At 67.0% G+C, this 56,407-nt stretch carries 56 protein-coding genes (1 of these 56 running past the window's edge); 21 read left to right on the top strand and 35 right to left on the bottom strand.

Annotated elements, in window-relative coordinates; genetic code table 11:
- Positions 1-636, top strand: partial view of an HAD-IIA family hydrolase gene (locus tag QSJ18_RS09545; protein WP_286326150.1) — the 3' portion only. The gene continues 162 nt to the left of window position 1, outside the view; only the last 636 of its 798 coding nucleotides appear in the window; its start codon lies off the left edge, out of view; its stop codon occupies positions 634-636.
- 87 nt (positions 637-723) lie between these two features.
- Here the strand turns inward: QSJ18_RS09545 and QSJ18_RS09540 are convergent, their stop codons facing one another.
- From QSJ18_RS09540 to QSJ18_RS09525, 4 genes are all read right to left on the bottom strand, one after another.
- Positions 724-1,182 (bottom strand): SRPBCC family protein, encoded by a 459-nt coding sequence (locus QSJ18_RS09540; protein ID WP_286326149.1) that lies wholly within the window; start codon positions 1,180-1,182, stop codon positions 724-726.
- Positions 1,183-1,249: 67 nt separating this feature from the next.
- The gene (locus QSJ18_RS09535; protein WP_286326183.1) at positions 1,250-1,678 is read right to left on the bottom strand and encodes a DUF350 domain-containing protein; all 429 of its coding nucleotides are present in this window, start codon (positions 1,676-1,678) and stop codon (positions 1,250-1,252) included.
- Between the two features lie 90 nt (positions 1,679-1,768).
- Positions 1,769-3,136, bottom strand: coding sequence for an NtaA/DmoA family FMN-dependent monooxygenase (locus QSJ18_RS09530; RefSeq protein WP_286326148.1), 1,368 nt, complete (start codon positions 3,134-3,136; stop codon positions 1,769-1,771).
- Positions 3,133-4,314 carry an LLM class flavin-dependent oxidoreductase gene (locus tag QSJ18_RS09525; RefSeq protein ID WP_286326147.1) on the bottom strand — a complete coding sequence of 394 codons (1,182 nt, stop codon included), beginning with the start codon at positions 4,312-4,314 and terminating at the stop codon, positions 3,133-3,135. The genes QSJ18_RS09530 and QSJ18_RS09525 overlap by 4 nt, the downstream gene beginning before the upstream one ends.
- A 145-nt stretch (positions 4,315-4,459) precedes the next feature.
- On the opposite strand from QSJ18_RS09525, the gene QSJ18_RS09520 reads away from it, so the two are divergent.
- Together QSJ18_RS09520 and QSJ18_RS09515 are read left to right on the top strand one after the other, a co-directional pair.
- Positions 4,460-4,636, top strand: a complete 177-nt coding sequence (locus tag QSJ18_RS09520) for a hypothetical protein (RefSeq protein WP_286326146.1) — start codon at positions 4,460-4,462, stop codon at positions 4,634-4,636.
- A 7-nt stretch (positions 4,637-4,643) separates the two neighbouring features.
- Positions 4,644-5,753, top strand: coding sequence for an LLM class flavin-dependent oxidoreductase (locus QSJ18_RS09515; protein ID WP_286326145.1), 1,110 nt, complete (start codon positions 4,644-4,646; stop codon positions 5,751-5,753).
- A gap of 139 nt (positions 5,754-5,892) precedes the next feature.
- Here the strand turns inward: QSJ18_RS09515 and QSJ18_RS09510 are convergent, their stop codons facing one another.
- A complete protein-coding gene (locus QSJ18_RS09510) occupies positions 5,893-7,005 on the bottom strand; it encodes an acyl-CoA dehydrogenase family protein (RefSeq protein ID WP_286326144.1) in 1,113 nt (370 codons plus the stop codon).
- Positions 7,006-7,050: 45 nt separating this feature from the next.
- The gene (locus QSJ18_RS09505) at positions 7,051-8,250 is read right to left on the bottom strand and encodes an acyl-CoA dehydrogenase family protein (RefSeq protein WP_286326143.1); all 1,200 of its coding nucleotides are present in this window, start codon (positions 8,248-8,250) and stop codon (positions 7,051-7,053) included.
- 186 nt (positions 8,251-8,436) lie between these two features.
- Between QSJ18_RS09505 and QSJ18_RS09500 the strand changes: the two genes are divergently transcribed.
- On the top strand, positions 8,437-9,030 hold the full coding sequence (locus QSJ18_RS09500; RefSeq protein ID WP_286326142.1) for a TetR/AcrR family transcriptional regulator: 594 nt from the start codon (positions 8,437-8,439) through the stop codon (positions 9,028-9,030).
- Between the two features lie 38 nt (positions 9,031-9,068).
- A complete protein-coding gene (locus QSJ18_RS09495) occupies positions 9,069-10,484 on the top strand; it encodes an amidase (RefSeq protein WP_286326141.1) in 1,416 nt (471 codons plus the stop codon).
- A gap of 38 nt (positions 10,485-10,522) precedes the next feature.
- Here the strand turns inward: QSJ18_RS09495 and QSJ18_RS09490 are convergent, their stop codons facing one another.
- The 12 genes from QSJ18_RS09490 to QSJ18_RS09435 all read right to left on the bottom strand — a co-directional run bounded on the left by QSJ18_RS09490 (position 10,523) and on the right by QSJ18_RS09435 (position 22,193).
- Positions 10,523-11,788 carry a hypothetical protein gene (locus QSJ18_RS09490; protein WP_462476031.1) on the bottom strand — a complete coding sequence of 422 codons (1,266 nt, stop codon included), beginning with the start codon at positions 11,786-11,788 and terminating at the stop codon, positions 10,523-10,525.
- A 187-nt stretch (positions 11,789-11,975) separates the two neighbouring features.
- A complete protein-coding gene (locus tag QSJ18_RS09485; protein ID WP_286326140.1) occupies positions 11,976-13,610 on the bottom strand; it encodes a solute symporter family protein in 1,635 nt (544 codons plus the stop codon).
- Positions 13,607-13,963, bottom strand: a complete 357-nt coding sequence (locus QSJ18_RS09480) for a DUF485 domain-containing protein (RefSeq protein WP_286326139.1) — start codon at positions 13,961-13,963, stop codon at positions 13,607-13,609. Before QSJ18_RS09480 ends, QSJ18_RS09485 begins: the two co-directional genes overlap by 4 nt.
- Positions 13,964-14,101: 138 nt before the next feature.
- Positions 14,102-15,850, bottom strand: coding sequence for a sodium/solute symporter (locus QSJ18_RS09475; protein WP_286326138.1), 1,749 nt, complete (start codon positions 15,848-15,850; stop codon positions 14,102-14,104).
- Between the two features lie 10 nt (positions 15,851-15,860).
- Positions 15,861-16,241 carry a DUF485 domain-containing protein gene (locus QSJ18_RS09470; RefSeq protein ID WP_286326137.1) on the bottom strand — a complete coding sequence of 127 codons (381 nt, stop codon included), beginning with the start codon at positions 16,239-16,241 and terminating at the stop codon, positions 15,861-15,863.
- Positions 16,238-17,032, bottom strand: coding sequence for a LytR/AlgR family response regulator transcription factor (locus QSJ18_RS09465; RefSeq protein ID WP_286326136.1), 795 nt, complete (start codon positions 17,030-17,032; stop codon positions 16,238-16,240). Before QSJ18_RS09465 ends, QSJ18_RS09470 begins: the two co-directional genes overlap by 4 nt.
- 15 nt (positions 17,033-17,047) lie before the next feature.
- A complete protein-coding gene (locus tag QSJ18_RS09460) occupies positions 17,048-18,274 on the bottom strand; it encodes a sensor histidine kinase (protein ID WP_286326135.1) in 1,227 nt (408 codons plus the stop codon).
- 50 nt (positions 18,275-18,324) lie between these two features.
- On the bottom strand, positions 18,325-19,932 hold the full coding sequence (locus QSJ18_RS09455) for a polyamine aminopropyltransferase (protein WP_286326134.1): 1,608 nt from the start codon (positions 19,930-19,932) through the stop codon (positions 18,325-18,327).
- Positions 19,929-20,360, bottom strand: a complete 432-nt coding sequence (locus QSJ18_RS09450; protein ID WP_286326132.1) for a DUF350 domain-containing protein — start codon at positions 20,358-20,360, stop codon at positions 19,929-19,931. The genes QSJ18_RS09455 and QSJ18_RS09450 overlap by 4 nt, the downstream gene beginning before the upstream one ends.
- 98 nt (positions 20,361-20,458) lie before the next feature.
- Entirely contained in the window at positions 20,459-20,998 is a 540-nt protein-coding gene (locus tag QSJ18_RS09445; RefSeq protein ID WP_286326131.1) for a DUF4247 domain-containing protein, read from the bottom strand.
- Positions 20,995-21,558: a DUF2617 family protein gene (locus QSJ18_RS09440; protein WP_286326130.1), complete on the bottom strand. Its 564-nt coding sequence runs from the start codon at positions 21,556-21,558 to the stop codon at positions 20,995-20,997. The genes QSJ18_RS09445 and QSJ18_RS09440 overlap by 4 nt, the downstream gene beginning before the upstream one ends.
- Positions 21,555-22,193 (bottom strand): DUF4178 domain-containing protein, encoded by a 639-nt coding sequence (locus QSJ18_RS09435; protein WP_286326129.1) that lies wholly within the window; start codon positions 22,191-22,193, stop codon positions 21,555-21,557. The genes QSJ18_RS09440 and QSJ18_RS09435 overlap by 4 nt, the downstream gene beginning before the upstream one ends.
- A 269-nt stretch (positions 22,194-22,462) precedes the next feature.
- Between QSJ18_RS09435 and groL the strand changes: the two genes are divergently transcribed.
- Positions 22,463-24,088: a chaperonin GroEL gene (gene groL / locus QSJ18_RS09430; RefSeq protein ID WP_286326128.1), complete on the top strand. Its 1,626-nt coding sequence runs from the start codon at positions 22,463-22,465 to the stop codon at positions 24,086-24,088.
- A 200-nt stretch (positions 24,089-24,288) separates the two neighbouring features.
- On the opposite strand, the gene QSJ18_RS09425 is transcribed toward groL, so the two are convergent.
- A complete protein-coding gene (locus QSJ18_RS09425; RefSeq protein ID WP_286326127.1) occupies positions 24,289-24,915 on the bottom strand; it encodes a TetR/AcrR family transcriptional regulator in 627 nt (208 codons plus the stop codon).
- Between the two features lie 206 nt (positions 24,916-25,121).
- Here QSJ18_RS09425 and QSJ18_RS09420 point away from each other — a divergent pair, with 206 nt between their 5' ends.
- Together QSJ18_RS09420 and QSJ18_RS09415 are read left to right on the top strand one after the other, a co-directional pair.
- Positions 25,122-26,672 carry an MFS transporter gene (locus QSJ18_RS09420; protein WP_286326126.1) on the top strand — a complete coding sequence of 517 codons (1,551 nt, stop codon included), beginning with the start codon at positions 25,122-25,124 and terminating at the stop codon, positions 26,670-26,672.
- A gap of 112 nt (positions 26,673-26,784) precedes the next feature.
- A complete protein-coding gene (locus QSJ18_RS09415) occupies positions 26,785-28,500 on the top strand; it encodes a protein kinase domain-containing protein (RefSeq protein WP_286326125.1) in 1,716 nt (571 codons plus the stop codon).
- A 27-nt stretch (positions 28,501-28,527) separates the two neighbouring features.
- Here the strand turns inward: QSJ18_RS09415 and QSJ18_RS09410 are convergent, their stop codons facing one another.
- Positions 28,528-29,007, bottom strand: a complete 480-nt coding sequence (locus QSJ18_RS09410; protein ID WP_286326124.1) for a PaaI family thioesterase — start codon at positions 29,005-29,007, stop codon at positions 28,528-28,530.
- 38 nt (positions 29,008-29,045) lie between these two features.
- On the opposite strand from QSJ18_RS09410, the gene QSJ18_RS09405 reads away from it, so the two are divergent.
- From QSJ18_RS09405 to QSJ18_RS09375, 7 genes are all read left to right on the top strand, one after another.
- Positions 29,046-29,678 carry a TetR/AcrR family transcriptional regulator gene (locus QSJ18_RS09405; RefSeq protein WP_462476030.1) on the top strand — a complete coding sequence of 211 codons (633 nt, stop codon included), beginning with the start codon at positions 29,046-29,048 and terminating at the stop codon, positions 29,676-29,678.
- 138 nt (positions 29,679-29,816) lie between these two features.
- The gene (locus QSJ18_RS09400; protein ID WP_286326123.1) at positions 29,817-30,497 is read left to right on the top strand and encodes a DUF4166 domain-containing protein; all 681 of its coding nucleotides are present in this window, start codon (positions 29,817-29,819) and stop codon (positions 30,495-30,497) included.
- A 79-nt stretch (positions 30,498-30,576) separates the two neighbouring features.
- Entirely contained in the window at positions 30,577-31,017 is a 441-nt protein-coding gene (locus QSJ18_RS09395; protein WP_286326122.1) for an SRPBCC family protein, read from the top strand.
- Between the two features lie 95 nt (positions 31,018-31,112).
- Entirely contained in the window at positions 31,113-31,631 is a 519-nt protein-coding gene (locus tag QSJ18_RS09390; RefSeq protein ID WP_286326121.1) for a DUF6764 family protein, read from the top strand.
- A gap of 67 nt (positions 31,632-31,698) precedes the next feature.
- Entirely contained in the window at positions 31,699-32,646 is a 948-nt protein-coding gene (ppk2, locus tag QSJ18_RS09385; RefSeq protein ID WP_286326120.1) for a polyphosphate kinase 2, read from the top strand.
- Positions 32,647-32,723: 77 nt separating this feature from the next.
- Positions 32,724-33,566: a hypothetical protein gene (locus QSJ18_RS09380; RefSeq protein ID WP_286326119.1), complete on the top strand. Its 843-nt coding sequence runs from the start codon at positions 32,724-32,726 to the stop codon at positions 33,564-33,566.
- A gap of 81 nt (positions 33,567-33,647) precedes the next feature.
- Positions 33,648-34,358 carry a rhomboid-like protein gene (locus QSJ18_RS09375; protein ID WP_286326118.1) on the top strand — a complete coding sequence of 237 codons (711 nt, stop codon included), beginning with the start codon at positions 33,648-33,650 and terminating at the stop codon, positions 34,356-34,358.
- Between the two features lie 30 nt (positions 34,359-34,388).
- Here the strand turns inward: QSJ18_RS09375 and QSJ18_RS09370 are convergent, their stop codons facing one another.
- Positions 34,389-36,428, bottom strand: a complete 2,040-nt coding sequence (locus QSJ18_RS09370) for a prolyl oligopeptidase family serine peptidase (RefSeq protein WP_286326117.1) — start codon at positions 36,426-36,428, stop codon at positions 34,389-34,391.
- 181 nt (positions 36,429-36,609) lie between these two features.
- Here QSJ18_RS09370 and QSJ18_RS09365 point away from each other — a divergent pair, with 181 nt between their 5' ends.
- On the top strand, positions 36,610-38,223 hold the full coding sequence (locus tag QSJ18_RS09365; RefSeq protein ID WP_286326116.1) for a serine hydrolase: 1,614 nt from the start codon (positions 36,610-36,612) through the stop codon (positions 38,221-38,223).
- 7 nt (positions 38,224-38,230) lie between these two features.
- Here QSJ18_RS09365 and QSJ18_RS09360 read toward each other — a convergent pair whose 3' ends face one another.
- From QSJ18_RS09360 to QSJ18_RS09350, 3 genes are all read right to left on the bottom strand, one after another.
- Positions 38,231-39,187, bottom strand: coding sequence for a hypothetical protein (locus QSJ18_RS09360; protein ID WP_286326115.1), 957 nt, complete (start codon positions 39,185-39,187; stop codon positions 38,231-38,233).
- Positions 39,188-39,259: 72 nt separating this feature from the next.
- Complete coding sequence (locus QSJ18_RS09355) at positions 39,260-40,483, bottom strand: NADH:flavin oxidoreductase (protein ID WP_286326114.1); 1,224 nt, start codon at positions 40,481-40,483, stop codon at positions 39,260-39,262.
- Positions 40,480-41,064 carry a TetR/AcrR family transcriptional regulator gene (locus tag QSJ18_RS09350; protein WP_286326180.1) on the bottom strand — a complete coding sequence of 195 codons (585 nt, stop codon included), beginning with the start codon at positions 41,062-41,064 and terminating at the stop codon, positions 40,480-40,482. Before QSJ18_RS09350 ends, QSJ18_RS09355 begins: the two co-directional genes overlap by 4 nt.
- A gap of 295 nt (positions 41,065-41,359) precedes the next feature.
- On the opposite strand from QSJ18_RS09350, the gene lpdA reads away from it, so the two are divergent.
- Both lpdA and QSJ18_RS09340 read left to right on the top strand, forming a co-directional pair.
- A complete protein-coding gene (gene lpdA / locus QSJ18_RS09345) occupies positions 41,360-42,745 on the top strand; it encodes a dihydrolipoyl dehydrogenase (protein ID WP_286326113.1) in 1,386 nt (461 codons plus the stop codon).
- A 128-nt stretch (positions 42,746-42,873) separates the two neighbouring features.
- Complete coding sequence (locus tag QSJ18_RS09340; RefSeq protein WP_286326111.1) at positions 42,874-43,755, top strand: DNA-3-methyladenine glycosylase family protein; 882 nt, start codon at positions 42,874-42,876, stop codon at positions 43,753-43,755.
- 28 nt (positions 43,756-43,783) lie between these two features.
- Here QSJ18_RS09340 and QSJ18_RS09335 read toward each other — a convergent pair whose 3' ends face one another.
- A complete protein-coding gene (locus QSJ18_RS09335; RefSeq protein ID WP_286326110.1) occupies positions 43,784-44,815 on the bottom strand; it encodes a linear amide C-N hydrolase in 1,032 nt (343 codons plus the stop codon).
- 186 nt (positions 44,816-45,001) lie between these two features.
- On the opposite strand from QSJ18_RS09335, the gene QSJ18_RS09330 reads away from it, so the two are divergent.
- The gene (locus QSJ18_RS09330; protein WP_286326109.1) at positions 45,002-46,564 is read left to right on the top strand and encodes an HNH endonuclease signature motif containing protein; all 1,563 of its coding nucleotides are present in this window, start codon (positions 45,002-45,004) and stop codon (positions 46,562-46,564) included.
- A gap of 36 nt (positions 46,565-46,600) precedes the next feature.
- Here the strand turns inward: QSJ18_RS09330 and QSJ18_RS09325 are convergent, their stop codons facing one another.
- The 8 genes from QSJ18_RS09325 to QSJ18_RS09290 all read right to left on the bottom strand — a co-directional run bounded on the left by QSJ18_RS09325 (position 46,601) and on the right by QSJ18_RS09290 (position 51,887).
- Positions 46,601-47,395, bottom strand: coding sequence for an ABC transporter permease (locus QSJ18_RS09325; protein WP_286326108.1), 795 nt, complete (start codon positions 47,393-47,395; stop codon positions 46,601-46,603).
- Positions 47,392-48,105 carry an ABC transporter ATP-binding protein gene (locus QSJ18_RS09320; protein WP_286326107.1) on the bottom strand — a complete coding sequence of 238 codons (714 nt, stop codon included), beginning with the start codon at positions 48,103-48,105 and terminating at the stop codon, positions 47,392-47,394. Before QSJ18_RS09320 ends, QSJ18_RS09325 begins: the two co-directional genes overlap by 4 nt.
- A 9-nt stretch (positions 48,106-48,114) precedes the next feature.
- Positions 48,115-48,591 carry a hypothetical protein gene (locus QSJ18_RS09315; RefSeq protein WP_286326106.1) on the bottom strand — a complete coding sequence of 159 codons (477 nt, stop codon included), beginning with the start codon at positions 48,589-48,591 and terminating at the stop codon, positions 48,115-48,117.
- 132 nt (positions 48,592-48,723) lie between these two features.
- On the bottom strand, positions 48,724-49,413 hold the full coding sequence (locus QSJ18_RS09310) for a helix-turn-helix domain-containing protein (RefSeq protein ID WP_286326105.1): 690 nt from the start codon (positions 49,411-49,413) through the stop codon (positions 48,724-48,726).
- A gap of 46 nt (positions 49,414-49,459) precedes the next feature.
- On the bottom strand, positions 49,460-49,792 hold the full coding sequence (locus tag QSJ18_RS09305; protein ID WP_286326104.1) for a cupin domain-containing protein: 333 nt from the start codon (positions 49,790-49,792) through the stop codon (positions 49,460-49,462).
- A complete protein-coding gene (locus tag QSJ18_RS09300; RefSeq protein ID WP_286326103.1) occupies positions 49,789-50,604 on the bottom strand; it encodes a class I SAM-dependent methyltransferase in 816 nt (271 codons plus the stop codon). The genes QSJ18_RS09305 and QSJ18_RS09300 overlap by 4 nt, the downstream gene beginning before the upstream one ends.
- A gap of 80 nt (positions 50,605-50,684) precedes the next feature.
- On the bottom strand, positions 50,685-51,344 hold the full coding sequence (locus QSJ18_RS09295) for a class I SAM-dependent methyltransferase (RefSeq protein ID WP_286326102.1): 660 nt from the start codon (positions 51,342-51,344) through the stop codon (positions 50,685-50,687).
- Positions 51,345-51,350: 6 nt separating this feature from the next.
- Entirely contained in the window at positions 51,351-51,887 is a 537-nt protein-coding gene (locus QSJ18_RS09290; RefSeq protein WP_286326101.1) for a carboxymuconolactone decarboxylase family protein, read from the bottom strand.
- Between the two features lie 25 nt (positions 51,888-51,912).
- Between QSJ18_RS09290 and QSJ18_RS09285 the strand changes: the two genes are divergently transcribed.
- Entirely contained in the window at positions 51,913-52,407 is a 495-nt protein-coding gene (locus tag QSJ18_RS09285) for a MaoC family dehydratase (protein WP_286326100.1), read from the top strand.
- 27 nt (positions 52,408-52,434) lie between these two features.
- Here QSJ18_RS09285 and QSJ18_RS09280 read toward each other — a convergent pair whose 3' ends face one another.
- Both QSJ18_RS09280 and ramB read right to left on the bottom strand, forming a co-directional pair.
- Complete coding sequence (locus QSJ18_RS09280) at positions 52,435-53,838, bottom strand: lipase family protein (RefSeq protein ID WP_462476029.1); 1,404 nt, start codon at positions 53,836-53,838, stop codon at positions 52,435-52,437.
- A 130-nt stretch (positions 53,839-53,968) separates the two neighbouring features.
- Positions 53,969-55,396, bottom strand: a complete 1,428-nt coding sequence (ramB, locus tag QSJ18_RS09275) for an acetate metabolism transcriptional regulator RamB (protein WP_286326099.1) — start codon at positions 55,394-55,396, stop codon at positions 53,969-53,971.
- Positions 55,397-55,444: 48 nt separating this feature from the next.
- On the opposite strand from ramB, the gene QSJ18_RS09270 reads away from it, so the two are divergent.
- Positions 55,445-56,215: a hypothetical protein gene (locus QSJ18_RS09270; protein WP_286326098.1), complete on the top strand. Its 771-nt coding sequence runs from the start codon at positions 55,445-55,447 to the stop codon at positions 56,213-56,215.
- The last annotated feature ends 192 nt before the right edge of the window (positions 56,216-56,407 follow it).

Raw genomic sequence — 56,407 nt, 5'->3', positions numbered from 1 at the left:
CTGGGCAAATGCGGGTTCGACGTGGCGCCGGAGGAGATCCTCACCGCGGCCAAGCTGACCGCCGAATACGTGTCCGCGAACTACCCGGGGAAACGGGTGTGGGTGCTCAATCAGGGGCCGATCGCCGAGGATATGACCGGCGTCGAGCTCACCGACGACCCGGCGTCGGCGCAGGTCGTCGTCCTGGGCGGGGCTGGATCGGTGTTCACCCACGACGCTTTGTCGACGGTGCTGGAGCTGATGATCGCGAAGGTGCCGGTGGTCGCGATGCACCGCTCGATGACCTGGTCCACCGCGCAGGGACTCAAGATCGACACCGGCGTGTACCTCGAGGGTTTGGAGAAGGCGGTCGGCCGCAAGATCAAGGCGGTCGGCAAACCGTCTCCGGTGGGCTTCCGGGCCGCGGTCGATCTGATGGGGCTCGAACCGAATCAGGTGGTGATGGTCGGCGACGATATGCACAACGACGTGCTGGGCGCGCAGGCGTCGGCGCTGATCGGGGTGTTGGTGCGGACCGGAAAGTTCCGTGCCGATGCGCTGCGTGAGTTGCAGCGGGACGAGTTCGGGCCGGTGCCCGACCACATCATCGATTCGGTCGCCGACCTGCCCGCGCTGTACGACCGGCTCAACGGCTGACCGCCGCACCCGCAAAACCACCACAAATGGACAGAACCACCGGTTTCAAACCGGTGGTTCTGTCCAAGAGTGGTGGTTCTGTCGGGGTCAGTTCTCGACGGCCCGCTTGATCTTGCCGAGGGTCTCGGCCATCCCGACCTTGAGTTCGGCTTCGAAGGTGTCGTTGCCGCCGAGGACCTTGTCGACCAGGAAGGCCGACACCTTCGAGGTCTGGCCGTTGACGGCCACGCGACGTTCGGTGACGGTGACGCCGCCCGCTTCGGCCGGGGTGATCTCGTAGCTCCACACGGTGTTGTTCTCGCTGATGCGGAATCCGATGCGCTTATTCGGCTCGAACTGCACCACCTTCGCGGTCGTCGGCCAGACCAGCGCGCCACGGCGGTTGAAGTTGATGGTCTTGGTGTCGAGGGCGACGGGTCCGCGAACGATCATCTTCAGGCACTGCGGGCTCCATTCACCCATGCGCTTGAGGTCGGAGATGACCGTCCACACCTGCTCGGGTGTGGCGTTGATGTCGATGGACTCTTCGATGAGGGGGAGGGCCATGGATGCACCCTAAAGCCCTATTGGCTATGCGTCAATAAGCGTTGTCGACATCGTCCGGCGGGCAGGGTCAGACGAGGAGCGTGACGCCGATGACCGCGCCGATCCCGACGAAGACGGCGGCGGTGACCCAGGTGGCGGGGTGTTCGTCGTCGTCGAGCAGCAGGCTGCCGAGCTTTCCGGGGGTGAGCCAGTCGATGAGGACGAACGACCACATCATCACCGCGATCGCCAGCACGGTGTAGGCGATGGTGAACAGCAGTGCCCGCCACAGTTCCAGGGCCGCGGTGTCGATGACGGAGCAGATCAGCACCAGCGACACCGAGATGACCATCGAGGTGGTCAGGATGACGGCGTTGCGATTGTGTTCTCCCCACACCGACTGCCGCAGACGTCCGGGGGTGACGACGTCGAGGGCGAGGTAGCCGAGCAGGATCAGCGCGATGCCGACCAGACTGAACGATGAGGCATGGGCCAGGTTGTCGCGCAGCTGTTCGATCATCGGCGTCCATCTCCCGTTCGGCGTCCGCGTGTCGTCCACGCGTACGGGTGATCACCCGTGCCGCAACCCTATCGAGCCGTGCGCCGCTTACGCGGACGAAACCGCCGAGTGTCCGGTGTGCGGGGCCAGTCCGAGATTCTCCCGCAGGGTGACGCCCGGGTACTCCTCGCGATAGACGCCCAGTTCCTGCAGCTCCGGGACCACCTCGTCGACGAACCGGTCGAGGCCACCCGGGGTGATGTGCGGGACCAGGATGAAACCGTCGGCGGCGTCGGCCTGGACGAGGTTGTTGATCTCGGCGGCGACCGACCGCGGTGATCCGACGAAGGTCTGCCGTCCGGTGACCTCGATGATCAGCTCGCGGGTGGTGAGCTGCCTGGCCTCGGCCAGCGCGCGCCAGTCGGCGGCGACCGCGCGCGGATCGCGGTGGATGCGCACGCTCGCGCGGCCCCGGCTGATGGTGTTCTCGCCGGGGATGGGGTCGATCGCGGGCAGCGGGCCGTCGGGGTCGTGGTCGGAGAGGTCGCGGTTCCACAGTTGTTCGAGGAAGACGATCGCGGTCTGCGGACTGACCTGGGCGAGCCGGATCGCCCGCGCGGCCTCGGCCGCCTCGGCGTCGGTGTCGCCGAGTACGAAGGAGGCGGCAGGCAGGATCAGCAGGTCCTCGGCGCGACGACCGTGGGCGGGCAGCCTGCCCTTGACGTCGGCGTAGAACTCGCGGCCCGCGTCCAGCGTCGAGTGCCGGGAGAAGATGGCATCGGCGCTGCTCGCGGCGAAGTCGCGGCCCTCGGCGGAGTCGCCGGCCTGGAAGATCACCGGTCGGCCCTGCGGGCTCCGCGGTACCGGGAACCGGCCCCGGATGTCGAACTGCCCGTCGACGTGGTCGAAGAGTCCTGCGGCCGGGTCATCGAGGAAGACACCGGATTCCTTGTCCGCACGGATCGCGTTCTCCGGCCACGAATCCCACAGTTCGGTCGCGGTCTGCAGGAAGCTGCGCGCGCGGTCGTAGCGCTGGGATTCGGGGAGGTAGCCGCCCCGCCGGAAGTTCTGCCCGGTGAACTCGTCCCACGAGGTCACCACATTCCACGCGGCGCGTCCCTCCGACAGATGGTCGAGGGTGGCGAACTGGCGGGCCACCTCGAGCGGTTCGTTGAAGGTGGAGTTGATGGTGCCTGCCAGTCCGAGGCGGTCGGTGACGGCGGCCAGGGCGGCGAGGACGGTGAAGGTGTCGGGTCGTCCGACGACGTCGAGATCGTAGATCTCGCCGGCATGTTCGCGCAGGCGTAGGCCTTCGGCGAGGAACAGGAAGTCGAACAGGCCGCGTTCGGCGGTCCGCGCGAAGTGGCTGAAGGATTCGAATTCGATGTGGCTGCCCGCCGCCGGATCGCTCCACACGGTGGTGTTGTTGACGCCGGGGAAGTGGGCGGCGAGGTGTACCTGCTTGGGGATGGTCATCGGCTGCTTCCGAGGGTGGCGGTCTGGTCGAAGTGGTTCTCGGCCCGCGGTAGGCCGAGTCGTGCGCGCAGCGTGGTCGCGGAGGCGTCACTGATAGGACGGTGGAAGCCGGCCAGGGCGGCGAGGTCGTCGGGGATGGACGCGGGGCGGAGCCGAACGCCCTGGATGCCGGTTCCGGGCGCGGTCAGTTCGGCGATGGCGCTGGTCAGGTCGGCCGGGGTTCCCGCGAAAACGGTTGCACCGCCCGTGTATTCGAATCCGGCGAGGTCGTCGAGGCGGGATCGTCGGGCACGCGCCGCCGCTGCGGATTCGTCGAGGTGGACGAGTAGGTCGGCGAAGATGATCGGTGGCTGTCCCGGGCCGGTCGCCGACGATCGGATCTGCGTCGCGCCGCGGGCGGCGGTGGCCGGTTCGGTGGCGGCGATGAACGCGACGTCGGTGCGCGCCAGGTGTGCGGGCGCCGACTCCTGGTTCGCCGACGCCCCGCCGGCGAGTTCGACGGCTCCTGCGATGACCGGCCGGCCCTGGGGTGGCCGCGGGGTGATGGACGGGCCGCGAACGGAGAAGTATCGCCCACGAAAGTTGATGTGATGCAGCTTGTTCCGGTCGACGAACCGACCGGTGGTGATGTCGCGGATCTCGGCGTCGTCGGACCAGGAATCCCAGAGTAGACCCAAGACGTCGGCGTATTCGTCGGCCTCGGCGTAGAGGTGGTCGGTGGTCAGTTCCGCGGGATCGCGACGCCCGAACAGGGCTGCCCCGTCGGGCTGTGGGTCGACGTCGAGTAGTACGCCGGCCCGCCCATACCCGATGTAGTCCAGTGTCGCAATGGATTTCGCGGTATGGAACGGTTCGGTATGGGTGGTGGTCACGGTGGGCAGGATGCCGATCCGGCTGGTCGTGGGGGCGACCCGCGCCGCGATGAGTACCGAATCGCCGCGGCCGGTCACCACGTCCGTGCGCCCGGGATTGTCGAGGTGCGGGTCGGCGGGGCGGGCGGCGAATCCGTCGTCGAGGGTGAGCAGGTCGGCGCCGGTGGCCTCGGTGGCGGCCACGACGTCGGTCCAGTAGCGGGGGCTCAGCAGTTCCGTGGGGCGGGCGCTCGGGTCGCGCCAGGCGGCCGGATGCCAGCCGGTGCCACGCAGGGCGACGGCGACGAATGGGGATGGGTGCGTCATATCGGCGGCAACGTCGCCGCCACCGCCGATGACTCCCGGTGCCGACGATCGGATCAGCGGGGGTACAACCCTGTCCGGCGCACCCCGAGTGGGGCCTACTGGTTCTTCGGCCCCGATACCTGACGTCGAATCGCGGGAGGTTGTCATGTCGTGGTTGATCCGAATGCTCGACGACCGGCATCGATATCTGCTTCGAGCGGTGGACGGCCTGTCCCCGGAATCCGTGGGCGCGACCGCGCTCTGCGCTGAGGCGGTGTGTCACTGCGGTGGCGGGCACGACCCGGCCGCGATTGCCGACGCGCTGGTCGGCTCGGCGTCGTGAGTGAACGGTGACGATCCCCCTGTCGGTGCTCGACCTCGCGCCGATCGTCGAAGGCGGCACCCCGGCGCAGGCGGTCGGGAACGCCGTCGAATTGGCCCAGGTTGCCGAGGCCGCCGGATACCGCCGCTTCTGGCTGGCCGAACACCATTTCGCCGCGGTGGCCAGTTCTTCGACGACGACGCTGATCGCGCTCGTCGCGGCCGCGACTCGGCGTATTCGGGTGGGCAGCGCCGCGGTGCAGACCGGCCATCATCGGGCCGCGGCCGTCGTCGAGGCTTTCGGCACGATCGATGCGTTGTATCCGGGCCGTCTCGATCTCGGTCTCGGCCGGTCCGGGCAGCGTCGCGTCCAGGTCCGCGCGGGTACGGTCGCGCCGCCCTCGGCACCCGAACACGTCGTCGGTGGTCTGCTCATCCCGGAGCGGTTTCCGGTGGAAACCCTGCTGGCCTCCCCTCGGATCGGGGCGAGTGCGGCCGCACTGGAGTTTCCCGGCGCGCAGCCACCGGAGTTCGCCGGGGTGGTCGGCGACATCGAGTCGCTACTCGCGGGCGACTACACCGTCGACGACGTGGCACTGCGAGCCGTCCCCGGGGAGGGTGCGCAGGTCGAGCTGTGGATCTTCGGGAGTAGTGCAGGCGAGAGCGCGCAGGTCGCCGGGCGGCGCGGGTTACCGTTCGTCGCGAACTATCACGTCAGCCCGGCGACCGTCCTGGACGCGATCGAGGCCTACCGTGGTGCCTTTGTACCGTCGCACCGGCTCGCGCAGCCCTATGTGGTGGTGTCCGCCGATGTCGTGGTCGCCGACGACGATGCCACCGCCCGCCACCTGGCATCCACCTACGGGCATTGGGTTCACGACATCCGCACCGGCCACGGCGCCCGCGCCTATCGCGATCCCGGCACCGCCCCCGCGCTGACCGACGAGCAGCGTCGGGTCGTCGACGATCGGTTGCGCACCCAGTTCGTCGGCGACCCCGACGCGGTGGCCGAGCACCTGCACACCCTGGCGCGGGTCACCGGCGCCGATGAACTCGTCATCACCAGCGTCACACACGATTTCGAGGCTCGGAAGCGCTCGCACCAACTTCTCGCGAAAGTGTGGGGGCTGCCCGGCTGATCGCGGCGTGGGCCACCCTCGGACGCCGCCCGGGCCTGGGCGGCGGCATGACCCCCGGGTAGAAGGCCTCCCGACACACGGACCCGCCAAGCACAAGGACCCCGCCGGTGGCACCGGCGGGGTCCTCGTAGGCGAATTGTCAGCCGACGCTGATCGATTCGTAGGTACCCAGGTTCTCCGACAGTCGTGTCAGGTGGTCGGTGGCGTCACCCAGGGTGTGGCTGATCGCGGTGAGCCGGGAGACATAGTGTCCGACCGGGTATTCGGCGGTCACGCCGATACCGCCGTGCATCTGGATGGCCTCCTGGCCGATAAGGCGGCCCGACCGGCAGATCTGCAGCTTCGCCCGGGAGGCGACGATCGGATCGGCGATGCCTTCGGCCAGCGTCGCGGTCGCGTAGATGCTGAGGCTACGGGCCTGCTCGAGCTTGGCGTACATGTCGGCGGCCCGGTGGGTCAGGGCCTGGAAGGCGGCCAGCGGGACGCCGAACTGCTTGCGCGTCTTGAGGTATTCGGTGGTCAGATCCATGCTGCGTTCCATCGCGCCGACCGCTTCGGCGCACAGCGCGGTCTGCACACCCACCTCGACGTCGGCGATGATGCCTGCCTGGTCGCCGGTGCCGAGACGCTTGGCGGGGGTGCCGGCGAAGTCGAACTGGGCGCCGCGCCGACGATCGTGGGTCCGGTAGGCGGTGCGGGTGACGCCCTCGGCGTCGACGTCGACCAGATACAGTCCGATGCCGTCGGCGTCGCGGGCCGAGACGATCAGTTTGTCGGCGCAATCGCCGTGTCCGACAAGGCTCTTGGTTCCGGTGAGGGTGCCGTCCGGGGCTGCGGTGGTCTCGACCTTGTTGACGGGCCAGCGGTCACCGGGTTCGTGGTGGGCGAAGGCCATCAGCAGGTCACCGGCAGCCAGGGCGCCGCGCAGTTCGGCGCGGGTCTCGGCGTCGGCGGCGGACAGCAGCGACCCGGGTACCAATACCGAGTCCAGATACGGTTCGGGTGCGAGCGCCCGGCCGATCTCGGTCATGACGGAGGCGAACTCGACGGGGCCGGCGTCGGCGCCACCGTCCTCCTCGGGGAAGGTCAGGCCGAGAATGCCGATGTCGGCCAGCGACTTCCAGACCGACTTGTCCCAGCCCAGTTCGGTGTCGGTGACCGCGCGTAGTTTCTCGACGTCATAGGCCTTGGTCAGCACATCGCGCACGGTGTCGCGGAGCATGACCTGCTCTTCGGTGAGCTCGAAATCCATGGTGTTCCTTGTTCTTGAGAACGTGAGTACGAAAGGTGGGAGTCGTCAGAGGCCGAGGACGGCCTTGTCGATGATCTGGCGCTGGACCTCGCTGGATCCGCCGTAGATCGTGACCTTGCGATAGTTGAGGTAGGTCGGCACGCTCAGCTGCGCCCACTCCGGCGACGCCACCTCGGCGGTGCCGTTGGCGGCGCCGGCGTCCAGACCTGCGACGGGCAGGGAATCCGCGCCTGCGATGTCGGCGAGGAGTTCCATGGCGGCCTGCTGCAGTTCACTGCCGCGCAGCTTCAGCAGTGACGATGCCGGGTTCGGCTTGCCGTCGGCAGACGATGCCACGACCCGCAGCTGGGTGAGTTCCAGTGCCAGCAACTCGTTTTCGAGTTCGGCGAGGCGGGTGGCGAACAGCGGGTCATCGAGCAGGGTGCCGCCGCGGCCGGTGCTGGTCGCGCGCGCGAGTTCCTTGGCGCGGGCCAGCTTGGTCTTGGTGTAGGCGACGCGGGCGATGCCGTTGCGCTCGTTGCCGAGCAGGAACTTGGCCTGGGTCCAGCCCTCGTTCTCGTTGCCGACCATGTTCTCGACGGGCACGCGGACGTCGTTGAAGAAGACCTCGTTGACCTCGTAGCTGCCGTCGATGAGCTGGATGGGCCGCAGCTCGACGCCGGGGGTGTCCATCGGGAACAGGAACATGCTGATCCCGGCCTGCTTCTTCACATCCGGGTTGGTGCGGGCGAGGCAGAAGATCCAGTCGGCGAACTGGCCCAGGGTGGTCCAGGTCTTCTGGCCGTTGATGACGTAGTGGTCGCCGTCGCGGACCGCGCGCGTCTTGAGTGAGGCCAGGTCAGAACCGGCTTCCGGCTCCGAGAAGCCCTGGCACCACCAGATGTCGAGGTTCGCGGTCTTGGCGAGGAAGCGTTCCTTCATCTCCTGGGACCCGAACTGGGCGATGACCGGGCCGATCATGCCCGTGTTGAAGGGCAGCAGATCGGGTACCGACGCGAGGGTCATCTCCTCGCGGTAGATGTGGTGCTGGATGGGGGTCCAGTCCCGGCCGCCCCATTCGACCGGCCAGGCCGGGGTTGCGTAGCCGTGCTCGTTGAGTACGCGCTGGGTGGTGATGAAGTCGTCGGGGTAACGAAGTGCTCCCGCCGCGTTGCGGTCGCGGACTTCCTTGGGCACCTGGGTGGTGAAGAAGGTGCGCAGTTCGTCGCGGAATGCTTCTTCTTCAGGACTGAACTTGAGATGCATGGTTGAAGTCTTACTCCTCGGTTCCAGGTGCTCACGCGGGTACTGGCGAACTCGCGTGCGCAGTGGAGGATTCACGGTCGAGGACCGGCGTTGGCGCGCACAGGGGTCACGGTGACGCCGATCTCAACCAGGACGGTAACCAAACCCGCGGGCAAACGCAACGATCTTTGCAATAATGGTCGGATCATGACGACGAATACCTCTCCGGGTGACGGTTCGGGGCCTCAGCGACGCCCCGGTGGCCGCAGTGAACGTGTCCGCGTCGCGGTGTACACGGCGGTCGGTGCCCTGCTCGAAGGTCAGCCCGCCGAGTCCATCACCATTCCCCACGTCGCCGACCTCGCCGGGGTGACGCCGTCGACGGTCTACCGGCGCTGGGGGTCGATGGACGTTCTGCTGGAAGAGGTCGCGATCGAGGTGCTGACCGCCGAAGAACCGGTCCCCGACACCGGCGCGGTCACCTCCGATCTGGCTGCCTGGGCGACACGAATCGCCGCCGACCTCGCCACGCCGCGCCGGCACAAGTACTTGCGGGCGATGATCTGGGCCCGCAGCGAGGTGGTCGACGAATGTCCGCGCTGGGAGATCCGACGCCGTCAGGCCGACGCCATCGTCGCTGCCGCGAAGGGACGCGGCGAGCGGTCGCCGACCGCCGATCAGATCCTCGTGCACGTCATCGCTCCGCTCTATCACCACGCCGCGTTCGGGATGCGGGTCGACGACGCGTTCGCGGCGAGGCTCGTCGCCGACGTGATCTCGATGTCCGACAGTCCCGTCTGAGCTTGGCCTACGCTCTGCTCCATGGGTGGAGGAGCGACATGAAACGGGTCCATGCGTTCGGCGACGACTGTCTCGGTGATCTGGATGCGGTCGGAGTGGCCGCGGCGATCGCCGCGGGCGAGATGTCGGCGGCCGAGGCGACCGAGGCCGCGCTGGCCCGGATCGACGTGGTGAACCCCCGGCTCAATGCGATCGCCTACGACGATCGGGAACGCGCGCGTGCCCGTGCTGCCGTCGGTGACTTCGGTGGTGGCGCATTCGCCGGGGTACCGACGCTGATCAAGAACAACACCGAATACGCCGGACTGCCGAACCGGCACGGCTCGGCCGCGGTACCGGAGTATCCGGCGACGAAGAACGAGGCCTTCACCGACCAACTGCTGGGCACTGGGGTCAACGTCCTGGGTGCGACGACGCTGCCGGCCTTCGGGCTCACCGCGACCACCGAATTCGTCGACCGCGAACCGACCCGCAATCCGTGGGACACGGACTATTCGTGCGGGGCGTCCTCGGGTGGCTCGGCTGCGCTGGTCGCGGCCGGGGCGGTGCCGATCGCCCACGCCAACGACGGTGGCGGGTCCATCCGTATCCCGGCGGCCGCCTGCGGGTTGGTGGGCCTCAAACCCAGCCGCGACCGGGTGGCGCCGGCCGTCGAGGGTGAGGCGGCGCCGATCGACATCATCTCCAACGGCATCGTCAGCCGGACGGTCCGCGACACCGCCTACTTTCTCGCCGACACCGAACGTGTGCGTCCGGCAACAGGGTTAAATCCGGTGGGGCTGGTGACGGGGCCGGCAGAACGACGACTGCGCATTGCGCTGATCACCGAACCGATCACCGGTCAGTTACTCGACCGCGATACCCAGCGCGAGGTCATCGCGGTGGCCGAACTGCTCGAAGGTCTCGGACACCGCACCGAGATGGTGCCGCTGCCGGTCGACCGCGACTACATCACGGACTTCATCGACTATTGGGCGCTCCTGGCCTTTTCGATCGATCGGCTCGGCAAGCGCTATATCGATAAGGGGTTCGACCGTACGCAGCTGGATCCGTTCACCCGCGGTCTGTCGCGGCGGGCGCTGCGCGGATTCTGGCGGCTGCCCGGAGCGATCCGTGGCCTCAAGCGATCCACGGCAGCGTTCCGTGGCATGCACGAACGTTTCGACCTGGTGCTGAGCCCGACCCTCTCGCATGTGACACCGCAGATCGGATATCTGGATCCGGCAGGCGATTTCGACGAGATCTTCGACCGGCTGATCCGCTACGTCGCGTTCACCCCGGCCAACAACACGGCCGGCACACCGGCCATCAGTCTGCCATTGGGTCGGTCCGACGGCGGTCTGCCGATCGGCATCCACTTCAGCGCCGACCTCGGGGATGAGCGGACCCTGCTGGAGATCGCCTATGAACTCGAGGCGGCGAAGCCGTTCGCGCGGATTCAGCACGTCGGCTGAGCGGTTCCCGCGAACCCTGGCCGGGGGTGCTGTCGGTGTCAGTTCGGATAGCAGGCCCGCCAGCCGCGGGTGCGCAACACCGTGACGTCACAGTAGGCGGCGCGTGGATAGTACTCGCCCATGGTGACAGCCGGATCGGTGTGCCGGGCCTGGGATGCCTGTACCGAATAGGGATAAAAGTCGTTCGAGGGCAGCATATTTCGGATGAAGACGACCTTGGTGGGTATGGACGTGTCACCCCAGTTGATGATCGTGATCGTCGGGTCCGGCGATCGGGACATGTCCGCGGTCGCCGCCACCACATAGGTGTAATAGCCGCTGCTGTCGAGACGTGTCTGGAAGTCGGCGGCGCAGGCGACGACCGGATAGGGCGTCACCTTGTCGTTCTGGCACATCGACCAGTACCGCATCGCCGGCCCGGGGGTGGTCGGAGACTGACCTACCCGGGTGTTCGGGAAGGTCGGCGCCTTCCCTCGGATGACCAGCACTCGGCCCTTGCGGTAGGTCATCCCGGCGCCGATGTACTTGTTGTCGCCGTTGGGGAACAGGCCTGACGTCGACGCGGGGTTGATGAACTTCGCCTCCGGGGCATTCGACGGGAAGGAGCCCGACGCCGCCTGACCGATCACCCGGTCGAAGACCGCGGTCAGGGCGGCGGAGACCGGTCCGGAGTAGTCGCGCGGGTTGAACGGGGTGGCGCATGGGCGCAGGACTGTCGACGAACCGCCGAGCTTCACTGTGACCGTAGGCAATTGGACGCCACCGCTCAGCGATCGCGGGTCATCGGGCACATAGACACGGATGATGAGGAAACCGATGGGCGTGCTCTGTCCGGCACGCACGCCGCGCATCTGGTTGCGCGAGTGATCGGCCGCACCGGGTACGACGGTGGCGTGCCACGTGTCGCCGGAGCCCGCGCCTGCGGTGGTCGAATACGGGTTGTTGCTGCCCGGGTCCGGCTGGATCTGGCTGTCCCGTAAAGTGTCTACGGTATTGAAGTCGGTTCCGTAGGTGTTCAGCGAGAAGTAGCGGGCTTGCGGGTATCGGCCCGACAGCTGGATTGAATCACCGCCGCCGAGCGCGTAGGGGAGTATCCAATAGGTTGCGTTGACGTCCGGGAATGCCACGTTGAGGTCGGTGCTGTTGGACATCAACTGCCACGCACACGCGGGGCCGGGTGCGGTGCCCTGCGGTACCGGGGCGGCGGTGGCTTCGCCGTAGGTCGGCAGTGACATTGTTCCGGACACGACGACCGCCAGGAAGGCGATGACCACCCGAATCCACGATCGCGCGCTGCTACTCATCGGAAGCTCCATCGGTGGGCTACCGCGGAAACTAGCACCAATCGGCCCGCCGCGAGGGTGGTTCGGCCGGCGAATGCCGACTCGTGACCTGGTCGGCTGGGCTTCTCGGTCAGCGTGTGCGGTCGAACAGCATTCGGCTCTCGTGGCGACCAGCGCCACGAGAGCCGAATGCTGTTCTGGGGCCGCGCTAGTGCACGACCGCCTTCTCGGCGCCGACGCCGGTGAGGGAGCGAACCTCCATCTCCGCGTTGCGTTCCGGGACGCCCTTGTCCGCGGGCGAGGTGAAGGTACCGACGATGCCCAGGATGAAGGCCAGCGGAATCGACACGATGCCGGGGTTCTCCAGCGGGAACCAGGCGAAGTCGCTGCCCGGGATCATCGAGCTTGCCTTGCCGGAGACGGCAGGCGAGAAGATGATCAGCAGGATCGTCGAACCGAGGCCGCCGTAGATGCTCCACAGGGCGCCGCGGGTGTTGAACCGCTTCCAGTACAGCGAGTAGACGATCGTCGGCAGGTTGGCTGCCGCCGCGATCGCGAAGGCCAGCGCCACCAGGAAGGCGATGTTCTGGCCGTTGGCCAGGATGCCGAGCACGATGCCGAGGACGCCGAGGACGACCGCGGCGATCCGTGACACTCGAACCTGATCTTCCTCACTCACCTTGTTGCGCTTGATGACACTGGCATAGATGTCGTGGGCGAAGGACGCCGACGCGGTGATCGTCAGGCCGGCGACGACGGCCAGGATGGTTGCGAAGGCCACCGCGGAGATGATGCCCAACAGGACCACGCCGCCGAGTTCGAAGGCGAGCAGCGGTGCTGCCGCGTTCTCCTTGCCTGCGGAGGCCAGGATGCGGTCGGGGCCGACGATGGCCGCCGCACCGTAACCGAGGACCAGGGTGAACAGGTAGAAGGCGCCGATCAGGCCGATCGCCCACACCACCGAACGTCGGGCCTCCTTGGCGGTCGGGACGGTGTAGAAGCGCATCAGCACGTGCGGCAGACCCGCGGTACCCAGCACCAGCGCGATGGCCAGCGAGATGAAGTTGATCTGCGATTCCAGCGAGCCGCCATACTTGGCGCCGGGGGCAAGCACGTCACGGTCGGCGACCGCGGGATTCGATGCGCCCGAAATCTTGTCCTGGGCCGCGCCCATGATCTCCGACAGGTTGAGGCCGTACTTGCCGAGGACGATCAGCGTCATGAAGGCGGCACCGGCGATGAGCAGGATGGCCTTGATGATCTGCACCCAGGTGGTGCCCTTCATGCCGCCGACGAGGACGTACACGATCATCAGAGCGCCGACCACGGCGATCACGATCGACTGACCGAGCCGACCGTCGATGTCGAGCAGCAGCGCGACCAGGCCGCCCGCACCGGCCATCTGGGCCAGCAGGTAGAACAGCGACACCGCGAGAGTCGAGATCGCTGCGGCAAGCCGGACCGGACGCTGCTTGAGCCGGAAGCTCAGCACGTCGGCCATGGTGAACTTGCCGGTGTTGCGCAGCAATTCGGCGACCAGGAGCAGGGCGACCAGCCAGGCGACGAGGAAGCCGATGGAATAGAGGAAGCCGTCGTAGCCGTAGACGGCGATGGCGCCGGCGATGCCGAGGAAGCTGGCTGCGGACAGGTAGTCGCCGGCGATGGCGACGCCGTTCTGCGGACCGGAGAAGGAGCGGCCGCCGGTGAAGAAGTCGGCGGCCGAGGTGTTCTGGCGGCTCACCTTGATGACGACGACCATGGTGATGGCGACGAAGGCTGCGAAGATCGCGATGTTGGCGATCGGATTGCCGAGTTGCTCGGCAGCGAGGACCGTGGTGCTCATGCCTCTACCCGTCCTTCCATCTCGGTGCGGATTGCCTCGGCCTGCGGGTCGAGGTCGCGGTTGGCGAAGCGGACGTAGAGTGCGGTGATCGCGAAGGTCGTCACGAACTGGCCGAGACCGAGCACGATGCCGACGTTGATGTTGCCCCACAGCTTGGTGGCCATGAAGTCATGGGCGAAGGCGCCCAGCGCGACGTAGACGGCGTACCAGGCGAGGAAGAAGGCGGTCATCGGGAACACGAAGCGGCGCAGCGACCGTTTGAGTCCTTGGAACTGCGGGCTCGCCTGCATGGCGAGGTAGTCGTCGCCGGACGGCAGATGCGATGCCGGTGGCGGGGTGTCGATGGTGGTCACGGGTTTCTCCCAACTGTGATGGGTGTCTGCACCGAGCTTTGCTGAGGCGCAGATCACAGATCAATACGTGTCGGGGGTCACACGCCGAAGGCTGTGCTTTGTGCGCCGGACGGTCGGTTGTCGCCGACGAACGGTCGCTCAGCGATCGGCCTGCGGCAGGCGTTCGACGCCCATGCCGAGCCGTTCGGGGACATGCATCCGGGCAAAGATTCGTGACACGTCGGCGGGTATGCGACGCCGGGTCGCGAGGCTCGCGCCGATCATCGCGCCGAAGGCGAGTGGGACCGTGAGGGCGGCGGGATAGCCGATGACGACGGCAGGCCAGCCGCCGAGTCCGTCCTCGTCGGCGAGACCGGCGATCGCCAGACTGGTCGCCACCCCCGATGTCACGCCGCCGACGACGAGACCCGTGATGGCGCCGGCCGCGGTCAGCCCGCGCCACCAGATGCCCAGTACCAGCAGGGGACACAGTGTGGAGGCGGCCACCGCGAAGACCAGGCCGACGGTTCGTGACAGTTCCAGTGACGTTGCCGCCAGCGAGAGAACGACCGGGATGACACCACCGATCAGTGCGGCCACCCGGAAGTCGCGCACCCGCCCGCGCAGCACGTCGGTGGCCAGTGCGCCGGCGACGCTGACGAGGAGTCCGGAGGAGGCGGCCAGGAAGGCTGCGATGGCGCCGGCGGCGACCAGCGCTCCGAGTATTTGGCCGGGTATCCCTGCGATCGCGGCGCTCGGGAGCAGTAGCACGGCGGCGTCGGAGGTGCCGGTGATGAGTAGTTCGGGGACATACAGTCGCGCGAAAATGCCCAGCACCAGTGGGAACAGATAGAACAGCGACAGCAGCACGATCACGGTCAGTGCGGTGCGTCGGGCAGTCCGGCCGTCGGGGTTGGTGTAGAACCGCACCAGTACGTGCGGCAGGCCCATCGTGCCGAGGAAGGTGGCGATGATCAGCGAGATCACCTGGTAGAGCGGATGTCCGCCGCCGAGTCCGCCGCCGGAGGAGATCCACGACGATCCGGTCGACGGGGTGCCTGCGATCACGGGAGTGGCGGCGTCGGCGTCGAGTTCGATGGTGCTGCCCGCCCCGATGCGGTGGCGGCCGGGGTGCCCGATGGTCGCATCGTCGACGTGTCGTCCGTCGAGGTGCCCGGTGACCCGCACTCCGTGTGGTTCGGTGACGGTGACGATGACGTCGGTGGTCACGTCGACGGTGGTCGCCGTCGACACCCGCGGCGGCGCGGGGTCGCCGAGATGTTCACGGTCGGTGGCGAACACCGCGATCAGGGCCAGGGCGGGGATGGCGATGACGGTCAGTTTGAGCCAGTACTGGAAGGCCTGCACGAAGGTGATCGACCGCATGCCGCCGCCGACGACGTTGACGATCACGATCGCACCCACGCCGATCGCACCCACCCACACCGGTGCGCCGAGCAGGATGTTCAGTGTCAGTCCGGCGCCCTGGAACTGGGGGATCAGATACAGCACACACACCACCACGACGACGACCATCGCGGTCTTGCGGGCGGCCGGTGACGTCAGCCGGAACTCGGCGAAGTCGGGGACGGTGTAGGCGCCTGATCGTCGTAGCGGTGCGGCCACGAACAGCAGTAGCCCCAGATAGCCTGCGGTGAAGCCGACCGGATACCAGAGAGCGTCCGCACCGTATTTGGCGACGAGTCCGGCGACGCCGAGGAAAGAAGCGGCCGAGAGGTATTCGCCCGAGATCGCTGCCGCATTCCAGCGGGGGCCGACCGATCGCGAGGCCACCAGGAAGTCGGAGGTGGTCCGCGAGAAGCGGCCACCGTAGGCGCCGACGGCAATGGTGGCGACCGCTGCGACGATCAGTGCGATCGCGGTCAGGGCATCCGGCTGTCCAGTCATGGCCGGTCGCTCACGACGGGTCGGTGTCGTCGTCGACCACCCGCATGAAATCGCGTTCGGACTGCTCGGCGAGACGGACATACAGCCAGCCGATCCCGATGAACAGCGGATAGAGTCCGACGCCGAGGATGATCCAGCTGAGTCGGATGCCGAAGGCGGTCGCCTCGGTCAGGTGCGGAAAGATGCTGCCCGCCAGCGGGATGGCCACGATGACGACCATCAGGCTGATGCCCAGGCGCAGCGCCAGCCCCAACTGGGCGCGCATCAGCCCACGCACCAGTGCGTCGCCGACCTCGGTCTGCTCCTGCACCTCGACGCGGGTCCGCACCGTGCGCGCGCCGCGTCGTCGGGCGAGGACGACCCGTTCCCGCGCGGGCGGTTGGCTACTCATTCGGTGCTACCCGGAGATCGATAAGTGCGCAGCGGATTTCGGATGACCCGATCTTTCAGCTCACGAAGCTGGCGGCGGCTGACCGGCAGCTCTACGGCTTCGGAACGGCCATTGGCCCGGACGCAGACAACAGTTCCCGACCCGACCGTCCGCAGTCCGGTCACCATGCTCAGCGCCACCAGATATGACCGGTGCACGCGTGCGAAGCCGTCGTCCTCCCAACGAGAGGCCAAGGTGGACAAAGGTATCCGGACCAGATGCGCACCCGAATCCGAGTGCAGGCGCGCATAGTCGCCGACCGCCTCGACCCACGAGATGCTGTCGCGGCGGACCAGCGAGGTCACGCCGGCCATCTCGACCGGGATGACATCGTCGGGGGCGGCGGGTTCGGTCGTCGTGGCCTCATCGACGGTGCGGGCGGTGTCGAGGCGGTCGACGACCCGCGCGATGGCCTGCGTCAGCCGCTCCTCGCGCAGTGGTTTGAGGAGATAGTCGATCGCCCCGACGTCGAAGGCGTCGACGGCCTTGTCCTCGTGCGCGGTGACGAAGACGATCCGCGGTGGCGCGGCGTATTTGGTCAGGATCCCGGCCAATTCGAGCCCGGACAGTCCCGGCATGTTGATGTCGAGGAAGATCACGTCGACGGGGTTGCCGTTGAGTTCGCGGAGCGCGGCGGTGGCGTCGGAGGCCGACAGTACGGTCGATACGGCGGGTTGCCGTTCGAGCAGATAGCAGAGTTCGTCGAGGGCGGGCCGTTCGTCGTCGACGGCGAGAACCACCAACTCGCTCATCGCGCCAACCTCCGATCAAACATGGATACCGGCCCGGAACTTCGGCACCCGCATGCCGACCTTGGTACCCGCACCCACCGCGGTCTCGACCACTAGACCGTAGTCGTTGCCGAATGCGGCGCGCAGCCGATGATCGACATTCGTCAGGCCGACATGGGCGCCCCCGGTCCGCCGCGATTCCGGCTCCGATGCGGCGTCACCACCGGGTTCGAGGGCGTCGATGGCGCCGGTACGCAGCAGTTCGGGATCCATGCCGACCCCGTCGTCCTCGACGGTGATCACACAGTCGGCGCCCTCGTCGGCGGCGACGACGGTGATGGTGCCACCGCCGTTGGCGGCCAACCCGTGCCGCACGGCGTTCTCGACCAGTGGCTGCAGCGCGAGGAAGGGGACGACGACGTTGAGCACCTCGGGGGCGACGTGCAGCCGGACCTCCAGCGCCGGTCCGAACCGGGCTCGTTCCAGCGTCAGGTAGCGGTCGATGTTGCGCAGCTCGTCGGCGAGCAGTGTGTACTCGCCTGCCGCGCGAAACGAATAGCGGGTGAAGTCGGCGAACTCCAGGATGAGTTCCCGCGCCCGGTCGGGGTCGGTGCGGACGAATGACGCGATGGTATTGAGCGCGTTGTAGATGAAATGCGGGCTGATCTGTGCGCGCAGGGCGAGCACTTCCGCGCGGTCCAGACGGGCACGGGAGGCGTCGAGGTCGGCCAGCTCGATCTGCGACGACGCGTAACGGGCGACCTCGGCGATGGCGCCGAGCATGCCGGGCCCGGGCCGTCGGGTCGTGGCGACCACCAGTACGCCGACCCCGGTGTCCCCGGCGACCAGTGGTTGCGCGATCAGCGCGCGGACCGGGGATTCGGCGCCGGATGGGTCGGTGATCAGGACCCGTCGACCGTTGCCGGTCGCCTGCGCCGCGGCGGCGTCGGCGTGGGCGAGCATCTCGGCATCCCAGATCTCCTCGCCTGGCGGATCGTGGGAGAGTCGTCCGACGCCTGCGTCGTAGAGCGCGGCCCCCTCACCCGCGGTGAGGGAACGCAGATGTGGGAGCGACTCGGTCGCCGAGTCCGCCGACAGGCCGGTCCGCAGCGATCGGGTGGCCAGCGATGCGGTGTGCAATGCGGTGTACACCGCCCGCTCGGTCGGCGTCGCCACCCGACGACGGGTCGCCACCAGCACGACCAGCGCCACACACACCACGGCCGCCAGGATCGCGATGATGACTGTCGTTCCGGCGGACATCGCACCTCCTGTGTTGAGTGTCGGCCGGTTTCATCTTGACCCGGATCGAATCAGTATGTGGTCCACTCGCCCTGCGCGTATCGCAGGATTCGCGGATCCATCAGGGTCGACGGTGGTAGCTCCAGCGGGGGTCGGTCCAGTGGGAACACCGCGGCCGCCGCCAGTTCGGCGGGGCTGAGGAAGCGCAGGGTGGTCGCGGGCTGGAGTCGTAGCGGGACCGGATGCGCGCCGGCGAGGTGAAAGCCCCAGTCGCCGAAGGCCGGTACGTCCACGTGGTACGGGGTGACGGCCAGCCCGGCGTCGGCGAGGGTGGCCCGGATGCACCAGAACGACTTCGGTGCGAAGTAGGGCGAGCCTGCCTGCACCACCATGCGGCCGCCGTCGGCGAGGTGACGTTTCGCCAGGCCGTAGAACTCGGTGGAATACAGTTTGGCGGTGGCCGATTCGTCGGGATCGGGCATGTCGATGATGATGACGTCGTAGGCGCGGTCGCTGTGCCGGAGCCAGGTGAACGCGTCGTCGGCGACGACCTGCGCGCGCGGGTCGTTCATCGATCCGCGGTTGAGTCGCACGAGCCGGTCGTTGTGGCGGGCCAGGGAGATCATCTCCGGGTCGAGTTCGACGAGCGTGACCTGCCGGGCATCGGGATAGGTGAGCACCTCGCGTAGCGCGAGGCCGTCCCCGCCGCCGAGGATGAGCACCCGGCCATGCGGTCCGGCCATCGCGGGATGGACCAGCGACTCGTGGTAGCGATGTTCGTCGATGGAGGAGAACTGCAGGTCGCCGTTCAGATAGAGACGGGTGTCGCGACCTTCGGCGGTGCCCCGCTCGGTGATCACGATGTCCTGATAGGCGGTGCGTTGGGCGGCGATGATCGGGTCACGGTAGAGCGCCTGCCGGGCGGTGACCTCGAATCTCGTCGAGTAGACCAGGGCCACGACGAGGACGGCCACGACGGCCAGCGCCGCGGTACCGAGAACGGCCAGCCGCGTGCGCGATATCGACTTCGCGAAGACGACGAACACCAGGAAGCAACCCGCGGCGGCGTTGACGAGGCCGACGACCAGCGCGCCGCGCAATTGCCCGAAGATCGGGAGCAGTAGGAACGGGAAGCAGAGTCCGCCCACCAGCGCGCCGATGTAGTCGACGGCGAAGATGTCGGCGACTGCCGACCCGGCCTCCTGCCGCCGGATCCGTTGCAGCAGAACCATCAACAGGGGGATCTCGGCGCCGATCAGCACACCGAGGACGAAGGCCACCAGGATCATCGCCTGGGTGTACAGCGACAGATAGGCGAAGGCCGCGTACAGCGCCATCACCGACAATCCGCCGATCAGGGCGAGTGCGAGCTCGATGACCGCGAAGGCGGTGATCGAATGCGGCTGCAGCGGTTTGGCGGCCAGCGATCCGACACCCATCGCGAACACCATCACGGCGAGCACGATCGACGCCTGGGTGGCGGTGTTGCCGATCAGATAGGAGCCCAACGAGACCAGGGCCAGCTCGTACACCAGTCCGCATGCGGCGCAGACGAAGACGACGGCCAGTAGCGCCGAGCGCGCCAGCCTGGCACGCCCCGGGGTGGTGTCGTCGGGGCTGGTCTGCGATGCGGCCGTGGCGGCGGTGGTGGTGCTCGACCCGGTCTCGGGTGAGCTCACAAGATCGAGGCGCTGATGATGAGTGCGGTGCCGACGTGGGCGATGGCGTGCACCCAGACAGCCGGATGTGACTCCGGTGCGATGACGATAGCGCCGAGCTTTCCGGGGGTGAACAGGTCGACGATGAAGAAGGTCAGCGCCATCGCGACGAGGCCGATCACCGTATAGATGACCGTGTAGGTCAGCCCGACGGCCAGTCGTCCCTCGCTGGCGGCGATCGCGGCCGTCACAATCAATGCGACCGAGGCGAGATTGGAGCCGACGAGGATGCCCGCGTTGCGGTTGCGTTCACCCCACAGTTGGTGCCGCAGATCGCCCGGGGTGAGTACGTCGATGACCGCGAAGGAGACGAGCATCAGGAAGACTCCGACGCCGGCGTAGGCAGCTGCGTACCCGGCGTTGAGTGCGATGTCATGCACCGAGATCATGTGTGTTCTCCAGCTTCTCGTGGGTCGGGGCTTCTGATGGATGGGGGCTGTTCTCGGTACCGGTCCGGCTCATCTGGGGACTTCCTCTGCGCCGGAACTCATTTGCCGCCGCCGCCACTACCGCCGCCGCGGTTGTCACTGCCCGAGCCGCCGTAACTCGGTGACGGAACCCAATATCCGCCGACGTAGTTGTGATAGTGGTGATAGCCCGAGCGGTAGTCGCGCGACAACATGACCTGCGTTTTACCCACGCCGTACGGGAAGAGTGCGACCAGATAGTTCGGGTATTGCATGAAGGTGGTCCCCGCGACGTTGCCCGGCGCGGTGTCGCCGGACCGTCGGTCGGTGGGCACCTCGGCGATGGCGATCTGGTCGGCGACGTCGGCGGGTGCACCGTCGGCGATATACGCCTGCACGTCGCCTTCGTCGAGCGTCGCCTCCCGGTGGTACTGGGAGGTGATGTGGTCGCGCGCGCTGCCGCCCGCCACGCCCTTGATGGCGTGATAGCCGCACGATCCGATGAGGATCAGCGCCGCAACGCCGGCGATCGCGGCGATGATCCGATTCCGGGTACGACGCAGACCCGCCAGCGGATCTGTCCCGTTGTCGGGATCGTCGTCGGATGGGCCGCCCGTCATCGGATGAGCCCTTCCGCTGTGGCGGTGACGGACTCATGGTCGAGGGTGCTCGTGGTGACCACGACCTCCCCCGACTGCGGATAGGTATGCCATGTCTGCCAGGACACCCGATGGTCGTCGGCCGGCGCGACGGCGATCGCGGTCACCGCGTTCGGTTCACCGGGGAATCGGCCGAGCAGGGCGGGTAGTCCGGCGGCCCGACGCTCGACGACGGTCCGGGCGACGTCGCCGACGAGGTCGGCCATCGACACGGGGGAGTGGACGTCGATCCTCGATGTGAAGCGGTAGCCGGATTGTTCGAGCGACGCCGGCCGGTCGCCGGTCTCCCCGGGCAGGCAGGCGAGGGTCTCGCAGATGCGACGCCGACCGTCGTCGACGATCACCTGATGACTCGCTCCGAGCAGCCGTAACGCGATGGCGATCTCGCCGACGGTGCCTGCGGATTCGGCGAGGGCCGGTTGCGCGGGGGCGGTCAGCGAGAAGCCGAGTTGGGCGGCTCGGGTGTCGGCGTAGGCCACCGGCAGGTCGGTGACGGTGCCGTCCGCAGGTGCGGCACTCACGGCTTCTCGGGTGCGGGGTTGCTCGGATAGATGCGGTACTCGCCGGGGTCGAGTACCTGGCCGCGGGCGCATTCCCAGCCGCCGCCGAAGTCCTCGAAGGACAGTCGGGTGTCGTCGGCTGCCTGATAGTCGTGGTAGCGCAGCGCGCCGGTGGGGGCCAGGCCGGTGGTTCCGGCCGAGGTGAAGTTCGCCGATCCGGATTCGTCGGTGAAGTAGCGTCGGCCGTCGACCTCGACCGCGTCGGGTCCGGGCGTGACCGTCACGCCCTTGAGTTCTTCCCAGAGCACGACTTCGAGGTCGGGATCGTCCTCGACCGAGATCCAGGCCTTGCGGCCGAGGCCGGTGTCGAGGTGGTTCTCGGTCCACACGAAGCTGCCCTGGGTCAGGCGCAGGGTGCCGCGCACCGCATAGGTGTCACCGCGGATCTCGATCAGGTCGCTGGGCTTGAGGTTGCGCGGATTGCCGTAGACGGCGTCGTCGTCGGCCGAGGAGAAGGGGTCCCCGGGCCGATAGGTGCGATTGCGCAGGGCCTCTTCCTCGGCCTTTCTGAGCCGGCGTTTGCCCAGGTAGTCGAAGAGGACGAGGACGGCGACGATGGCGAGCAGCGCAATGATGATGACAAGCAGATACCCCACGCGATGACCCTAACCCGTTCGGTGGGCGCGAGCCTCCCGGTGGGCGCCGATGGCAGTCGCCCGATCGACACGCCCGACCCTCGTCGAACAGGACCGTCGACCTTGCACTCTCGGGGGTCGAGTGCTAAAACGGACCTTGGCACTCATACCGCATGAGTGCTAGGTCGGGACGGTGAGATCGGTCCGAAGACACACCGGTCGTCCGTCGCGGGCACCGAGTCCGGCCATAGATACCTAGTGTCACCCCCCTATCGGAGGATCACTTACCCATGGCCAAGCAAATCGCGTTCGACGAAGAGGCCCGCCGCGGCCTCGAGCGGGGCCTCAACAGCCTCGCCGACGCAGTCAAGGTGACGTTGGGACCGAAGGGTCGCAACGTCGTTCTGGAGAAGAAGTGGGGCGCCCCCACGATCACCAACGATGGTGTTTCCATCGCCAAGGAGATCGAGCTGGAGGACCCGTACGAGAAGATCGGCGCCGAGCTGGTCAAGGAAGTCGCCAAGAAGACCGACGACGTCGCGGGCGACGGCACCACCACCGCCACCGTGCTCGCCCAGGCTCTCGTCCGTGAGGGCCTGCGCAACGTCGCTGCCGGCGCCAACCCGCTGGGTCTGAAGCGCGGCATCGAGAAGGCCGTCGAGGCTGTCACCGAATCCCTCCTGAAGAGCGCCAAGGAGGTCGAGACCAAGGAGCAGATCGCTGCCACCGCGGGCATCTCGGCCGGCGACTCGTCGATCGGCGAGCTCATCGCCGAGGCGATGGACAAGGTGGGCAAGGAAGGTGTCATCACCGTCGAGGAGTCCAACACCTTCGGGCTGCAGCTGGAGCTCACCGAGGGTATGCGCTTCGACAAGGGCTACATCTCGGGCTACTTCGTCACCGACGCCGACCGCCAGGAAGCCGTCCTCGACGACCCGTACATCCTGCTGGTCTCGGGCAAGGTCTCGACCATCAAGGACCTGCTGCCGCTGCTGGAGAAGGTCATCCAGGCCGGCAAGCCGCTGCTGATCATCGCCGAGGACGTCGAGGGCGAAGCCCTGTCGACCCTGGTCGTGAACAAGCTCAAGGGCACCTTCAAGTCCGTCGCCGTCAAGGCTCCGGGCTTCGGTGACCGCCGCAAGGCCATGCTGGCCGACATCGCCATCCTCACCGGTGGCGAGGTCATCAGCGAAGAGGTCGGCCTCTCGCTGGAGACCGCCGGCGTCGAGCTGCTCGGCACCGCACGCAAGATCGTCGTCACCAAGGACGAGACCACCATCGTCGAGGGCGCGGGTGACCCCGAGGCCATCGCCGGTCGCGTGGCCCAGATCCGTGGCGAGATCGAGAACAGCGACTCCGACTACGACCGTGAGAAGCTGCAGGAGCGTCTGGCCAAGCTGGCCGGCGGTGTTGCGGTCATCAAGGCCGGCGCTGCGACCGAGGTCGAGCTCAAGGAGCGCAAGCACCGCATCGAGGACGCCGTCCGCAACGCGAAGGCTGCCGTCGAAGAGGGCATCGTCGCCGGTGGTGGCGTGGCCCTGCTGCAGTCCGAGCCGGCCATCGACGGTCTGTCGCTGGAAGGCGACGAGGCCACCGGTGCCAACATCGTCCGCGTCTCGCTGTCGGCCCCGGCCAAGCAGATCGCCGTCAACGCCGGTCTCGAGCCGGGCGTCGTCGCCGACAAGATCCTCAACTCGCCCACCGGCACCGGCCTCAACGCCGCCACCGGCGTGTACGAGGACCTGCTGGCCGCAGGCATCAACGACCCGGTGAAGGTCACCCGCTCGGCGCTGCAGAACGCAGCCTCGATCGCGGCTCTGTTCCTCACCACCGAGGCCGTCGTCGCCGACAAGCCCGAGAAGAACGCCGCACCGGCTATGCCGGGTGGCGACGAGATGGGCGGCATGGGCTTCTGAGTTAATCTCAGGCTCAACGCTTTTCGTACAGAAGGCCGGTCACCCGCTGGGTGGCCGGCCTTCTGGCTGTCCGCCCCCTGGGCGCCTGCTCTCGTGCCCGACCGCCCCCTGCCGAAAGTAGGGGAGGAGCGTTCGTCCCCTACTTTCGTCTTCATCCCCGAGATGCATCGCGGGGAAGACCACGAACCTCGGGGACGAACTCAGCGGCCGTTCATCGTGCGGAAGGCGGCGAAGGTCTCCTCGATGCTCTCCATCGCGGACGCGTTGCTGAAAGCGTCCCCGCATTCCCAGCGTTCCAGCGCCAGATGCATCAGCGACGACCAGGTCGAGACGACGACGCGCACCCGGATGTCGTCGGGTGTGGTGCCCAGTCGTTCGGCGATGACCTCGGCGATGGCGGCCATCTTCTGTTCGCCGACGTCGCGTCCGCGTGCGTTGACCGTCGGCGAGGTCTGCATGATCCGGTTCATCGTCTGCATCGCGGTCATGTCGAGGCCACGGTCGGCGGCTCCGGTGAACACCACGCGGTGGGCGTTGATGAGCGCGTCGAGCTCGTCGCCGGTATCCGGTTGCGCGCGTAGGGCTTCGGTGACGACGTTGATCATGTCCTCGCTCGGCGCGAGTACCACATCCTCCTTGGTGGAGAAGTAGCGGTTGAAGGTCCGCGGCGAGACGTTCGCGGCCTCGGCGATCTCTTCGACGGTGGTTTGGTCGAAGCCCTGCTCATCGCAGAGTCGGAGGGCTTCGGAGATCAGGCGATCACGGGTCTGCTGCTTCTTCCGTTCACGCAGACCCGGCGCGAGCGGGGGAGCTTCACCGGTGGTCACGTGCGCATTCTAACTCGACGTCCCGAAAATCGCGACCTGTGCTGCCAAATGGCGCAGTCAGCAAAATGACTGTTGACGACTTCTGTCTGGCTCTGCCACTATTGGGACAGACCCGCCCCGGGTCGAGGTCCCCGATGGGGCCGCAGGTGCGCACTCGACGACGAGTCCGCACACATCTGACGAGACAACCGAGATTCGAGATGCTCGTGACCACAACTGACTCCACCGACGTGTCCGGCGATCCCCCGGCAGCCGTCGATTCACTGACAGCCAGCGATTCGCCGACGATCAGCACGGCGTACGCAGACTCCGCGCCGGCCGCACAGTCGGGCGACGCCCATCCCCGACGGCGATGGTGGGCACTGGCCGTCATCGCCCTGGCGCAACTGATCGTGGTGCTCGATGCCACCATCATCACCATTGCGCTTCCATACGCGCAGAACGACTTACATATCTCCGACGCCAACCGGCAGTGGTCGCTGACCGCTTACACGCTCCTGTTCGGTTCGCTACTTCTCCTCGGCGGACGCCTCGCCGACCATCTCGGCAGGCGACGCATGTTCCTCATCGGGCTGGCCGGCTTCGCGGTCTCCTCCGCTTTCGCCGGATTGGCCTGGAACTCCGTGTCCTTCTTCGCCGGGCGTGCCCTGCAGGGTGTGTTCGCGGCGATGCTGGCCCCGGCCGCGCTCGCACTGATCGCCGTGATGTTCACCGAACATCGGGACCGGGCGCGTGCCCTGGCGGTCTATGCCGCGGTCTCGGGTGCGGGCGCTGCCATCGGCCTGATCGCCGGCGGCGCCCTGACCGAATACCTGTCCTGGCGCTGGACTTTGCTCATCAACACCCCGATCGCCCTGATCGCGGCCGCCGGTGCGCTCTATCTGGTGACACGCGACCGGGCGGCGCTGCGGGGACGAGGCTATGACCTGCCTGGCGTGGTGACGGTGACCGGCGGACTGTTCGCACTCGTCTACGCCTTCACTCGGGCGGAGAGTGCGGGCTGGGGCGCCGCATCGACGATCGGCTTCTTCGTTCTCGCCGGCGTGCTGCTGTCGGCCTTCGTGACTATCGAAGCGAGAACTGCCGATCCGATGCTGCCCCTACGTATTCCGGGTGACATCAACCGAGGCGGCGCCTATCTGGTGTCGCTGATCGTGCCGATCCCGATGTTCGCGATGTTCATGTTCCTCAGCTACTACTTCCAGAACACGTTGGGGCACAAGCCGTTGGAGGCCGGACTTCTGTTCCTCCCGTTCCCGATCGCGCTGGTGTTCAGCGCTGGGCTGGCCAGTTCATTGCTACCGCGAATCGGGCCGCGGCCGTTGATGATCGCCGGTCCGATCATCGGTGCGCTGAGTCTGCTCTACCTGGCGCAACTCGACGTCGATTCGACGTGGGTCGCCGATATCCTGCCCGCCGAGGTCGGGGTGGCCGTCGGGATGGGCTTGGTGTTCGTCGCGATGCAGAGTGTCGGACTGCACCGGATCGACGTCGCCGACGCCGGGGTGGGCAGTGCGCTGATCAACACCACCCAGCAGGTGGGCGGGTCCATCGGGTTGGCGTTGCTGTCCACGATCGCGGCGAGTGCGCTGGCCGACTATGTCGGCGACGGCAAGGCGGCCGCCATCCACAGCTACGACGTCGCCTTCTACTGGGGTGCCGGATTCATGGCCTTAGCGCTGCTGGTCTCGGTGCTGACCATCCGCGTCGGGCGGGATGAGATGCGCGAGGAGGCAAGCGCGGTGGCTGTCGGCTGAGATGTCGACTGCCGGCCCAGGTGTTTGCCCTCCGAGTACTCGGAGGGCAAACACCTCTGCCGTGATGCTCGGATGACCGCGGGGTGTCCGGGGCTTCTGCGATCATTGCCCGATGAGTCCCAGTTTGGCCGTCGGTGACGAGTTCGCCGGCTATCGCATCGTCCGTCGCATCGGCGTCGGCGGAATGGGCGAGGTGTATCTGGCCGGGCATCCTCGGTTGCCGCGACAGGACGCGCTCAAGATCCTGGCCCCGACACTGCAGGACGACGGGCAGTACCGGGAGCGTTTCAGCCGGGAGGCGGATGTCGCGTCGACGCTGATGCACCCGAACATCGTTCCGCTACACGACCGGGGTGAATATCGCGATCGGTTGTGGATCTCGATGGCCTACATCGACGGTTCGGATGCGGCTGTCCTGGCGGCCGAGAATCCGGACCGGGTATTGCCGGTCGGCCTGCTGGTCGATATCGTCGCGGCGATCGCCGACGCACTCGATCACGCTCACGACAACGGGCTGCTCCATCGGGATGTCAAGCCCGGGAACATTCTCCTCACCCGGGGGCGCCGACCGCGGATCTATCTGGCGGACTTCGGGATCGCGAAACCGCAGGATGGCGCGAGCTCGCTGACCTCGACCGGCGCGTTCATCGGGAGTCTCGCCTACTGCGCGCCCGAACAGGCGCTGGCCGAAGGCGATCTGACGGCCGCCGCCGATCAATACCAGCTGGCGTGTACGGCTTTCGACATGCTCACCGGGACAACGCCGTTCGCCGGGGCTAATCTGGTCGCCGTCCTGCATCAGCACCTCAGTGCGCCACCGCCGCGTCCGCGAGATCGACGGCCGGACCTGCCTGCCGCACTCGACGACGTCTTCGGGCGGGCGCTGGCGAAGGATCCCGCCGCCAGGTATCCGAGCTGTGGTGAGTTCGCCGAGGCGTTCGTCGCGGCCTTGGCGTCGAACCCCGCGCCGGTCGTGGCCGCCGCGCCGATCGCCGACACCGTGATCTCGGTGCCGGTGCCGCCCGATCCCAGTTCGGCGGAGTGGGAGGTCCACACGCAGATTCGCGCCGACGGTACGCAGGGTGCGGGATATGCGGTGCCCGCTTACCTCGGTCCGGGGTCGATTCCGTGGTCGGGCGTCGGGCACCGGATCGGCCGGATGCGCGGGTTGGGGGCCGGTGCGTACTTCGCGATCACCGCGACCGACGACCCGGTCGACGATCTGTGGATCACTGCCTCCGACCGGCGATTGCGCAAACAACTGCGTGCCACCTGGGCGATCAGCGATCGGGAATCGGCGGTCGAGGTGATCGATCTGCTGACCGTCGGACTCGACGCACCCGACTACGACCCGTGTCTGGCCGCGATCCACCGGATATGTCCGGGGGTCGACGGCCGGTCACGTTCGTGGATCGCCGGTGAGATCGAGCGGATTCGTGCTGTCGCCGAAGCGAATCCGGCGACCCTCGGCGTATGTGTCGAGGTCGTCGCGGGGGCGATCACATTTCCCGATCGTGTGCCACGGAGCGTCGCGGCCTGGGATCTCTCCCGTCTGGTGATCTTGTTGCGCTACTGCGCATTCGTCGGATTCATGGATGTCGGGGAGGTGTGGGAGCGGATCGAGATCGCCGGACGCCTGGCCTCGGCGGCCTACTCCGATTGGGTTGAGTACGCGGTCGGCTTCGAGGTCGGGCGGGCGTTGTTCGTGGCCGACGGTGCCAAACGTCCGGTGGCCAGCGCCGATGCGTCCTTCGCCGAAACGCGAAGCGGTGTCGGCAGACTACTGACCGACCCGAGTAGTCCGTGGCTGTGTGTGCCGTTGCGTTGACGTCGGGTCGGCCGGGCGTCCCCCGCGTCAGCGGAAGATGATGCAGGTGGTGGTGCCGTGCGCGACGAGTTTGCCGTCGGCGGAGAACACCTTGCCCTCGGCGGTCGCGGTCTTGCCGCCGACGTGGATGACGGTGCCGGTGGCGGTGATCTCCTCGGCGTCGAGGGCCACTGCGCGGATGTAGTTGATCTTCAGTTCGAGGGTGGTGTAGCCGACCCCGGCGGGCAGGGTGGTGTGCACCGCGCAGCCCATCACCGAGTCGAGCAGGGTCGCGCAGACACCGCCGTGCACGGTGCCGAGCGGATTGGAGAAATCGGGTTTGGGTGTCACGGCGAAGCTGACGACACCCTCGTCGATCTTCTTCGGCACCATGCCGAGCAGTCGTCCGATGCTGGGATGGTCGTCGCGGTTGGGGTTGTCGGCCCACAGCCGTAGCAGCGCCAGGCCGGACAGTTGCAGTGGATCATTTCCGATCTCGGTGGGTGTCATGACTATGTATGCTTGCATAGAACCGCCTGATTATGAAGGTCTACATAGGAGTTGTGATGGGGTCAGGGTCGGCCGATTCGTCGTCGCCGAGTGCATCTGCGCCGGTCACCGCCGGTGCGGCCGCGCGTGGACCACGTGAGCGGATGGTCATCCATGCCGCGGATCTGATCGGGCGTGACGGCGTGGCGGCGACCTCCATCGGTGATGTGATCGCCGCGAGTTCCGCTCCGCGTGGGTCCATCTATCACCACTTCCCGCAGGGCAAGACCCAGCTGATGGTCGAGGCGGTGCGCTACGCAGGCGATTTCATCGCCACGCGCATCGGCAGTCTGCACTCCCACACCGCGGCCGAAGCCGTCGCCGACATCGGCGGCCTGTGGCGGCGCATGCTGATCAACTCCGACTACGAATACGGTTGTCCCGTGCTCGCCGGCGGTCTCGCCCGTCGGGCCGAACCCGAGGTCGCGGCCGTCGCCGACGAGGTGCTGACCCAGTGGGCCGAGTTGGTCTCCGCGCGGCTCGTCGTCGAAGGCGTCGATCACGGCCGGGCCGGGTCGCTGGCGAACCTGATCATCGCGGCCATCGAAGGAGCGGTCGGGCTGTGTCAGACCCGACGAACCGTCGAACCGCTGGACAAGGTGATCGCCGAGCTGTCGGCCCTGTGTGAGGCCGCCGTCGTCGGGCCGTGAACGCTCCCCATGGGCCAGGTTTGTCCGGGTGCGATTCACACTTGGTCACAGTTCTAGTACGTTCTTCCCTCAAGTGAACCGAACCACACCCGCGCGGATGGTCGTCGCGGGCCAGTGACGCAGGGGGGAGATGATGAGATGACGCCGGTATACATGGATGCCCTGGGGTCGGACTTCGACCGTCTGCACCCGAATCTGGCCTGGCGATACAGTATCGACTCGACGTCGGGCGTCGCGTTGACCTGCTCGGGCATCTACGAGTCGGTCTATGTGAACTCGATCGTGCCCGGTTTCGTGCTGCGCTACTTCGGTAAACGGGCCGCGTTGCCCACGCGGTCGAGCCGGATGGTGCCATTCACCGAGGGGCATTACTGCTACCGCGACGAACTCGGTCGGGAGTCGCTGGCCGTGCTGCGCGACTTCGAGTATTCGACCGGGTCGACGAAGCTGAACTCGGTGAAGGTGCACACCGGTGGTGGCCAGGTCATCGACTATTTCGGTGACGGGCCGGAATTGCTGTTCCCGCTCGAGCTGAGCACCAATACGCGCGGCGATCTCATCATGGAGAGCGGGCCGATCAAGTGGCTCGGTCGCAGTGCGAAGATCGGGATGGGTGCGTTCGTCGACGCGCGGATGAAATACATGGAGGGCTGGGACGATCGCAACGACCGATTCCGGTGCGACGCGACCGTCCGCAGTCCGCTGATCGGCGAGGTTCTGCACTTCCGCGGATGGTTCAGCGCGGCCGACCGGGCGTGCGCCCTGCGCGACATCCCCGACGAGGCGTGGACGGAGAATCTCGTCGAGCACGACGCCTGATGTCGCCCGATCGTATGGTCGCCGGCGGCCTGTGCCGGTTTGGTATATGACCGTCGCGGGCGCACGGTAGTTTCTCCTCATGGCTGTCTCCGCGAAAACCTCATTCGACGTCGCTGCCCCCGTCTCCGTGGTGATGGAGGTGTTGCTTGACGTGGAGTCACTGCCGGAATGGTCCGGGCCGCACCGGGAGGCGGAGATCCTCACCGAGCACCCGGACGGTTCGCCGGAGACTGTGCGGATGGTGGTCAGCACCGGTCCGATCACCGACGAACAGACGTGTAGCTATACGTGGACCGACAACTCCTGCGAGTGGGATCTCGTCGAGTCGAACTCCCTCAAACATCAGCACGGGCGCTACGTCGTGACCGAGACGCCGAAGGGCTCGCACGTCGACTTCGAGCTGGAGATCGACCTCAAGATCAAGCTGCCCGGGCTGATCGTCAAGCAGGGGCAGCGCGTTGCCGTCGACACCGCGAAGAAGGGACTGACAGCCGAGGCGCAGCGTCGCGCGGCCGACTGAGCCGCCTTCACTCGGCCGGATGTCTGGCGGTTCGCGCGTTCTGTACCCTGGGCTCTACACCCCACCCCAACCCCGCGCACGAGAGGCCACTTGAATTGCAGATCAACAAGTTTCGGTTGCGACTGCTGATGACCCTGGCCGGCCTGGCGGCGGCCGTCGCATTTGTCGGACTCAGTTCGGGACAGGCGTCGGCGGATACCCGGTGTTCGGCGGCCAACGGTTCACAGGTCGAACGCGTGCAGGGTAAGAGTGGTTGTGGCGCCAAAGCCGGTCCCAACAGCCGGGCCGACTCGGAGGATCGCAGTGGCGCCGGAACCGCGGTGGCCATCGCGGCCAACCGGGGGCAGGCGCGGGCGCTGAATCTGCAGCCCGGCTCGACGGCGCTCGCGGGCGCGAACACCGGCGGCAACGCCTACTCGGTGACCACCGGCCCCAAGGCGCTCGCGCTCGCGCAGGCCACTCGCGGTGGCACGAGTGTCGCGATCGGCGGCTGGGGCGGACAGGCGATGGTCGGCCCGGCCGGAGCGGTGTGCAGCGGTGGATTCGCGGCGGCGGTCAACACCACCACCGGCAAGATGTGCCTGCACAGCGGCAGCATCGACTACCGGAACTGACCACGACACCGTCTGGCGTTCACCGCATCGTGGCGCGGCGTTTCACGCGCCGTCCTAGAGTTGTGTGGTGACTGAGTTGGATGACCTTGAAACCTTTGGCCCGGACTTCAGCAAGCTGAACGGCCGGGAAGCCCTGCAGCAGCTCGTCGACCTGCGTGACACCACGCAGTTCACCGTCAACGACGACGATGACGACGATCCGGTGCTGCTGACCCTGCCGGAACGCAATGTCGTCGACACGTGGCGGGAGGACTATCCCTACCAGGAGCGGATGTCCCGCCGCGAGTACGAGGTCACCAAACGCCACCTGCAGATCGAGCTGCTGAAACTGCAGAAGTGGTCCAAGCAGAACGGTCAGCGCCACCTGTTCGTCTTCGAGGGCCGGGACGCCGCGGGTAAGGGCGGCACCATCAAGCGGTTCAACGAACATCTCAATCCCCGTGGCGCGCGCACCGTCGCGCTGGAGAAGCCGACCGAGCGGGAAGCCACCGAATGGTACTTCCAGCGCTACGTCCAACATCTTCCGGCAGCCGGTGAGATGGTGTTCTTCGACCGGTCCTGGTACAACCGGGCAGGTGTCGAGCGGGTGATGAATTTCTGTACGCCTGAACAGTATTCGCAGTTCATGCAGCAGGCGCCTGCCTTTGAGAAGATGCTCGTGGACGACGGTATCGACCTGGTGAAGTTCTGGTTCTCGGTCACACCGCTGGAACAGCGGACCCGGTTCGCGATCCGTCAGATCGACCCGGTCCGGCAGTGGAAGCTGTCGCCGATGGATCTGGCCTCTCTGGACAAGTGGGATGGCTATACCGACGCGAAGGAATCGATGTTCGCGTCCACCGACACCGACCACGCGCCGTGGACCGTGGTGAAGTCCAACGATAAGAAGCGGGCTCGCATCAACGCGATGCGCCATGTGCTCAATCTCTTCGACTACGACGGCAAGAACCACGAGTTCGTCGGGACGCCCGATCCACTGATCGTCGGCCGGGCGCGCGATGTCGTCGGCGAGTGATCACGGTGCGGTGACAGTCACCACGACAGGCCGACTGGGCGTCGGGAGCGGTGGCCGGCGTCGGTAGCCTCGTTGGAGTGCGAAGTTTCATCAGCGCAGTGCTGACCGTCCTGACGATGGCCGCGGCCATCATCGCCGTTCCCGCGGTGTGGGTGTCCGAACGTCTTGTCAACGAGGACGGATTCGTCTCCCTGGTGGCTCCTCTCGCAGACGACCAGCAGGTCAAGGACTACATGGTGGACGAGATCACCGCGCAGGTGGTCGCTCGTGCCGCCGACTTCACACCCGGCACCTTCACCGCACCGGTGGAGGCGGTGATCCGTCCCGTCGCCCGGCAGTACGTCGACAGCGACGGATTCAAACCCGATCTGCTGAATCTGGTCCGCCAGCAACATGCCTGGTTGTTCACCGAACCGGCGCCGGGCACCGACCGTACCGAAATGCAGTTCGACATCACCGGCATGGTCAACCGGGTGCTACACGAGAGCGTGCCCCGCGCCCCGACGATCACCGGACCGATCGTGGTGCCGCTGTCGAGCGGTGGTACCGGTCTGGAGGCCGGCGCGTACGAACGGGCCGGCAGGCAGATCACCGCGTGGGCCTGGGGTGCGGTCATCGTGGCGATTCTCGCGGCGATCGGCGCGTTGCTGATCGCGGTCCGCCGCGGGACGGTACTCGCCTGGCTCGGTGGCGGGCTGGTGTTGTCGGGCGTGTCGGCCTGGGCGGTGGCCCAGTATCTGTCGACCCGTGCCAAAGACCACATCTCCACCGCCGAGGATTCCAGCCGCGAGGTCGCCGAACTCTTCATCGACCGCTGTGCCGACGACCTCACCCAGCTCGCGCTGATAGTCGGCGCGGTGGGAGCCGTGATCGCAGTGGTCGGCGTCGTACTGCGGATGGCGCTGCCCCGCCACTTCTGATCCCGTCGGCTTTCCGATCGCGGTACCGGTGGCGTCGGCGCCCCGGCGCTGCGACACTGGGAACCGGGCGAGAGGCGGACGATGAACCCCAGACAGGTCATCCGGCAGATCCCGACAACCGTGCGCCGCGCGGTCGTCGACGCGCCGCTGACCTTCATCTGGCTGGGCATCTTGCTGGCCACGACGATTATCGCGCGCACCCTCGATCCCGCCGAACTCGACGACGTCCTGGGCAACCGCTCGACCAATCTGCACAATCTGTCCACCGATCCGCTCCACGTCCTGGTCACGAGTCTGTTCTGGATCGACGGCGCGTACTGGCTTCCATACCTGGTGATGTACTGCGTCTTCCACGTCCCGGCCGAACGGTGGCTGGGGTCGCTGCGGTGGCTGGCGGTCGGGCTCAGCGCACATGTGCTGGCCACCTTCATCAGTGAGGGGTTGCTGGCCCTGGCGATCCACGACGGGCTCGTCGCCGATTCGATGACGAACGTCCGGGATGTCGGCGTCAGCTACTTTCTCGCCGGGATCGTCGGTGTCCTCACCTATCGGATCGCCAGGCCGTGGCGCTGGATCTATCTGGCCGGCGTTCTGGTCGTGTACGGCGCGCCGCTGATCACCGCACTCGACTTCACCTCGATCGGCCACTTCGCCTCGGTGCTGATCGGGCTGCTGTGCTACCCCCTCACCAGGGGCCGGCCCGGACCGGCCTGGAACCCGGTCGACACCCTCCGCAACTGCTTCCGGCGGAGCCCGGCGGATGATGAGTCGTCTCGCGTTGTTGCCCCCTGAGCGGCGGAGCGTGTCGGACGGTGCTCCGGATCAGACCGAACCGACCGTCTCCCACAGGAATTCGTAGGCCAGCGCCGACTTGAAGGCGGCCTGCTTGTTGTCGGCGGCCCCGCCGTGGCCACCCTCGATGTTCTCGTAATAGTCGACGCGGTGTCCGGTCTCCTCCAGTCGGGCAACGAGTTTGCGGGCATGGCCAGGATGGACCCGGTCGTCGCGGGTCGAGGTGGTGACCAGGATCGACGGGTAGTCGGCGTCGGCCCGGACGTTCTGATACGGCGAGAATGGCGCCATATAGGACCACTGTTCCGGATCGTCGGGGTCACCGTATTCGGCCATCCACGAGGCCCCGGCGAGCAGCAGGTGATACCGGCGCATGTCGATCAGCGGCACCTGACAGACGAGTGCGCCGAATAGTTCGGGATAGCGGGTGAGCATCACCCCCATCAGTAGGCCGCCGTTGGAACCTCCTTGTGCGGCAAGCTGTTGTGGAGTGGTCAGGCCGGAGGACACCAGTGCTCGAGCAACGGCTGCGAAGTCCTCGTACACCTTGTGGCGGCCGGCCTTCTGTGCCTGGGTATGCCAGGACGGACCGTACTCGCCGCCGCCTCGGATGTTGGCGATGACATAGACGCCGCCCCGCATGATCCAGTTGCGGCCGGAGATCGACAGATAGCTCGGGGTCAGCGAGTTCTCGAATCCGCCGTAGCCGTAGAGCAATGTCGGCCCGGTCGTCACGTCGATGCGGCGGATCACGAAGTAGGGGATGGCGGTGCCGTCGTCGGAGTCGGTGAAGTGTTGCTCGGCGATCACCTGCTCGGCGTCGAAGTAGGCGGGGGTCGACTTGATGGTGGTGGCATCGACGCCGCTGTCGCCGTGGAGCAGACTGGGCGGCTCGGTGAAAGATGTTGCCGCCCAGAAGACCTCATCGCCGTCGTCGGGGCTGGTGTCGAGTACGGAGACGGTGGCGAGGGTGGGCAGTCCGGGCTGTTCCACTGCGGACCAGTCGCCGACGGTGCGCACCGAGATCTCGGTGTGCACATCGCGCAGGGTGGTCAGGATCAGGTGGGAGCGGGTGAAGCTGTAGTCCTGCAGACTGGTGTGGGCATCGGGGGTGAACAGCGTGGTGTGCGTGCGGTCGCCGTCGAGGTAGGCCGGATAGTCGAAGACCAGCAGGGCGCCGGCCGGGTGCGTGGCGTCCGGCAGCGCCCACTCCGAGCGGGTCAGGACGAACAGCCAGTCGTGGTGCACTCCGGCGTGCGCATCCGTCGGTACGTCGATCAGTAGATGGCTGCCGTCGCGCACCTCGAAGAGCAGCGAGTTGAAGAAGTCGGTGGATCGGCTGACGAAGTCGCGTTCGTAGCCGGGGGTCGAGTCGTGGAAGCCGCCGACCGCCACGTCCTCGACGGCCCCGGTGAACACGGTCACCGCCGCCGACAGATCCTGCCCCCGCGACCACCGTTTGACCACTCGCGGATAGCCGGAGGCGGTCATGGTGGATGTGCCGTCTGGTGCGTCGCCGAAATCGGTGCCGACGAAGATGGTGTCCCGGTCGATCCACGACACCCGCGACTTCGCCTCCGGCAGTGTGAAACCTCCGTCGACCCAGGTGCCGGTGGGGAGGTCGTACTCGCGGATCACCGCAGCGTCGGCGCCCCCGCGTGACAGCGAGATGAGCGCACGGTCGTAGGCGGGCCGCACCATGGTCGCGCTCTTCCACACCCAGTTCTCGTCCTCGGCGGCGGCGAGCGCGTCGACGTCGATCAGCACGTCCCATTCCGGGGTGTCGGTCAGATAGGACTCCAGCGTGGTGCGTCGCCACAATCCGCGCGTATGCTGCGCGTCGCGCCAGAAGTTGTACAGGAACTCGCCGCGACGCCGGACATAGGGGATGCGGTCATCGGTGTCGAGTACCTCCAGCGCAGCGCTCTCCAACTCGCCGAATCGGGGTGAGTCGGTCAGCCGGTCGACGGTCGGGGCGTTGTGTTCGCGCACCCACTCCAGCGCTTCGTCGCCGGTGACGTCTTCGAGCCAGAGGTACGGATCGTCGGGCTGCGCTGCGGTGTCGGTCATGATCCAAACCTACCGACGCCGCCGAAACCGGTGTGAGCGGGCGGTTACGCGGGTAGCGTAACCGGCCAGGTGGGGCCAGGAAACAGAGGTTGACCCGGAAGCAGAGGTTGACATGGTCGGTATCCGCTCGGTCCGCCGTCATCGCCCGAACCAGTCCGGTCCCGCCTGTCGATGGTCCCGAATGGGGGTGACCGCCTGTGCGGTCGTCACCGTCGTCGGGCTGGTGGCGGCCTGCGACTCCGGGTCCTCGGAGCCCGGTGCGAGTTCCGCAGCACCGGCCTCCGGTGCGCCGGAGAACCCCAATCTGCAAGCCGGGGTGCCGCTGCCGTCGGATGCCGTCACCGACGCGGTCGGCAAACTCGACGGTCTGGCGTCCTCGCTGCTCACCGAGACCGGGATCCCCGGGCTGGCGGTCGCGGTGGTGCACGGCGGACAGACCGTATACGCCAAGGGATTCGGTGTCGCGGATGTGACGACCGGGGCGAAGGTCGACGCGAACACCGTGTTCCCGCTGGCCTCGATGTCGAAGCCGGTGGGCGCCACCGTGATCGGGGCCGCCATCACGGATCGTCGCGCTGCCGACCCCGCGCTCACGTGGGATATGCCGGTCACCGAGGGGCTGCCCGCGTTCGCGCTGGCCGACCCATCGGTCACCCGCGCCGTCACCGTCGCCGACATGTACGCGCACCGCTCCGGGCTGCCCGACCATGCGGGCGACAAGATCGAAGACCTTGGCTACCCGCAGGCGACGATCCTCCAAAGACTGCGGTACTTTCCCCTGCAACCGTTCCGGATCACTTACGACTACACCAACTTCGGGGTGACGGCCGGCGCGGAGGCGATCGCCCGGCGCACCCGCACGGACTGGGCGCAGCTGTCCGAGGAACTGATCTATCGGCCGCTCGGGATGTTGCGCACCAGCTCACGATTCGCCGATTTCGAGACCCGCGACGATCGGGTCGTCGGGCATGTGCGGGTCGACGGCAAGTGGGTCAAGACGCCCGCACAGCGCCAACCCGATGCGCAGTCCCCGGCGGGTGGTGTCTCGTCGTCGGTGAACGATCTGACGTCGTGGATGAAGATGCTGCTGGCCCAGGGGAAGTCGAATGGTCGCGAGATCATCGCACCGGAGGTGTTGCTGCCGGCGATCACCCCGCAGATCGTGTCCATGCCGTCCGCATCTCCCGACGCGCGGTCGGGATACTACGGATACGGGTTCAATGTCAGTACGACCGAGGCGGGACGCACCCAGTTCAGCCATTCCGGTGCGTTCTCGATGGGTGCGGCGACGAATTTCCTGGTGCTGCCGTCCGCGGACGTCGCCATCGTCGTCCTGTCCAACGCGGCGCCGATCGGTGCCGTCGAGACACTGAGCGCCGAGTTCGCCGATCTCGTCCAGTTCGGCGAGATCAGGCATGACTGGCGCACCCTGTACGCCGGGGCATTCGCGGAGATGTCCGAACCGTCGGGCAGCCTCGTCGGCAAGCCCCGGCCGGCGAATCCCGCACCGGCACCGTCGACTTCGCAGATCACCGGCACCTACCAGAACCCGCTCTACGGACCGGCCGACGTGCGGGTGGCGGGAGAACGGGTACAGCTGCTCATGGGACCCGGCGGTTCGGTGGTGCGCGAGCTGACGCACTGGGATGGCAACACCTATACGTTCACCCTTCGCGACGAGAACGCCGAAGTCGGGTCGGTCTCGAAGGTCACCTTCGTCGGCGGGCGCATGGTGATCGAGTACTACGCGGAGGAGGGTGTCGACGACGGGGTGTTCACGCGCAGCGGCGGGTGACGGCGGATCAGCTCAGGTCGGCGAGGATCGACTCGAGCTGTGGGCCGGGCGTGATGGAGATCGACTTCTCGACCGGATCGGCTGTCGAGATCCGGAGGTACGTGCCCTGATGCCAGAAGTAGATATTCGGAGAGACCGCACCGACGGCACCGTCGAATCGCGCCGCCGCGAGGCTTGCCAGACTGCCGATCGCGGTGATCGAGTTGTCGGCGGAGATCCGGTGCAGCAGAACCTCATTGCGGTTGGGGGTGGCGAAGACGACACCGTGTGGAGTGTCGGTGGAGCCGAATATGCGATGCAGCAGCGCGGGCATGTTCAGGGCCTTCGACGCGACGAACAGTGAGCTGCCGTACCCGACGGCAATCCGTCCCTCGTCGGTGGTGAAGACCTCGTCGAGGGGTTCTGCGTCGGTGTTCGCCTGGCCGTGTGTGTACAGGGCGGGGAGGTCCAGGGACCGGGCGCGTTCGCTGTTGAGGTAGGTGACGGTCTCGGGAAAGTCGATGCACAGGACGGCGGCCAGATCGTCGGCGACCGGGAGTGCGTACTCCGTCATATCGATGACGGTCGACGGGTCGATGGGCACCCGCAGGTCGTCGATGTGGACCAGGCGCGTCCGTACCTGGCTCGCGAGTTGGTCGCCGGTGAGCTGGTCGACGCCCGGCTGTGCTGCCTGACGTGCCAGCGCGCCGAAGTGCTGTTCGACGATGGCGGACCAGTCGTCGGGGTTCGCGGCACGACATTTGGCCAGCGCGTTGTCCAGGGGCATGCGATGACCGTCGGCGACGAGGTCTACGCCGTTGTCGTCGGCGATCGCCTCGACGCCGTTCTCGGTCAGCGTCGCCAGGGCGCGGGCCCGGATCCAGGCCACCTGATCGGGGGTCAGGCCCGCCGGGTCGACACTTGGCGCCGCTGCCTGCGCGGGGTCGACCGGAGGGGTATCGGTGCGCCGGCGAAAGAAGCTCATCGGACGCACGATAGTCGGCCGTCGGGCGGATTGGCCGAACCGTCGTCCGGTCGGCCGACCCCGTCGTCGGCGTCAGGCCGGCAGTGGGTCGGGGACCTCGCCGGTTCGGATGGGGCAGCGGGTCTTGCTGTAGATCGTCGGCATACACAGATTGCAGTGCAGGCAGCGCGACTTGGTGGCGGGGTCGGCCTGGATGCGCAGGGGGAGATCCGGTTCGCGCAGCACTGCCCGGCCCATCGCCATGAAGTCGAAGCCCTCGTCGAGCGCCATCTGTATCGAGTCGCGATCGGTGATGCCGCCCAACAGGATCAGCGGCAGGTCGACCGCAGCCCGAAGTTGCCGGGCGAGTGGGAGCAGGTAGCCGGGGTGATAGTCGTACTCCTTGAGGAAGAACCAGCCGCCGGCCTTCATGGCCAGACGCATCGGCCCCTCGAAGGCCTTGGCGAATTCCTTGCGGGGTGCGTCGCCGTGGAAGAGATACATCGGGTTGAGCAGCGAGGAACCGGCGGTGGGCTCGATGGCGTCGAGATGGCCGTCGGATTCCAGCATCCGGGCGACCTCGCACGCCTCGTCGATGCCGAATCCGAAACGTCCCGCCCCGTCGTACATGTTGAGTTTCACCCAGATCGCCACGTCGGTGCCGACTTCCTCGCGCACCGCCTCGACCACCTCGCGGGCGAAACGAGAGCGGTTGACGAGGGAGCCGCCGTACTCGTCGCGGCGGTGGTTGAGCAGTGGTGACAGGAACGAACTCAGCAAATAGTTGTGGCCACAATGCAATTCGAGGGCATCGAAGCCGGAGTCGACCGCGATACGTGCGCCCCGTCGGAAGTTCTGGACCATCTCCCGGATCTGTTCGACGCTCATCTTGAGTGTCGGCGCCCCACCCGCGCTGGGTAGCGTGCCCGGGCCGAGGGCCCGCGCGCGGTTGGAGGCGGAGTTGGCGACCGCGCCGGCATGGCCCATCTGTGCGGCGGCCAGCGCGCCTTCGGCGTGGATGGCGTCGGTCAGGCGGCGCAGCCCCGGCGCAGCCTCGTCACGCAGCCAGATCTGGTGGCGATCGGTGCGGCCCTCGGGCGCGACCGCGCAGTAGGCGACGGTGCTGATCGCGACGCCGCCCGCCGCGGTTTCGCGGTGGAAGTCGATGAGTTCGTCGGTGACCAGCGCATCGGGGGTCATGCCCTCGAAGGTGGCGCATTTGATCAGACGGTTGCGCAGTGTGAGCGGGCCGAGCCGGGTCGGGGCGAAGGGGTCTTTGGCTGCCGGGGCGTCGGCGGGCTGATGCGGGCTGGTCATCGGCTACTCCTGTGGGCTGAGGGGGCTGTTGGTCGGGAATCGTGGACCGGGGCCGACAGACCCGCGGTCACGAAGTCGATGAGGGCGGCGACGGCCGCCGGGCGCAGCGGCGACCGTGCGCGGCCGACGCGGACCATGATCAGTTCGAAGGCGAGCGCCCAGCGTCGGCGGGCGGTCTCATCGTCGAGGTCGCCGACCGCGGCGGCGAGGATCGGCGACCACGCGTCGAGCCGGAACCAGCGGCCGGTCCATTCGGCGTCCGGGCGGGTGAGTGCAAATCGCGAGAGCAACTGCAGGTGCAGTTGGCCCAGCGGGTCGGCCTGCAGTTCGACGAGGGGCCGGATGATCACCTCGACGACGTGGGCGATCGAGTCGCTGCCCGGTTCGACACCGGCGAGCGGGTCGGCCCACAGCGGGGCCAGACGGTCCTCGAGCAGGGCTACCGTCAGCCCCTCCTTGGAGCCGAAGTGGTAGTGCACGGCGGCAGGGTTGGCGTCGGCGGCCGCGCAGATCGCCCGCACCGACACCGCGTCGTATCCGTCCGCCAGGAACAGGCGTTCGGCGACGGCGAGCAGCTGCATCCGCGTCGACGAGGGTGTGGTGGTGGTCACGTCGCCATAGTACCCACAGTTCAATCAGCGATTCAATCACTGATTGAATCGGCCGGACATCCGCGTAGTGCTGGGCCCGCTGCCGAAAGTCGGGGAGGAGTGTTCGTCCCCGAGGTTTGGGTTCTTCCGTGGGGTGTAGATCGGGGAAGAGTCGGAAGGTCGGGGAAGAGTGGTTCGTCCCCGACTTTTGGGACGCGGCGGGGGCCTACTGGCGGGTAGCGGGACGGACTGCGGCGACACCGGTCGGCGAAGTAGGCTGGCGGTCGTGGCTGAACACTTTCAAACAGTTGTATTGGGTGCAGGTCCAGGTGGGTACGTAGCCGCGATCCGGTCGGCTCAGCTGGGCATGAAAACCGCCGTCATCGAAGAGAAGTACTGGGGCGGTGTGTGCCTCAACGTCGGATGTATCCCGTCCAAGGCGTTGTTGCGCAACGCTGAGCTCGCACACATCTTCAATCATCAGGCGAAGACCTTCGGCATCTCCGGGGAGGCGAGCTTCGATTTCGGCGCCGCCTTCGACCGCAGCCGGAAGGTCTCCGAGGGCATCGTCAAGGGTGTTCACTTCCTGATGAAGAAGAACAAGATCACCGAGATCGACGGATACGGTGTGTTCACCGACGCCAAGACGATCAAGGTTGGCGATCGCGAGATCACCTTCGACAACGTCATCATCGACACCGGATCGACGGTCAAGCTGCTGCCCGGCGTCGAATTGAGCGACAACGTCGTCACCTACGAGACCCAGATCCTCACCCGCGATCTGCCGAAGTCGATCGTCATCGTCGGCGCTGGCGCCATCGGCATGGAGTTCGGCTATGTCCTCGCCAACTACGGCGTCGACGTGACGATCATCGAGTTCCTCGACCGGGTGCTGCCCAACGAGGATGTCGACGTCTCCAAGGCCATCGCCAAGGAATACAAGAAGCTCGGTGTCAAGGTGCTGACCTCCACCGGCGTGCAGACCGTCACCGACAACGGCAACGACGTCACCGTCACCTACAAGGACAGCAAGGGCGCCGACGGTTCGCTCACCGTCGACAAGGTCCTCATGTCGGTGGGCTTCGCCCCGCGCGTCGAGGGCTTCGGCCTGGAGAAGACCGGGGTGCAGCTCACCGACCGCGGTGCCATCGCCATCGACGACTACATGCGCACCAACGTCGACGGCATCTACGCGATCGGTGACGTCACCGCGAAACTGCAGCTCGCACACGTCGCCGAGGCGCAGGGTGTCGTCGCCGCCGAGACCATGGCCGGTGCCGAGACGATGACGCTGGGTGACTACCGCTTCATGCCGCGCGCCACCTTCTGTCAGCCGCAGGTCGCCTCCTTCGGACTCACCGAGGCGCAGGCCAAGGACGAGGGCTACAACGTCAAGGCCACCACCTTCCCGTTCAGCGCGAACGGCAAGGCGCAGGGCCTGGCCGAGACCGCCGGTTTCGTCAAGCTCATCACCAACGCCGACACCGACGAACTGCTCGGCGGACACCTGGTGGGCGACAACGTTTCCGAGATGCTGCCCGAGCTGACCCTCGCCCACAAGTGGGACCTGACCGCCAAGGAACTGGCCCGCAACGTACACACCCACCCGACGCTGTCGGAAGCACTGCAAGAAACGTTCCACGGCGCGATCGGGCACATGATCAACTTGTGATCAGTCGTTCGACGGATGGGCGGTGACCGGATTCTTTCCGGGCGCCGCCCATCGTCTTGTTCGGTCGATCGCAACCGGAGCCGGGCGCGCCTGCTCGATCATGGGTGTGCGGCGCTAACCTGGGACCGATGACCACCGAGCTCGCCCGCCGCTGGACCCCGCCGGGTCCGGTGGACTTGCGGATGACGCTCGGCCTGCATCGGCGGGGCAGCGGTGATCCCGCCTTCCGGTACGGGCGCGACGGATCGGTGTGGCGCGCGGTCAGCACTCCCGACGGTCCTGGCACGGTCACGTATGCCGTGCGGGATGGGGCCGTCGACATCCGGGCGTGGGGTTCGGGTGCCGCGTGGCTCGTCGACCATTCGCCCGGTCAGCTTGGCGGACAGGATGATCCGACATCGATGCCGATCCGCGACGAGGTGGTGAGACGGTTGGTGGCCGCGACGCCGGGCCTGCGGATCGGGCGCAGCGACCGGGTGTGGGAGGCACTGGTGCCGGCCATTCTGGAACAGAAGGTGGTCGGTGCCGAGGCCTGGCGTGCCTGGCGACATCTGTTGCGGCGCTACGGAGAACCGGCTCCCGGCCCGGTGCCGGAGTCGATGCGGGTGCCGCCACCGCGCGCCGACTGGGCGGCCATCCCGGTGTGGGAGTGGCATCGCAGTGGCATCGAACCGGTGCGGATGCGCACCATCCGCGGTGCGACCTCCCTCGACGTCGAAACCCACGCCGACAAGCTGACCGTGCTGCGCGGCATCGGACCATGGACGGCGGCCGAGACGAGGGCGCGGGCGGTCGGTGACGCCGACGCCGTCCCCGTCGGCGACTACCACATCCCCGCACTGGTCGGCACCACCCTGATCGGCGCGAAGGTCGACGACGACGGCATGCTCGACTTACTCGAACCCTATGCGGGACATCGCTATCGGGTGATCCGCATGTGCGAGATGGCCGGCCGGATGGCACCGCGCCGTGGTGCACGGATGTCGGTGCGCGACTACCGGGACATGTGAGGTCGCCGTAGATCCTCGGCAGCGATGCTCAGCCGGCTGGTGCGGCCTGCCCGGCAGCGGCGAGCTGCTCGAGCATGGTCAGTGAGAGGAAAGTCATCGGGCCGTCGTCCTCGAACTGATCGCCGACATTGCCGGCGATCCCGCCCTCCAGCGACAACTTGCCGCACAGGTCGAGCTTCAGCTGCGGGGTGCCCTCGGCGAAATCGAGGTCGGCGAGGTCGACCCACACGATATTCGGGCGGGTCGTCGACTCGTACACGAACCGGCGGTTGGTCAGATCCGTCACCGTCTGCCAGATCGTCTGCGACGCATCGGGTTTACCGGGATCGGGGATACGGAACGGCTGGGCCGCGTTGCGGATGACGCTGAGCATGCCGGCAATCGCGTCGACCGGGCTGGACGGGGCGGGCAGCCGGCTCGCGTAGTAGGCGGCGCGGGCAAAGCGATGTTCGGCGTCGGTGTCGCCGGGCAGCGGCTGATCACCGCCCAATCCCTCCCAGCGCGTCAGCAGTTCGATCTGCCGGTCGTAGGTCGGCGAATTGGTCATCACGTGATAGTCGCGACTGTGGTAGACCTTCGCCTTGCCGTCGATGTACTCGATGATCGCCGAATCGCCGGTGGCGTCGTCGAGTGCGAGATGGATGGTGGGCGGATTTCCGCCGGTGGGATCGTCCATCTGGATCACCTGGACGTCGGTCTGGCCGATCCATTCGACCGCCTCGGCGACGGTCGCGAAGTTGTCGAGGAAATACTGCAGCCAACTGGCCTGGCTGAGAGCGGGCCGCGACTCGTCGTAAGTGCCATAGGTGGATTCGGCCAGCCACAGGACATGTCCGGCGAGGCCGGCCTCGTTGATCCCGTCCACGGAGATGATGTCGAAGGCGGCGGCGATGACGCTGCCGTACTTCGACGTCCAGGTCAGCTTGCCGCGGACCCCGTCGTCCCGCTGTACGCCGCGGGGTTGCTTCCACAGATTCGTCATCAGGTCCTTGTGGAAGTCCATGTTTCGACCGACCAGGACGGCGCCGGCGGCGTCGGGCCAGATCACGCGGGTACACACTGTCGACCACCACTTTCCTTGTGCAACAACATGGCGCCGGCCGAACGGTCGATCGCCCTGGCTGCAACTCTAGAATGCATGTCCACCGGTGGCCGCGAAGATCGGTGGCTCTGGCCCAAATTTGCCGTTGTCCACAGGCGGTGACGACGGCCACACGTTGTCGGTAGTCGCCTGTATGTTCGATGTATGCAGGTCGGGTGCGACGAGAGTGTGGTCACCGAACATCGTGGTGACGACGAGCTGACTGCTGCGGAACTGGTTGAGGTACTGGCGCACTGCAAGTCGTTCGCCGCAGCCGCCGAGTATCGAATGCTGATGGCTGCCAGCAGGATTCATCAGCAGCGCGAGGAGGAGTATCAGTCCGAGGTTGCCGAGTTGCGTGGCGAGTCGTGCGAGTCGACCTCGATGATCGACCTCGCCGAGCGGGTGGCACGGGCGCGGGCGGGTACTGGTGCTCGGGAGGCGTTCGGGCCGGACGGTCTCGAGCGGGCCATCGCTGACGTCGGGGCAATCCTGACCATCACCCCGGCGCAGGCGCGGCAGAAGATCATCGCCGGTGATGGTCTGCGATACCGACTCGCGTTCACCGGACATGCCCTCGCCTGCGGGCGGATCGACGCGCGCCGCTTCGAGATATGTTTGAAGCGAACAGAATTGGTGTCAGCCGAGCATATTCACGACGTAGATGTGCACTTGGCTGAAGCCATCTTCGATCGCCCACCCATGTCCACCACCCGGTTCACCGTCATGGTCGACGCGATCATCGCCGAATTCGACCCGGGCGCGATGCGTCGCCGTCGGGAACGTGCCGAAGATGACCGGAACATCATCGTCGGGTCTGACCGGTTCGCCCCCGGGCAATCACGGGTCAGCGGATCGCTGCCGCTCGCCGACGCCGCGGCCCTCAATGCGCGCCTCGCCCATATGGCCGCCGAGGTTCACGCCGCCGATCCGCGTACCAGGGCCCAACGCCGGGCCGACGCCCTCCTCGCGCTCGCCGCCGGGTCCACGCACCTCGACTGCACATGTTCCGAATGTGTGCGCACACCGCCGGACATCTGTGCACCGCCGGACACGGACCCTGGCGCAGGTGGACGCGCCGTCGAACCCGGTGTGCCCGCGATCCAGCCGACCTTTCACATCGTGGTGAATCTTTCGACCCTCGTCGGGCTCGACGATCGGCCGGGATTCCTCGACGGTCAGGGTGTCATCGACGCCGAGACTGCAAGAGCCCTGCTGTTCGAGGCCAAACGTTCCTATGTCGCCTTCGATGCCCTCTCCGATCGGGATGCGGCCGACCGTGCTCGGCGCACCTACGCGCCGAACCGGCGGCTGCAAGCACTTGTTCGGTCCGGGGAACTGTGCTGCTCGTTCCCGGGTTGCAACAATCCGGTCTGGACCGTCGACCTTGACCACTCCGAGCCGTTCAACCATGAAGATCCCGGCCGAGGTGGCCCGACCGATGCACGAAACCTGGAGCCGTTGTGTCGCTTTCATCATCGGATCAAGACATTCGGCTTCTGGCAGGACTATCAGGACGAGTTCCAGCGGGCCTGGTTCACCTCGCCGACCGGGCACATCTTCCTGGGCAATGCCTACAACGGTCGTGACCTGTTCGGGAATGCGGTTCCGCCGGTACCCGAACATCATCCGGCCCGCCGACGGCTGACGGCGCTTCGGGAGCGTGAGGTGCGCCGCAAGAACCGAGAGGTCGAACGATGGAATCAGCAGAATCCGCCGCCGTTCTGAAACGCCGCCCGCCGCCATCGTCGCCGGTGGCAGGGGTTACCCGCGGCGTCGGCGTAATGTGGCCGCGCCGACGCCCACGACGAAGACGGCCATGGTGATCGCTCCCATGTAGGCCAGCGCACCCGAAAAGCCCCACGGTGGCAGGAAAGCCAGCTCCTGTCCGGTGCCGTAGGTTCCGTTCAGGAAGGGCATATACAGCTGGATCTCGAAGCCGTTGGGAACGAGGCTGATCACGTTCTCCACCAGATGAATCCAGGCCAGCAAAATGACGACGGTTCCGGCCGGATGGCCGACGATGCCCGCCAGACCGATGCCGATGCCGACAGCGAGTGCCGAATACGCCGGCACCGCCCAGAGGAATCGGATCCCGGCGTCCGACGAGATGTCGACCATCGCGTACACGGCGGGAAAGGCGGTGGGCAATATCAGCAGTAGCGCGCACACCAGAACGAGGCTGCAGGCGGCTGCGAGTGCGCCATAGACGACCCAGCGGGCCAGGGCGGTTACCCAACCACGCGGGTACAGATAGCGGTGGACTTCGCCGACCGGCCCGCGTTCCGCGGTGACCTGTGCGTAGGCGGCGATGACCGCGAAGACCGTCGCGGTGAAGGTGATCACCCAGTAGATCGAGTTCGTGGTCTCGACCGAAGTGACCTGGATGCTGCCCGATATCGAGGCGAACCGCTCGGCCACGATCGCGATACCGACGGTCACCACCAGCGGCAGCAGGATCGCGCCGGGGACCGCACCCAGAAGCAGCAGACTGCGTCGACCGCCGGCGCGGGTCAGCTCGGCGAGGATGGCGCGTCGGAACTGCGCGAAGGCGGTCATGTGACGACCACGCCCTGGCGCGGTGCGGCTGCGAGGTAGGCATCCTCCAGCGTCTCGTGCCCGCCCCGGAAATCCGCGACGGTGGCGTCGGCCACCACGCGTCCGCGATCGAGAACGACGACGCGATCGCCGGTGCGGGCCACCTCGTCGAACATGTGCGAGGCGATTAGCACAGCCCGTCCCTGCCTTGCCAGGTCGCGCAGAAGTCCACGCATCCAACGGATTCCGTCGATGTCGAGGCCGTTGAGTGGTTCGTCGAGGATGATCGTCGGGGCGTCGCCGAGCAGTGCCGCGGCGATGCCCAGCCGCTGTCGCATCCCGAGGGAGAGATCATCGACCCGACGGGATGCCGCATGCCGCAACGAGACTTCGTCGAGCACTTCATCGACGCGGCCGGCGGCAGCGCCCCCCGCCTTGGCCAGCCAACGCAGATGTCGTCGAGCCGTGTGTCCAGGGTGGTGTGCGTCGGTGCCCAGATGCATCCCGATCTCGGTTAACGGGCTGGGCGTGCGTGAGAGCCGGTGGCCGTTGACGGTCACCGAACCGGATGACGGCATCGTGATGCCGCAGATGGTCCGCAACAGTGTCGATTTGCCTGCACCGTTGCGCCCCAACAGATAGACGAGTTCGCCGGGTGCCACCGCCACGTCGACTTCATCGAGAATGGTCTGTCCGCCCAGCCGGACGGACAGACCTTCGACCGCGATCATCGGCGATGTCTACCCGTTGCAGTAGATCTTGAGTCCGACGGTCTTGACGCCCTGGCACAGCGAGTTGGCCGAGAGCTTCCAGTTTCCGTCGAGCTTCTTGAATTCGATGGTCATCCGGATCGTCGGGCGCCCGGCCGAGCCGCTGTTGAGGGTGGCGGTGGCGCTGTTGCCCTTCTGGACCAGCGGTCCGGTGACCTCGTTCCAGCCGCGCGGCGCCCGGAACAGTCCGAGGCTGTAGACGGTCTTGGGGACGATCACGGCATTCATGCCGCCCTCGACGTTGGCGGCCTTGGCCTGATCCGAAGCCGGGGTCTCGACCAGGAACTCGACGATGTCGCCGAGGTCGGCGAGGGTCGGGCGGTCGGTGGTGACCTTGAAATTCGCCGGGAAGTTCTTGGCGTCGGCGGTGCCGGCCAGGGCGACGACGCCGGCGATGGCGGTACAGAATGCGACAAAAGCGACGATGGTTCTGCGGATCTGATGCACGTGAAACTCCTTGGCGTGTCCGGATGTGCTTCGTGTTGGCGGTCCTGGAGCGGGTCGAGGTCGTCCGCCAGACGATGTAAAAAGGAATCTAATCCGCTAAATGCGGTGAGGCAACCCTTAGTAAGGACTGACTTATATCGCCTCGGTCACAGTGGCTCCCGCAGGCAGCTTGGACAGCCGCAGGGTGATCTCACATTCGCCATGCGGGTCGGGCAGGACATCGACGGCGTACTGCGACGCGAGTGCGGGGGAACTCGCGGCCAGGGACTGTTCCAGAACGCCACGCGCGACACCCCGGGCCACCTCCGGGTGGTGGGCGGCGATGCCCTTCAGTGGACATGAACAGATCCGCAATTCGTGTACGCCGAAGGCGCTCATCATGTCCGACACCTGAAATCCCAGGCCGGTGAGGGTGTCGGTGGCGACCGTGATCGGGTCCGGAAGGTCACCGTCGGGAAGCGTCCGCGCGCCCGGCCGTGCCGGGACTGTGTCAGCCCATACCCGGCCGGCGTCGGCCCCCGCCCGTTCGCGGGCGGCGGCGGTGCTGCCGAGTTGCGCCAGGAGGTGTCCGAGGAGTTCGTCCACGCGTGCGGGAGCCGTCGCCCGATAGCCCACCCGGGGCCGCCCGGCAGTCGCGGTGCGCAGGGTGGTGGTGGTGACCTTCCCCTCGGCGACGAGATTCGTCAGGTGAAACCGTGCGGTCGTCACATGGATGCCGAGTTCGTCGGCGACCGTCCGCGCATCGCAGGCGTCGCCGCGTTCGACGAGGAGCGCGAACACCTTGTCGCGCTGCGCGTTGTCGCGGTTGCGTGCGGTCGGCATCGTCTGCTCCTGTCGTGCGGGATGTCCCGGTCCCAGATCGCGGCGTCTAGGCGCCGGGATCGAGTAGGACGAGGGTCACCACCGCATCGGTCACGGCGGTCAGCGCATGACTCACCTCGGCTTCGACGTGAATCGAGGTGCCCGGCGTCACTGTGATGTGCTCGCCGGAGACGGCGAAGTCGATCTCGCCGCGCTGACCGATCACCAGGATAGGACGCCCGGCCTTGTGGTCGGCCATCACCTGACCGGCGCGGAAGGACAGCCGGATCACATTCGCCTTGGTGAGTCGGGCCAGTACCGAGATGTTCGGGCGGGTGCCCGTGCCGTCGCCGGCCAGTTCATCGAGGCCGGAGACGGTGGTGAAGGTGGTCTCGCTCATGGCTGCGCCGGCTTTGTCGCGATGACCTCGATGGCGGCCAGCTCCTTCTTGTACTTGGTGAAGGTGGCGCGCATGGCCAGGACACGTTTCCGGGCCGCACCATCGCGCACCACGTTGGCGACGATCCGGAGCGTGCCGCGCAAACCCTCATCGGCGAGGACGCGGCGCGGCTCGAGGAGCGCCATCTTGGCGAAGCCCACGGTCTGGATCTCGAAACCCGCGGCAGTCAACACCGAGCGCCACTCCTGCTCGGTCAGCGGGCGGGCGTTCACCTTGATCGAGCGGGCCAGCGATGTGCGGATCTCGGCCTTCTGCTCGTCGGAGAGGGTGTCGGGATGCAGGGCGAGCTCGTGGATCGCATAGCGGCCGCCGGGTCGCAGCACGCGGAACGCCTCGGCGGCGATCTCGGCCTTCGCGCGCTCCGACTGCATGGTCAGCATGGCCTCGCCGATGACGACGTCGACGGTCTCGGCGTCGAGGCCGGTGTCGGCGGCATCGCCGGGGATGATTCGGCCCCGACCGTCGATCGCCTGTTCGCTCAGTGCCGCTGCGGCCGTGTCGGCCTCGACGCCCACATAGCTGCGCGGACCGCGCTCCAGGATGGACCGGGCGGTCTTGCCGAGGCCAGGTGCGATCTCCAGGATGTCGCTGCCGGCGAGCGTGGCGTCGTCGAGCATCCGCTCGGTCAGTTCCAGGCCACCCGGCCGCAGGACCCGCTTACCGAGCCGGGCGAGCAGCCAGTGCCCGGGAACGTCCTCGGTCTTCCGCTGCGCGAAGGGGAGTTCGTCGGGATTGGTCTGGTGTGTGGACATCGGTCCTCCTGGTCGGACGGCAGGCGTCGGCCGTAGGTGAGGGAAGCCAAACCTATCGGTATTTGAAGGATAACTCTGCCTTAAACCCCGACGCCAGGGGTGTCCGGTTTGATCCCGATCACGTATTGGCCCTGACCGGTGATCGTCTGCTCCACCGATCGCAGACCCGCGGCCCGTAGCCGGTCGACGATCTCGCGCTCGCCGAAGATGTGGAACCCGGACAGTCCGGCGATCTGCCGCACCCCGGGCAGCCGACTCGCCTCGGTGGCCACCGAGGTGAACACGATGACCTCACCGCCTGGACGTGTCACTCGCACGAGCTCGTCGAGGACGGGTAGCGGGTCAGGGATCAGGTAGAGCGCAGCGAGGCAGGTGGTGATGTCGAAAGTGCTGTCCGGGAAGGGTATCGAATGCGCGTCGGCCCGGATGTACTGCGCCCGAGCGGCCTGGTTGGTGTCCGCGGCCCGAGCCAGCATCGGGGCCGAGTAGTCGATGCCGATGCAGCGCCCGTCGCCGGTCAGACCGTCGGCGATGAGTCGTGTGTAATTGCCTGGCCCGCAGGCGACATCGAGCATCAACCGCTCACCCGGCCGGGACAGATACGCGCGTAGGGCGCGGTCGTAGTCCTCGGTGGCGGCACCGCCGAAGCTGAACAGGCGCGTGAACGTCGGGCGCCACAGGTGTTCGTAGATCTGCGCGAAGAGCGGATTCTGCATCACGCGCTGCGCCGGTGACGGCATCGCCGTTCAGCTCCGGGTGTCGCGTGCGATCCGCAGGGTGGTGATCGTCGTCGCCAGCGAGTCGTACTGGCCGACGAGCAGGGTGAACGCGATCAGTCGTCGGTCGTCGAGGTGCCGGGCGAGGGCGGCCCAGTTGTCGTCGGAGATGTCCCGGGTGGCGACTAGTTCGTCGGCCGCGACCAGCATGGCCCGTTCGCGATCGCCCCAACCGGCGTCGGGGCCCTCGATGATGCGGTCGGCCATCGCCTTGTCGATGCCCGCGCGGGCGCCGAGTCGCAGGTGGTGGTCGAGTTCGTAATCGCAGCCACGCTGCTGGGCGACCCGGATGATGATCATCTCGGTGTCCTTGCGCGACAACGCACCAAAAGGCATCAGGCGACTCGAATAGTGCAACCAGGCCCGGAACACCCCGCGGGTGCGTCCGAGGGTGGAGAAGATGTGGGCGTCGGTGACACCGATCACGCGGGCGGCGCCGCGGGCGAAGATCCAGTTGATCGGGCCCAGCTCCGACAATCCGCCCGGTGAGACACGAGGAGTGTTCATGACGCCACGGTAGACTACCGAAACTGTGACCAGCGATACATCGAGTGCCAGCACGCAACCCACGACACCCCGCGTCTTCGGGTCGGTAGCCGAACTGACGGCCGCGATCGGCGAGGACCTCGGCTCCGGCGACTGGCTGGAGATCACCCAGGAACGGGTGAACGCCTTCGCCGACGCCACCGGCGACCACCAGTGGATCCACGTCGATCCCGTTCGTGCCGCCGACGGCCCGTTCGGTGCACCGATCGCGCACGGCTACCTCACGTTGTCGTTGCTGCCGGTGTTGGCCGGCCAGATCTTCACCGTCACCGGACCCAAGCTGGTGATCAACTACGGGCTCAACAAGGTGCGCTTCCCGAACCCGGTGGTGGTCGGCAAGCGGATTCGCGCCAACGCCGTCATCACCGAGGTGACCGAGACCAAGGCAGGCGTCAATGTCGTGGTCTCCAACACCGTCGAGATCGAGGGTGAGGCCAAGCCCGCCTGCGTCGCGGAAAACGTTCGCGTACTGGTCTTCTGACGATCCCTTGCTCTAGCGGCGGCGGGATCACCGCGGGCAGGTGGACTTTGCCGGGATTCCTCGTAGCCGGGCGTCGAGCCAATCGAAGGCAGGCAGAAACCCGAGCAGTGCGGCAATGACGTGCTCGCCGAAGACCTCTCGGTAGGTGGCGTTGGCGCCGAGGCCGCACTGCCCGAGGAAGAGGTGGCGCGCACCCGCGGCCGGAATCCAGAACTCCTGGGTGCCCTGATAGATGTACAGCGGAACCTCGGCTTTGCGGTCGGCCATCATGGTGATCCGGTAGATCCGCTCGGCCACCGGGGAGTGGAACGGATCGGGGTCGTTGGACAGCACCTGCATCGGCAGGAACGTCCCGCCGGCCAGCGCCTCCGGGATGACGCACACATTTTTCAGCGGCGAGGTGGCGATCCACTGCGCGGCGTGGTTGGCGAGCGGCAGGATCTCCGGCCGCTCACGTGCGATCCCGAACGCCGCCGCGTGGAGGAGGCCGGTCGCCAGGTTGGCGTTCATGCTGCCCAGCAGCATCCGGAAGTCCGCAGGCACACCGCCGAGCGCCGCGCCGACGAACCGTCCGACGAGATCGGGTGCGTAGGAGCCGAGAAGTTTCGCGGCACCGTTGGTCGCGATGGCGCCGCCCGAATAGCCGGTCATCGCGACGCGACTGTGCCCGAACCGGGCAGGGTCGAGATGCGCTGCCGCACGCACCGAATCCAGCACGATGTGGCCTGCGGTGACCGGTTCGGCATAGGCCATCCGCGGGCCCTGATGGTCGGGGACGATCAGCGTGTACCCACGGAAGAGTCCGAGCTGCGTACCCGGCGGGATGAAATCGGTGACACCGGAAGCTATTCCACCGCCAGTGGCGAGTGTGTAGCCGGCGGTGCACGCTGCGCCGAGGGAGTCGATGGGCAGGTTGTTCACCAGGATCGGGCGCGGGCCTCGGCCACGCCACGCGGCACGGGGTACCAGCACGGTGGCGGTGCCGAAGGATGGACGGCCGACGGCGTCGCGGGTGGCGAACTTGATCTGCGTTGCCCGCTCGATGGGCACGGTGACCAGCGGGGCGGCGGTCGAGGTGACGTCGCGGGTGGCGAGGAGCTGGCCGGGTCGCTTCCGGTCGAGGTCGGGAGCCCATCGGTCGAAGAAGATGTCGCCGGTGGGCGACGGGAGGATCGCCTCGCGCAGTTCCTGCAGTCGGTGACTCGCGCCGGGGATCTCCGCGCGTTGCGGGATGGCGCGCAGGTGGGGGTATGGCGGCGCCGGGACGGCACCGTCGATGGCGCGCGGTATCTCCGGCGGGATCCCGTTCATCGTGAAGGGTTCGGCCGCGGCGGTGCCGGTGCCCAACGGTGCCGCAGCGACGGCGCCGCCGACTGCGCACGCGGCCGCGATGGCGAGGGCGAGAAACCGGTTCAACCGCGACGCTGGCATGGCGTGACCCCCTGTGACGAGGGTGAATCCCCACGATCACCCTTGCGTGGGAGTGACGTTAGGCCGAAGTTGGTCGGTTGTCCCAGCCATCACCGCGGCGCACGAACCTGTTATTCGATTGTGATGCCGGTCACCTGTCCTCGGTCGCCATATAGGGCGAGACGGTACTGCTGTGCTCGGCGACTCGCAGGGTCGCACCCAGCGCGGGGAATGCGCGCTGCGGGCACTGCTGGCGTTCACAGACCCGACAACCGGCGCCGATCGGGGTGACGCGCGCATGCGGCCCGATCTCCAGGCCGTCGGCATAGACGACCCGGCCGGCGTGGCGGAGTTCGCAGCCGAGGCCGAGGGCGAAGGTCTTGCCGGGTTGTCCGAAACGTGCGGCCCGGCGTTCGATGGTGCGCGCCACCCACAGGTAGTTGCGTCCGTCGGGCATCTCGGCGATCTGAGTGGAGATCTTGCCCGGGGAACCGAAGGTCTCGTACACATTCCACAGCGGGCAGGTACCGCCGCTGGAGGAGAAGTGGAAACCGGTGGCGGACTGTCGTTTCGACATGTTACCCGCGCGGTCGACGCGCACGAAAGACCAGGGGATGCCACGTAGGTTGGGTCGCTGCAGGGTGGACAGTCGGTGGCAGATGGTCTCGTAGCTCACCGAGTAGAACGCCGACAGCCGTTCGATATCGTAACGGAAATCCTCTGCCGCGCCATGGAATTGACGGTAAGGGAGCATCACGGCGGCAGCGAAGTAGTTGGCCAGGCCGAGGAGTCCGAGAGCGCGGGCGTCCTCGCTGGTGAAGTTTCCCTCGTCGACGAGTTTGTCGAGGAGGTCGCGATATTCGAGGTAGCCGAGCTCGGTGGCCAGTTTGAAAGTGCGTTGTCCCGCGGACAGGGCAGCCGAGAATTCCAGCCGTCGGGTCTCGGGATCGAAGCGGTGCAGGGTGTAGTCGCCGAGGTCGACGCGCCGCACGATGGTCACCCCGTGTACCGACTCCAGGCGGTTGGTGATCTCGCGCCGGATGTCTGCCGAATGCATCCGCATCCGGGTGGTCATCTCTTCGGCCGCGACGTCGAGTTCGTGAATGTAGTTGCGCCGCTGGTAGAAGTAGTCGCGCACCTCCTCGTGGGGTGCGGTGATTGAGCCACGCATACTGCCGTCCCCGCGTTCGTCGGTGGCCGCGGCGAGCTGATCGGTCGCGATGCGGTAGCGCCGATGGAGATTGACCATCGCCTGGGCGATCTCGGGATGGCCGGCGACGAGCGAACTGATCTGCTGGGCGTCGTTCGCATGGGGCCCGGCCTCCACCTCGTCGTCGAGTAGGACCTCGCGTAGTTCGGCGACCAGCCGCACGTCGTCCTGGGAGTCGAAGAAGCCCGCGTCGACGCCGAAGGCCTCGGTGATCTTGGAGAGCACCGACACGGTCAGCGGCCGGGCGTCGTGCTCGATCTGGTTGAGGTAGGACGGCGAGATCGACAACGTCTGGGCGAGCGCCACCTGCGACAGGCCTCGCTCGGAACGCAACTGCCGCAGTCGGGAGCCGACATAGGTTCTGGTCACCGGGTTCACCTCCGAAATGCGCTCTGTGGTTCAGGGTACGGTGGCCGCGTGCGTCTGCTCGCGGGGAATCGTCCGGCTCTGGTGATCGCGGCGGCGCTGTCGATTCTGCTGTCGGCGGGCTGTGCGACCGGCTCGGAGGTGACCGCGCGTCGCCTGGTTCCGGCCGATCTGCTGCTGCGGCCCGAACAGCTGCCGCGGGGATTCGTGCCTCTCCCGGCGCCGGTGACCGTGGCCGATCTCGTCGAACAGAATCGTCCGGCACTGGCGGCCGCGGCAGCGCAGCCCTTCGTGCCCGACGGTTGCCGGCCGACCGCCGATGCCGAACTCAACGACCAGCTGAGCACCGACAACTCCGCGGTGCTGGCCGCCCGCCGGGCGCGCACGCTGCTCGTCGAGCTGGTGACCGAGGTACGCCGGGATCTGGTCGCCGACCTCCGGGCGTCGACCAGTGGTTGCGCCCGCACCGAGACGACGATCGTGCGCGGCAATCTGCGAGGGACGAAGGTCGTCACCGAATTCACCACGCTCGCCGAACCGGCCGTCGAGGGTGGTCTACGTCCCGACGAGCGGATGCTGCTGCTGCGTTCGGAGGTCACCTCCACGTTGCCCGACGGTGGCATCCGCAAGCAGATCTCGTTGGCCGGGTATGCGGTCCTCGACCGTGCCGAGACGGGTCCGGTCACGGTGCAGCTGACCGTGGCAGGCGAGACCACCCCGGCGAGCGCGACTGCCGGTGCGCCGGCCGCCCCACTGGCCGACGCCGAGTTCGTCGGCCTGTTCGGATCGGCGGTCGCGGCTGTCACATCGCCCGGCCGCTGACTACTCGCCAGTAGCCACGGTGCTGTGAATGCCCTCACACCGGAGGTCGGTTGCCGGTGCGGCCGCGCGGTGGCCGACGCCGCAAAACGCATCGCCGACGCCTGCCCGGCAAATCGAAAAAACGCAGTACGGGCGTACTTTTTTGCGATCGGAGCCGTGGCGTTCACAGTTTCATATTTGCAAACTTTGCAA

Source organism: Gordonia heveisoli (assembly GCF_030315745.1).
GTDB lineage: Bacteria > Actinomycetota > Actinomycetes > Mycobacteriales > Mycobacteriaceae > Gordonia.
This window is presented reverse-complemented; position numbering and strand designations above follow the sequence as displayed.

What these genes read in the sequence shown, in the direction of transcription:
- QSJ18_RS09300 (WP_286326103.1), bottom strand. Translation starts at nt 50,604, where the DNA reads ATGTCCACACACCAGACCAATCCCGACGAACTCCCCTTCGCGCAGCGG.
- QSJ18_RS09495 (WP_286326141.1), top strand. Translation starts at nt 9,069, where the DNA reads ATGAAACGGGTCCATGCGTTCGGCGACGACTGTCTCGGTGATCTGGAT.
- QSJ18_RS09505 (WP_286326143.1), bottom strand. Translation starts at nt 8,250, where the DNA reads ATGCATCTCAAGTTCAGTCCTGAAGAAGAAGCATTCCGCGACGAACTG.
- QSJ18_RS09540 (WP_286326149.1), bottom strand. Translation starts at nt 1,182, where the DNA reads ATGGCCCTCCCCCTCATCGAAGAGTCCATCGACATCAACGCCACACCC.
- QSJ18_RS09305 (WP_286326104.1), bottom strand. Translation starts at nt 49,792, where the DNA reads ATGAGCGAGACCACCTTCACCACCGTCTCCGGCCTCGATGAACTGGCC.
- QSJ18_RS09530 (WP_286326148.1), bottom strand. Translation starts at nt 3,136, where the DNA reads ATGACCATCCCCAAGCAGGTACACCTCGCCGCCCACTTCCCCGGCGTC.
- QSJ18_RS09525 (WP_286326147.1), bottom strand. Translation starts at nt 4,314, where the DNA reads ATGACGCACCCATCCCCATTCGTCGCCGTCGCCCTGCGTGGCACCGGC.
- QSJ18_RS09295 (WP_286326102.1), bottom strand. Translation starts at nt 51,344, where the DNA reads ATGCCGTCACCGGCGCAGCGCGTGATGCAGAATCCGCTCTTCGCGCAG.
- QSJ18_RS09470 (WP_286326137.1), bottom strand. Translation starts at nt 16,241, where the DNA reads ATGAGTAGCCAACCGCCCGCGCGGGAACGGGTCGTCCTCGCCCGACGA.
- QSJ18_RS09325 (WP_286326108.1), bottom strand. Translation starts at nt 47,395, where the DNA reads ATGACCGCCTTCGCGCAGTTCCGACGCGCCATCCTCGCCGAGCTGACC.
- QSJ18_RS09415 (WP_286326125.1), top strand. Translation starts at nt 26,785, where the DNA reads ATGAGTCCCAGTTTGGCCGTCGGTGACGAGTTCGCCGGCTATCGCATC.
- QSJ18_RS09485 (WP_286326140.1), bottom strand. Translation starts at nt 13,610, where the DNA reads ATGAGCACCACGGTCCTCGCTGCCGAGCAACTCGGCAATCCGATCGCC.
- QSJ18_RS09500 (WP_286326142.1), top strand. Translation starts at nt 8,437, where the DNA reads ATGACGACGAATACCTCTCCGGGTGACGGTTCGGGGCCTCAGCGACGC.
- QSJ18_RS09510 (WP_286326144.1), bottom strand. Translation starts at nt 7,005, where the DNA reads ATGGATTTCGAGCTCACCGAAGAGCAGGTCATGCTCCGCGACACCGTG.
- QSJ18_RS09365 (WP_286326116.1), top strand. Translation starts at nt 36,610, where the DNA reads ATGGGGGTGACCGCCTGTGCGGTCGTCACCGTCGTCGGGCTGGTGGCG.
- QSJ18_RS09460 (WP_286326135.1), bottom strand. Translation starts at nt 18,274, where the DNA reads ATGTCCGCCGGAACGACAGTCATCATCGCGATCCTGGCGGCCGTGGTG.
- QSJ18_RS09410 (WP_286326124.1), bottom strand. Translation starts at nt 29,007, where the DNA reads ATGCAAGCATACATAGTCATGACACCCACCGAGATCGGAAATGATCCA.
- QSJ18_RS09310 (WP_286326105.1), bottom strand. Translation starts at nt 49,413, where the DNA reads ATGCCGACCGCACGCAACCGCGACAACGCGCAGCGCGACAAGGTGTTC.
- QSJ18_RS09445 (WP_286326131.1), bottom strand. Translation starts at nt 20,998, where the DNA reads ATGACGGGCGGCCCATCCGACGACGATCCCGACAACGGGACAGATCCG.
- QSJ18_RS09490 (WP_462476031.1), bottom strand. Translation starts at nt 11,788, where the DNA reads ATGAGTAGCAGCGCGCGATCGTGGATTCGGGTGGTCATCGCCTTCCTG.
- QSJ18_RS09395 (WP_286326122.1), top strand. Translation starts at nt 30,577, where the DNA reads ATGGCTGTCTCCGCGAAAACCTCATTCGACGTCGCTGCCCCCGTCTCC.
- QSJ18_RS09280 (WP_462476029.1), bottom strand. Translation starts at nt 53,838, where the DNA reads ATGCCAGCGTCGCGGTTGAACCGGTTTCTCGCCCTCGCCATCGCGGCC.
- QSJ18_RS09350 (WP_286326180.1), bottom strand. Translation starts at nt 41,064, where the DNA reads ATGCAGCTGCTCGCCGTCGCCGAACGCCTGTTCCTGGCGGACGGATAC.
- QSJ18_RS09375 (WP_286326118.1), top strand. Translation starts at nt 33,648, where the DNA reads ATGAACCCCAGACAGGTCATCCGGCAGATCCCGACAACCGTGCGCCGC.
- QSJ18_RS09400 (WP_286326123.1), top strand. Translation starts at nt 29,817, where the DNA reads ATGACGCCGGTATACATGGATGCCCTGGGGTCGGACTTCGACCGTCTG.
- QSJ18_RS09360 (WP_286326115.1), bottom strand. Translation starts at nt 39,187, where the DNA reads ATGAGCTTCTTTCGCCGGCGCACCGATACCCCTCCGGTCGACCCCGCG.
- QSJ18_RS09355 (WP_286326114.1), bottom strand. Translation starts at nt 40,483, where the DNA reads ATGACCAGCCCGCATCAGCCCGCCGACGCCCCGGCAGCCAAAGACCCC.
- QSJ18_RS09450 (WP_286326132.1), bottom strand. Translation starts at nt 20,360, where the DNA reads ATGATCTCGGTGCATGACATCGCACTCAACGCCGGGTACGCAGCTGCC.
- QSJ18_RS09405 (WP_462476030.1), top strand. Translation starts at nt 29,046, where the DNA reads ATGGGGTCAGGGTCGGCCGATTCGTCGTCGCCGAGTGCATCTGCGCCG.
- QSJ18_RS09370 (WP_286326117.1), bottom strand. Translation starts at nt 36,428, where the DNA reads ATGACCGACACCGCAGCGCAGCCCGACGATCCGTACCTCTGGCTCGAA.
- QSJ18_RS09340 (WP_286326111.1), top strand. Translation starts at nt 42,874, where the DNA reads ATGACCACCGAGCTCGCCCGCCGCTGGACCCCGCCGGGTCCGGTGGAC.
- QSJ18_RS09520 (WP_286326146.1), top strand. Translation starts at nt 4,460, where the DNA reads ATGTCGTGGTTGATCCGAATGCTCGACGACCGGCATCGATATCTGCTT.
- QSJ18_RS09465 (WP_286326136.1), bottom strand. Translation starts at nt 17,032, where the DNA reads ATGAGCGAGTTGGTGGTTCTCGCCGTCGACGACGAACGGCCCGCCCTC.
- QSJ18_RS09290 (WP_286326101.1), bottom strand. Translation starts at nt 51,887, where the DNA reads ATGAACACTCCTCGTGTCTCACCGGGCGGATTGTCGGAGCTGGGCCCG.
- QSJ18_RS09330 (WP_286326109.1), top strand. Translation starts at nt 45,002, where the DNA reads ATGCAGGTCGGGTGCGACGAGAGTGTGGTCACCGAACATCGTGGTGAC.
- QSJ18_RS09475 (WP_286326138.1), bottom strand. Translation starts at nt 15,850, where the DNA reads ATGACTGGACAGCCGGATGCCCTGACCGCGATCGCACTGATCGTCGCA.
- groL (WP_286326128.1), top strand. Translation starts at nt 22,463, where the DNA reads ATGGCCAAGCAAATCGCGTTCGACGAAGAGGCCCGCCGCGGCCTCGAG.
- QSJ18_RS09320 (WP_286326107.1), bottom strand. Translation starts at nt 48,105, where the DNA reads ATGATCGCGGTCGAAGGTCTGTCCGTCCGGCTGGGCGGACAGACCATT.